Below are 44,417 nucleotides of genomic sequence, written 5' to 3'. Positions count from 1 at the left end.
GAACCGCCGGAACCGAACCCACCCGGTCACCTCGCGTGGGGGCTCGCCGCCTTCCGGCGCTGCGTGCCGAACCACAACCACACGTGCTCGCTCAGGGTGTCGCCGGTGCGGGAGTTGAACAGCGCCGCACCTTCGACGGCCGCGAAGTAGACGAACCACGCGACCCACGTCAGCCACCACGCGTCGAGCGCGAGGGCAACGCCCCCGACGGTGCCGAGCAAGGCACCGCCGAGGGTGTAGGGGAGAGTGCGCCTCATGCCGCGTCCCCGATCAGGAACTCAGCGAGGCGCAACACGTCGTCCACGTGGGCCGCGCGACCGTCCAGCATGGTCGACGCCTTCTCCCACGCGCGACCCGCGCCGGGTCGAGCGAGTCGGCCGGGTCGGGGAGCACCCACAGTGCCTCGGCGGCGTCGCCGGGGAGCGGGGCGAGGAATTCGGGTGCCACACTCCAATTCGGCGTTCCCGCGTTGACGCCGTCCACGGCGGTTACGGTGGCGTTCCCCCGGCGCGTCTTCGGGTTGGTCACGACGACCCGCGTGGTGCCCGAGGTCGCGAGACCCGTACTCACGTCGCCGAAATCGGTGTGGAGCTTCGCACCCGGCAGCAACCGGTACTCGCGGCCGACCTCGATCGCGGCGACCGGGGCCGTCGGACGGGTCACGCGCTCGGCCAGCTCGTGAAGCGCCGTCCCGGTCGTCGGCACCTCGGCCGGGTCGTGCGAGGCCAGGGCCGCCCGCAGCTCGGTCACGCGCGCCGGGGTCAGCCAGACGGTCTGCTCGTCGTCCGTCTCGGCGTTGATCGTGAGCGCGATCGGGTTCTCACGGCTCGACCGCGTGTAAACGGTCAGCGTGTCGCCCTCGACGTCCGTCAGGTCGAGGATCGGGCCGGGACCGGCGTCGGTCGCGGGCTCCGGGGTGCCGTGTGGGGCGAGCGCGGCGCGAAGCCGGTCGACGTCGGCCCCCGGCTTCAGCTCGACGGGAACGATCGTCCCCGCGCGCGACTTCGCCAGAAGAACCAAGTTGCCGGGTGCCGACGGGTAGTGGTCGATGTGGAAGCCGTCGCCGTCGCCGTCGGTGTGCTCGAAAATCTTCCGTGCCATGCGGCCCTCCGCTGTCGTGTCTCGTTCGGACACACGCCCTATGCGCCAGGGCCGCCCGGGGTGTTCACGCGACTTTCGGGAGAAACAGAAGAAAGCCCCCCGAGCAGGGGACGGGCTTCTTCAGGGGGTGTTACGGGCGGCGCAGGGCGGAAGCGGGGATGAACCATCCGCCGCCCCCGTGCGCGCCACCCCGGCCCGAGACGAACTCGGCGCGGTAGCGGTCGTCACGCACGCTCGGCAGGTCCGTGATGCGGACGCGGTCACCCGCGCGGACGCTCGCGTGGGTCGGGTAGTCCTCCGTCACGATCGCCTCGTCACCGACAGCCCACGGCCGGTCGGCGGCGGGACGCTTCAGCCGACGCGGGTAGCAGTCGCCCGACACGCCCTTCCGGTTGTGCGTCACCTCGATGAACTCCTCGCCGAAGCTCATGAAGCGCCGCACCACGGTCACGCGGTCGCCGACCCGGAAGTCCACGCCCACGACTCGACCACCTCGGCCTCCTCGCCGGCCTCCAACGGGCCGGTCTTCGGGCGGCCGGGGCCTCGGCCAGCGGGGCGAGGCCCGACGGGAGGACGTACGCGCCGGTCCGCGTCCCGTCGCCGTCGAGCGCCCGGATGACCAGGTCGCCGTCGTCGTCCGGACCGGACGTGACCTCGACCCGGGTCACACCGCGCCCGTTCAGGGTGCACGTCCCGAACGACGTGAGCGCGCCCGGCTTCAGCGCGTACACCCCGCCGACCTCCGGCGCGAAGGGCTCGGCCGCGATCGGGTCGCCCAGGTAGGCGCGGCCGACGTTCTGCGTGGTGACGCCCCCCGAGCCGTTCACGCGGTGGACCAGGCAGTTGCCACGCTCGTTCATGGCGCGCTCGACCCGGACCCGGGTCACGTCCGCCGCGAAGTAGACACCGCCCCGTTGGTCGTCTTCGCGTTCGGCTTCAGCTCGACCACGTCGCCGACCTTCAGGGCGACCGGCTCGGCCGGCTTCTCGTCCTCGGGCAGGATCGCGGCGGCGTGGCGGACGAAGACGGCCGATACGTAGCTGCCGTCCTCCATCAGGTACTCGCCGTCGAAGTCGATCGCATCGGCGACCTTCTCGGTCCGCTTCAGCGAGCCGTCCCGGTTCAGGACCTTCACGGTCTCGCCGGCCTTCGCGCCGAGGTAGCCACCGACGCCGTAGCGGGTCGCGAACCACTCGCCCATCCGCCGGGCGGCGTCCGGGTTCAGCCACACGGACTCGATCTTGCCCGGCAGGGTCAGACCCAGGTACGCACCCTGCGAGTCGGGCCGGCGACCGTCGGCGTCCACGTACACCTGCGCGTCCTCGGTCAGCTTGTCACCGTTCGCACGCGCGGGGAAGTTCTGCATCATTGCTCGGCCTCCTGGGCTCGTGTCTCTTGCGGACACGGCCCCTATGCGCCAGGGGACCCCAAGGTGTTCAAAGAAAGTTTGAGCCCGCCCCGGGCGACACCGGGACGGGCAGTTTCAGCAGGTCAGTACCTCGGCCGGCGCGGCGGACGCGCCCACGACACGAAGCGTTCGAGCAGGTTCTCTCCACTGTCGGCGGCACCTCGGACACCGCGACGTCGAGCAGCGTCCCGAGGTACATCGACAGGGCGAGCCGGTCTTTCTTGTACTCGCCGAGGAGACGCAGCTTCGCCGGCTGACACGGCCACGGGCCCCACACGTCCGGCAACGCCACGCCGGGCGACTGTAGACGTGCGTGCTACCGGGGTGGGGCCGAGGCATTCGGCCACACCTCCCATGCCAGCATTTGGGCGTCGTTGCGGCCCAGCTTCAGCCACCACAGAAACCGGCTGATGAGGGCCGGCGCGGGAATGTCGATTCCTTCCCTCTTCACCCGCCGCGCCTCCTCCACCATTTGGAGCACGGCGGCGGCGCGCTGCGCCGGGGTCGTCAGGAACATAGCCGTTTTGAAGGCGTCGCACGGCCAGTGCCGACCACACTCCACACACCGCACCGTCGCCCAGCGGCGGCGGTGAACGAGGGCCGGGTCCGTCGTCGCCGAGGAAGCCACGCTTACCACCAGCGGCCCCCGTTCCCGCGCTCGCGCTGGGCGCGCGTGACCAGTCCCGACGCGTTCGGCCAGATGACCTGAGTCGCGTCGTCCTGGGCGACCGGACGAGAAGGAAGGCTGAAGGGCCCGATCGGGTTCAGCGGCGGCCAGGGGATCGAAGGCGGCTCGGACTTCGGCTTCGGGTCGGGCTTCGGCGGTGGCTTCGGCTTGTCCTCCGCAGCGTGGCGCGGGGCGGCGAGCGGGCCCGGTCGCAGCGGGTGCCGGCGGTCCGGGCAGCGTCGCCAGGACGCGAGACCACACGAGCACCGCAGCCGGAACCCGCGCAGGACCGGACGGTGCCGGGGGGCGAACGGGACAGACGATGTCGGCGTGATCGTGGCATGAAGACCAGCCTGCCGACGGTTGCCTGACAATCACACAGCGTTGTCTAATGTCCTTAGGACAGATCGTTTGTTCCGGGAAGGGACAGGCATGAATCACGCGTTTGTCGCGGCGCTCGCCGAGGCAGGGCACACAGCGGAAAGCCTCGCAGGTCAGATAGGGGTACACCCGAAGACCGCGCAACGCTGGGCAAACCCTGGGCACATTCCACAGAGTCGCCACCGCGTCGCCGTCGCAACTGCTCGGGCGAGATGTCGACACACTATGGCCGGACGTCGGGCTACGCCGCGAGCCGTCTGGTTCCGCCCGTGGGTCGACATCGAACGCGAGGCCGCCACGCTGCGCGCGTATCAGCTCGCGTGGGTGCCCGGCTTGCTTCAGACCGAGGCGTACGCGCGGGCGACCCTCGCGGGCGGGGTGCTGTGCACCGACGCGGTAGACGAGCTGGTCGCCGCGAGGCTCGGCCGGCAGTCCATCCTCACGCGGGAGCGCGGGCCCCTGCTCGTCGCCGTACTGGACGAAGGCGTACTGCGGCGGCGCGTCGGCGGCGACCGGGCACTCATGGCCGCGCAGCTCGCCCACCTCGTACAGTGCGCCGACCTGCCCAGCGTGCAACTTCACGTCGTGCCGGCGGACGCGCCCAGCTACCCGGGCCTTGACGGGCCCTTCACGATCGCCGACATGCCCGAAGGCGCACGGGTCGCACACGTCGACAGCCCCGCGCGGGCGGCGATACTCGACCAGCCCTCCGACCTTGTTACCCTTGAGCGGCGGTGGGAGCGCATTCGAGGTGAGGCGCTTCCGCGAGGAAGATCCCTAGACCTCATCATGGAAGCGGCGAAGACATGGACCTGACCGGGGCGCAGTGGCGCAAAAGCACTCGCAGTGGCGGTAACGGCGGCGACTGTGTAGAGGTCGCCGACAACCTTCCCGGGGTCGTCGGTGTCCGGGACTCGAAGGACCCGGCAGGGCCGGCGCTGACCTTCCCGCCCGCAGCCTGGCGGGCGTTCGTGGGCAGCGTGGCGCAGCGCTGACCCGACCAGCACGACGGGCCCTCGGCTACCTAGCCGGGGGCCTTTTGCTGTCCCGGCGCGTGAACGGGATCACGCGGGCCGAGGGGCGGTCGGCTGCGGCCCGCTCGTCGGCGCGGCCCAGCTCGTAAGCCTCCTCGTACGTCGCGGCGGTGACCGCAGGACGCGGCCGGCGACGGCGGGCGAGCACCCACGCGGCCGGCAGGGCAAGGGCGACCAGGCCGAAGACGTAGACCGTCCGCCCCGGGGCGGGGTCGCTGTCCTCGGGTGCGGGCTCACCCCACGGCCCGACAAGGCCCGGAATCGCCTCGGGCGTTGCCGCCCCCGGTGTGGCGGGGCCCGGCTCGGTCGGGCCTTGCAACGTGCCCTTCGGACGGGAAGACGACGCGGGCCCCACCTCTGTTACGTGGGCGGGTGTCGTCCGGGCCGGTGCGGGGGCCTTGGTCGGGGCGGGGCTCGGGACCCGGCCGGAGTCACCAACGGGGCCGGCGGGACGGTCACGGGGACCGTGGTCGGCGACGGGGGCACGTCGGGCGGGCGGCCGGGAATCAGGCGGTCGACCACGCCCCCGACGGCGTCACGCAGGGGGCCCGGCGGGGCGGCAGGGGCAGGGGCGAGGGCGAGCGTCAGTGCCAGGGCGGCGGTACGCATCGGCGGGTACCTCCTACGGTGAGCGTTAAGCGTAAGGAGACCCCTACCCGCCCAGGCCGGCGGCCATGCGTGACGCAGTGACGCACGTTTCGTCACTCCCGTATCTATGTCTAAGACTCCTCCTCCTCCTCTAGAAGAAGTAATAGGGGAGTGACGAAACGTCGGTCACTTCGTCACCCGGCGGTCTCGCCCGGCGCTCCCTCGGCGCGGCGTGTAAACACGCGAACGCCCCCGGCGGGAGGGCCGAGGGCGTCCGGTCGGGGTTGGTCCGTTTACACGAATTCGGGGTCCGGGTCGTGGGCACCCTCGAACGGGATTGCTTCGAGGCGGGCCGGGTCGAAGTAGCCCTTCCACCACGCTTCCCGGGGTGGAGGCGTAGCAGCTCGTAGGCGTCGGACAGCAACTCACGCCGACCTTCGGTGTCGCGGGCCTCCCACTCTTCCGCCATCGTAAGGCCGGTCGGAACGCGGGTCACGATCGGTTCGCGGGGTGCGGCGATCAGCTCGTCCCGCTGAGCCTGTAGCGCCTGAAGCTGAGCGAAGGTCTCGGCGGTGGCGGCGGTGGCGAGGCGGGCGAGCAGGCCGGCGAGAGCTTCCTCTACCGCAGCAAGTGCGCCCCCGTCGGCCACGATCACGCGCTCCTCGAACATCGGCGCGTGGCCGAAGTCTTCCAGGAAGCGACGCTCTAGGTACTGCTCAAACGGCAGGGCCGAGACCAGGACGGGGCGCTCGCAGCGCCGACCCTCGGACTTCTCCTGACAGCGGTACGTGATCAGCTCGTACCGGCGCACCTCGCCGGGTCGGGAGCGCGGCCGGTAGGCGGTCTTCGTCCTCGTCACCGTGAGGAACTTCCCGCAGCCGGAACACTCGATCAGCCGGGACCCGAGGCGGGCGGGCTTACGGGGACCCCGGGGGCTCTTCGTGGGGTCGGCGTTCCGTGCAAGCGCCTGACGCAGCGCGGTCACGGTCGGGAGATCGAGCACTTCGGGGAACGGCGCGAACGGAAAGCCCTTCGCGTCCCGCTGAAGGACGTTCCCGATCGTCACCCTGCCGAGAATGTGGTCCCCGGTGAGCGCCTGGGCGAGGGTCGTCCGCGACCACTGCTCGGCGCGGCGCGGGCTTGGCCCGTGGTAGTTCATCCATCGGACGGCGCGGCCGAGGGTCTGTCCGCGAAGGATCAGCGAGGCGCAGTCCTTCAGCGCGGCGGCCTCTTCGTCGTGCTGGGCGAGGGTCTTCCCCTTCCCGTCCCGGGCCGGCACGATCCGGTACCCGAAGGGCACCTCCCGCCCGGCCAGCGTCCGGCCAGCCGTAGCCGGGTGGCGCGACCGGCGACACGGCGGCGGGCGTTCTCGCGCTCATCGCGGGCGGTCTCGGCCTTGATCAGGAACATGATGCGGAACGCGGTTCCGTTGTCGGAGTCGAGTCCCGTCGTGTCCATGAGCCGGACCGGCGGGCGGACGATCTTGCCCGTGACCGGATCTTTCCCCTCCTGTACGTCGAGGATCATTGCGGCCACGTTCAGGCCCTCGCGGGTCATCCGGTCGACGTGGTGGGCGACCAGGACTTCGCACCGGCCGTGACGGGCGTCGTCAAGCCAGGCGATGAACTCGGGGCGGTCGCGGACACCGCCCGAGATCCCGTCGTCAATATGAAGGGCGATCTCCTCGAAATCCTCGGCGGCGAGAAGGGCTCGGCACTTGTTGATCATGTCGTCTAGGGACGTGTTCGACGCGTCGGCCGCGTGGGACAAGCGAATGTAGATGCTCGCGCGAAGGCGACGCCTGCCCAGGGCGGGCCCGGTGATCGGGAGGGACATGCCGACAGCGTATCGCGCCAAACGTTTAGCGCGAACCCCGGGAAGCGCTTTGCGCAGGATTTCTCTATGTGCCTTGGGTTACATGGCCGTGCCCACGAAGATGCCGCCCAGAGCACATAGAGAATCGGACATAGCGGGACGGGGGCGGACAGCGAAACGCCCCGCGCCCGAGGTCCGGGGGCGGGGCGCTTGCAGGTCGGGTCAGAGCTTGCCGGCGGCCCGCAGTTCGGCGCGGATCTCGCGGGCCTTCGCGCGCACCGCCGCGACGGCGGCAATCTCGTCCGGGCGGTGGATCAGCGTCGCGCGCTCCAAATCAGTCACGATGCGGCACGCGCGGGTGAACCCGGCTGCGCCGTACTGGTCCCGCTTGTCCCGGTCGGCGAGCGCAGCGTGAGCGCTGCGCAGAGCCCAGTAAATGCGGTCCCGGCGAACTTCCTCGATCAGGCGGGCGCGGTTACCAACGCCCTTCGTGCGTCCGGTCGGGTCGAGCATGTAGCCGGCGCAGGTCGAGCCGTACCGGCCCGCCTCGCCGTTCTCGTCGCCGAGAATGACGGTCCCCCGCAGCTCGATCCGACCGCAGCGGTCGCAGGTGGTCTGCTCATCGGTCACGCCGAGGATGGTCAGGGCGGGGGCGGCTTCGGTGGCGATGGCGGTCATCGGGCTCTCCTTCGTGTGGGGCGTGTAAACGAGCCTAGCTGCGCAAAGCGTTTAGCGCAACGGCACGAAAAAGCCCGCCCCGGGGCGCTCCCAGGGCGGGCCGATCGGTCAGACGTGCACAAGCTCCAACTTCGGTGGCGTCGCCGGCTTCGGCGCGGTCGCGGCCAGCGCGTCCCGCAGGGTCCGGCGCGGGATCTCGATCAGGTCCGCGATGACCTGCTGACTGCGGGCGGGGTTCTCCTCGTTCAGCATCTCGGCGCGGCGACGGATCTCGGGGTACCGGCGCGGGTCGCCGGGCTCGGGAAGCGCCTCGGTGAAGACGATCTCCGTCACGTAGCGGGGGTCCTTCGGGGCCTCGGGCTCGGGCTCCGGCTCGGGGTCCGGGGCTGGCGCTCCGGGGGCGTCGTCGGCCCACGGCGGGACCGCAGACGGCTCGGGGGTGGCCTCGATCGGGGCCGGGGCCACCAGGGCGGCAGGGGCCGTCTCAGCGGGCAGGACGGCGTCCTCGTCGCGCAGCGCGGCAAGGTGGGGAAACAGGGTCTCGAAGGTCGGCTTCGCGCGCTCGGCCGAGGGCTCGACCCGTGCCCGCTTCGCAGCGGTCAGGATCAACGCGGCCGAGCAGATCGCCAGGAAGCCATCGACCGCCAATGGGCCGAGGTGAACGGTCGCCCAATCGAGGCCCCAATGCTCGAACAGGCCGGACATGTGCTGGTAGGACACGATGCCGGCGACCAGGGACACCCCGCCGAGACCCACGAACCGCAACGCGACGTACTGGATACCGGGCGGGAACGCGACCCGGGCGACGACCTCGATACCGACGAAGAGCAGCACCGACCAGGACGCCGAGAAGATGACCTTCAGGGCCGGCGGATCCGTCGCGATGTAGGAGTGCGCGACGTTCGCGGCGACCGACAGGGCCCCGCCGATGATCGCGCCCGCGTACGCCCAGCCACGGCCGGTCGGGGTGGTCGACACTTCAGGCTCCAATCAGGTTCAGGATCAGGGAAACGACAACGAAGGGGAGCGCGCAGAACAGCCACGCCGCAGCCGCGATACCGGCGAGCGCCAGCGCGTACACCCAGGGCCGGCGGGGCGGGTCGGGGAAGTACATCGGAACTCCTCGGGGAGCGGGCCGGGGGCGACGCGGCCCCCGGCCGGGGGAGAGGTCAGGCGGCGAGGTCGTGGCGCTGCGCCCGCAGCGTGGCGGCGTGCCGGGCGGCGACCTGGGCGACCTTCGCCGTGTCGGTGTTCAGGCCGGTCTCGCTGAACAGCTCGCCGGGCTCGATCTGGCGACCGCCGCAGGGCGACCACTCGGACGACCAGGTGCGACCGACGTAGATCCGGGAGCCCTTCCGGGCCCGCACGACCGGCACGGCGGCGGGGTAGACGTCGGCGGGGTCCGGGGTGTCCGGGGTGACCCAGACGGTCTCGCTCCCGTTGCACCGGGGCGCGTTCGCCCAGACGACGCCGGCCCGCTTGACCTCGGTCCCGTCGGGTGCGATGTGCGCCCAGGTGACGCGGGTACCGGGGGAGAGGTCCGACTTCGCCGGCTTCGAGGCGGACGGCTTCCGGGTCGCCGGGCGGGCGGACGCGGCGAGCACGTCGCGGGCGAAGCGCTCGGCGCTGCCCGGGTGCCACGAGTGGCAGTGCGTCCGGTAGTGCTCGTCCCGGTTGCGAGTCGGCCCCGGCACGGCGTGGCCGGCGGGGCGGTTGCACGGCGTGCGCTCCGGCTGGTCGTCAAGCTGGCAGTAGCACTCGGGCAGCGTGGCGCGGAAACCGCTCGGGGTGGTGATCACGAACGCGGGGCGCGGGGTCAGGTAGAACCCGACCGGGACGGTCTCGCGGGTGACGGTGACGCTGCGGCCCTTGCTGGTGATCGTGAGCGGGGACATTCGGCACTCCTTCGGCGGTCTCGCGCTTGCAGGTCAAGTAGAGCATGCGCTAAACGTTTAGCGCAAGTGTAAACGCCCCGTGCCCGGGAAATCCCAGGTCACGGGGCGGAGGGGGTCAGGTGGCGGGGAAGAGATCGGGGGTAGTAGAAGTCGGCAGTCGTGTGGTTCGCCTGGGCGCTACACACCAACTTGACGACAACGACGCGGTAACCGATCGGCTTACCCTGAACGACGGTGTCCGGGCCTCGCTCGAACTCGGACCCCTGGACGACCTGCCACACCCCCGGGCAGGACTCCACGCCGTGAACCGTGCCAACCATGCGGAACCGGGTGTCGGCCATTTCTGCTCACAATCGTCTAGGGAGCGGGACGCGGTTACGGGTGAAGCGGACGGACCTGGCACTCCACATAGTTGCCCGCGCCGGGTGCCCAGCGGCCGACGGGCTCGTACCCGAGCGCCGCCAGGGCAGCGACCAACCGCACCGGGGCGATCTTGCCGGCGGGGCCGTCGACCTCCGTCGGGACCGGCGCTTTGGCACCGCCCACCCGGACGACGCTCTCGGCCGTCAGCCGGCCCGCAGCGTCGACCGTGGCCGTCGCGGTCACCAGACCAGCCGGGGCCGGGACGGCGTCCTCGGCGGGCTCAGGGGCCGTCTCCGGGGTCTGCTCGGGCTCGGCCGGGGCGAGGACGACCTTCGTCGTCGGGCCCGCCTCGATGTCGCCCAGGTCGGTCCGGATCAGCCGGCGGCGACCGACCTTCTCGGGTTCCGCCACGACCTCGGCCGCGCGGGCGGTGGCCGGGTCGCTGGCGAAGGCCGTCGGGGCATGTGGGTCCATCGTGACCAGGACCCGCGCCCCTACGGTCAGCTTGCCCACGGTCGTCGTCTCCATCGAAATCTCCTTAGGCGTGTAAACGGTGCGCCCCGCCGGGGTCGACGGGGCGCGGGGTCAGGCGCAGATTTCCATCTCGACCTTGCAGCGCGGGCAGATCGGGGCCCCAACCTCCTCCAACCACTTCCGCGTGGTCCGGGCGGTGTACTCGCAGGCGCAAAGGCACTTGATCATCCGCGTGGTCTGCTTCTTCTCGCCCTGGCCGTTGCGCCCCGGGGCGGACAGCTTCGCGTGCGGGTACTCGCCGAGGTGGCCGGCGATCTCGGCGAGCTTCGCCTTCAGCTCGTCGCCCGCGACCGTGGCCGTCATCTTCCCGGTCAGGCCAATCCGCTTTGCCAGCTTCGCGAAGTCGCCCTTGTGGCCCGACTTGCAGTCGTCCCACGCGTGGATCAGCTCGTGCACGAGGGTTTCGAGCACCTGACCGGCGTCGCCCAGGACGGGCGAGATGAAGACCTGCGGGGTCTTATCCGCCGTGACGTGGGACGCCCAGCACTGGCCGATGACCTTCGTCAGGCCCTTCCGGCTCGACACCCCCGGCCATCCGACCGACACCCGGACCGCCGGGACGGTCGCGCTGTGCTCGGCGAAGATCGGGCGAAGGGCGTCGACCGCGCCAACGAGCCAGGCTTCGCGGGTCGCGATCGTCTCGGCCGGGACCGCCGGGGCCGAGGCGGGGGCGACCTCGGCGACCAGGTTCGCCGAGTTGGGGGCGACGCACTTCGGGCAGGTGGCCTTTCGCGGCAACGCGGTAACGGGCACGTTGGCCGCAACCTCTCCGCACACCGTTCGATGCGGGACGCCCGTCTTCGTCAGGTGCCGGACCCCCGGGGCACACTTAGCCGGGTGCGGGCACAGCGGCCCGTGCGCCGCACAGTTGGCCGAGCCCGAGCCGGGCGCGGGCCGAAGCGGGTTCACATCGGCCGGGGCGGGCTCGACGGCCGGGGCCGGCTCGACGGTCTCGGTCTCCTCGATCGGGGCGGCCCAGAACTTGCCCGCCACGCCCAGGCCCTCTACCTGCTCCCCGGTCTCCAGGGAGATGAACCGGTTCCCGCACCGCCCCTTCACCACCCGGACCGGAACGCCGACGGCGTTCGGCTTCGCGTAGATACCGAAGAGGATCAGGGTTTCCGGCTTGCCGTGGCCCTTGTAGGTGGCGCGGGTCGGGGTGGCGGTCATTTCGTGCTCCTTCGGTTCGGCGAAGCGTGTAAACGGAGTCTAGGTTACGCAAAGCGTTTAGCGCAACTCCGGGTCTGCGCACCCGCGCTGACCAGGGGCGATAATGCCTCGGCGAGCGCAGGACGCAGCCGTCGGGACCAGGCATTCGCGAGCCCGGTAGGCGACATGCCGAGGTCCGCCGCGACCTCGGCGACCGGACGGTCTTCGAGGAAGCGCCCGACCACGTAGGCACGTTCCCAAGGGGCCAGGTCGGCGAGGGCCCGAGCCACCGAGACCCGCAGAGCGACAGCTTCCGCGTGGTCACCCTGCGGGGCGTCGTCGCGCTCCGTGTCCAACTCGACCAGCCGGCCCGCCCGTAACGGGTCGCGCTCGACGCCGCGACGCCCCTCCTCGCCGGTCATGGGTCGTCCCACGGCGACCGCCCGGACCGCCCGCCGGGCGACCGTCGTCAGGAGGGGCCCGAGCGGGCGGGGGTCGTCGGCGTGCGCCGTGGCGACCGTCCAGACCGCGATCCGGGCTTCCTGCTCGGCGTCGTCGCGCAGGGCGGGTGGAACCCGCTCGGCCGACATGATGCGGATCAGCGGATCAAGGCGGGTGACGTGGTCGGCCGGGGCAGTCACGGGGACTCCTCGGGGGCGGGCCGCTTCCGCTCGGCGGTGGTCTCGCGCAGGATGCGGGCAAGCGCGGCCTGACCCTCGGGGGTCTCCCAGCCGTCCGGCACCCGGCCCGCCTCGCGCCACTCGGCGAAGCGGGCCCGCAGGCGGGCGAACATCAGCGCAGCGTCCCGGGCCGGGCCGGCAGGCCGGTCACGGCGGCCCGCAGGTCGTCCGCGAAGGCGTCGTCCAGCTCGTCGCGGAACTCGAACGGAAGCGCCTCGTACTCGTCGCGGCCCTCGGGGGCGGCGGGCAGACGGACGGCGTCGGTCTCGAAGAAGTCCACGGTCGGTGCCTTTCAGGTTGGGGGTTGCTTGCCGGACCTATGCGCCGGGTGGGGGCGAGGTGTTCAGAAATTCCTCGCCCCCTTTCAGCGCTAAGCGTTTAGCGCACCCAGGGCCGAGCGCATCTTGCCCAGGGCCCGCGTCCGCGTGCGCTGAATCTTCAGCCGGGAGAACTTCCCGAGCCGGTGGCCGATCTCGGCGTCCGGCACCGGGTCAAAGTCGCTGAAGCCGTAGGCCAACCGGCAGACGTCCCGCTCGAAGTCGTCGACTGCGCGGAAGGCCAACTCGACGAGGACGCGGTCCTCGGCGTCGGCGATCTCACGCGGGGCGACCACGTTCCCGAAGACGGCGTCCCCACGGGCTTCCAGCGCGGTTTCGAGCGACGCGCCGGCCGTCACCGCGCCGAGGACGGAGTAGAAGGTGTCCGCCGTCATCTCGTACGCGGGGGCGATCTTCGCGGCCTCGGCGACGTCGTTCCCGGCCTTCGCCAGGATGCCGAAAAACCGCTCCACAGTGCGGCTCGGCACGGTGAAGCCGGTCCCGGCGGCCTGGGCGGCGGCCGACAGCTCGGCGTGCGCGTGCTGTCGGATGACGCTGACCAGGCGGTCGGACTGCGCCGGGTCGAAGGCCCGGACAGCGGAGACCAGGCCGAGGAAAGCGGCCTGACGGGCGTCGTCCAGCGGGAGCACCTTCGTGTACGCCCCGACGGCCTGGCACAGGTGCGGGACGTAGCTGGCGAACAGGCGCAGAAGGGCGTCCTCGTCGCCGGCCCCGGCGGCGGCGATCAGCTCGACCTCCTCGGCGGCGGTCGCGATGTGCTCGACCGGGGCGTCCCACATGGTGTCGATACGAGCGAAAGCGGACATAACGATGCCTCCAAAGGGCGTGAGAGGTCTGCCGGTGAGCGCCGGCCAGCAATCGAACGGGTGTGCGAGTTACCGCGCGTTAAGCACGTTAATGCGCAAAGCGTTTAGCGCAAAGAGTTGCGGGATGGCCTGAGCTGATCGAGGAAGCGTCCTGTCTGGACGGACGAGGGGGCCCCACCCGGAAGACGCGAAGAGGCCCCGAGGGGACACCCCGGGGCCTCGTTTCCGCTGGTTAGGTCAGGCTGACCTAAGAAGAGTGCATTCGACTGACGGTACGACCGGCACCCCGAGCAGCCCCGCCATCGTGTACTCCCAAAGGCTCTCGGACCCGGGAAGCGCGACGACCACGTCCGCCGAGGCGAGGGCCGACACGTCGTCGTCCACTACGGAGAGTAGGTCGTCGGCGTTCTGCGTCTCGGGGTGCGTCCACCCGGGCATAACGACGTCGAAGCCCGCGCCCGCCAGCGCGCAGGCGACGGCGCTGAAGCGCCGCGACCGCTCGGCAGGGGTGCCAGCGGCGGACCCGAGAAGGTAGACGCGGCGACCAGCCAGTCCGGCCAGTCCCGCCAACGGGACCCCTTCCCGCGAGGCTCGCTTACCGTCGCTCATCCCCGTTGCCTTCTTCCTGCCACGGCGTCAACGCCTTCTCGACGCCGGCCCGTACTTGCCTCAGCGCGGTATTCCCACCGGCAAGTATTCGGGCCGAGCGTACTACCTGCTCACGCAGCCGCAAGCGATCCGGATCGAGTGCTACGGACGCGGTCGGTTCGGACCGCTCGCCCTTCACCCGTTCGGCCGTGTCTTCCCTCGGACGGGGGACGGGCGGCGTCGTCCACTGTGCGTCAATAGCCGCAGGTAGGACAGCCGCGAGGGCGTCCAGCTCAGCACGCATCGCGTCGACAAGGTCCCCGATGCGAGTTACGTCACGATCGATGTCAAGATCAGCCGGTTTCACGGTCGCGCCCCTTCGTGAGGAGGTGAATCGTACATGTGTTCGAGATCGTCAGGCGTGTGCAACGCCGTGCTTCCTCGGATGGTCCGTGCGGACCGTGCAAGTCCCGTCCTTCACGGCGCAGCCGTAGCCGTGGCCCCAGCTCGCCCCGTAGACGTCCGGGTCGGACTCGATCCGGACGCCGTAGAAGGTCGACTCCATCGCCCGCCCGATCTCCCGGATAACCTCCTCGGCGTCCGCTGTCGGGGCCTGGGCGATCAGCTCGTCATGTACGGGGAGTAGCAGGTGGTCCCCGAGGCCGGCGGCGAAGATGTCCACGACCGCCTGTGCGAGCAGGTCGCGGGCGGTGCTCTGGACGACGTAGTTCGTCGCCGCGTAGAGCCGGTCCCGGTCGAGCGGCAGATGCCGCCCGGACGGGGTCACGACCTCGCGGCGGCCGAACTCGGCCCGCTCCATCAGCCGGCGGGAGTAGCGCTTGATTTCGGGGTAAACCGCGTCGTACTGCGCGATAACCCGCTTCATAGCCTCGACCGTCGAGCCGGTCTGTCGGGCCAGCGTGGTAGCCCCGCCGCCGTAGACCTTCCCGAAGCCCGCGCCCTTGAAGAGCTTCCGGAAGCGCTTCTTCTCCGGCCCCGTCAGCGAGGCCCAGACCTCTTCGCCGAGCGCCAAGCGCGCTGTGAAGGTGTGAAGGTCCTCGCCGGCTAGGATCGCCTCCTTCATCTTCTTGACGTCCGCCAGCGCGGCGAGAACCCGCATTTCAACCGCCTGATAGTCGGCCGCGATGATCGTTTGCCCCGGGTCCGCGACGAACGCCCGCCGGACCCGCCAGTCGGACGACGGAAGTTGCTGAAGCGGGGGCCGGCTGATCGACATGCGCGCCGTCCGGGCCTGAAGCGCCCCGATCATCGGATGAAGCCGGTCGTCCGCGTCGCGCAGATCGAGGAAGGCTTCCGCGTACGCGGTCGCCCACTTCTCGGCCCGCTTGCTGCGGACCACCGCGTCGGCCAGCGGGTTCGGCGTCCGGACGTCCAGCCGTTCCCAGCCGAGCGAGAGGTCCGCCAGCGGCAACAACACCCCCTTGTCGACCTTCGGGGCCCCGGACGCCGTCCGCTCGTTCATCGTCTCGCCCATCGCGGCCAGCGCGGCGGCGACCTGGGCGGTGCTGTTCACGTTCTCGACGCCGTACCGGCGGGCGACCCGTTTAAACTCCTCGGCCTCGGCGAGCAAGTCCGCGCGCAGCCGTTCCACGTAGGGCACGTCCAGCCGGAACCCGCGACGCTGAAGGATCGCGAGGAGTACCTGAAGGTGATGCTCGAACTTCGACAGGTGGTCGAGCCCGACGTCCCGGACCATCGGCCCCAGCTCGCGGAAGAGCCGGTGAGTCAGGATCACGTCGAGCCCCGCGTACCGGACGTAGGTTTCCTGATCGATCGGGATACCCGCCCAGCCGGTCGCCTTCGTCAGGCCGAGCGAGCGGAACACCGCCGTCAAGCCGTCCTGCGTGTCCGGGGCGTCCGGGTCGACGTAGACCGCGCTGAGCGGCTTCAGGCCGAGCCCGATCCCGCCTTCCTGCGGCGAGCGCGGGTCGAGCAGGTGAGCCAGGACGCGCGTGTCGAACGTGCGCCCGCCCAGCTCTTCGAGCCGTACGCCCAGGTGCCGATCGACGGTCAGCAGGTCGAACGGCGCATTGTGCATGACGTACGGCCGGGGCTGCCGCAGCGCGGCGGCGGCCTCGGCGGCGAACATGTCCGTCCGCAAGACCCACGCCTCGCGCCCGTTGCCGAACTGCGCCAAGCGCAGCCGGTGCCCGGGGCTGAAGATGTCCAAGCCGGTGCCCTCGGTGTCAAAGGCGAGAACCTTGTCCCCGCCCGCCAGGAAGGCCCGGAAGCCGTCCATGTCCTCGGCCCGCTCGGGGAAGTGAATGCCGACGGTCGTCCCGCCGACGGAATGCGTCAGGGTCAGCACTCGGACGCCTCCTTTCGGGTACGGCTGAAGGGCCGCCGCTCCGGTGTGGAGTGACGGCCCTTCAGCGGGTCGGGTGGGTCAGTCGTCGCCCAGCAGCGCCGACATGAGCACCGCGCCGAGCGCAACGGCGGACAGTAGTAGCAGGACAGTGAGCAGGAAGTCAGCCACCGCACCCACCCCCGCAGCACCCCGCGCCGTCCGGGCGGGGCTCGGCCGGGTCGACGTCCGGGGCGTCCGGGTCGACCAGCACCCCGGCGGCCTCGGCGACGGCGAAGACCTCCGCCCACGCCTTCCCGAACTCGGCGGCCCGACGGGCGACCTCCTCGGCCCACGGACGGGTGTACTCGCGGAACGCCCATTCGGTCGACGCGCGGTCGGTCACGACACCCGCGCCGTTGACCTCGAAGCGGGCCGGGGGCGGACAGGCGCAACCCATCGGAAGGCCCGCGTCACACGACCCGCAGAGCGGGCCGGTACGCGGTGCGGACGGCGACGGGACCAGGTTGCACAGGTCGCCGGCCTCGGCCAACGGCCGGACGTGGTCGACGGTCCAGCCGCGCGGGTAGTCGCCCGCAGCGAGCGGGTCCGGCGCGGGGTCACCGCACACGTTCGCGGCGAACAGGGGGCAGGCCCCGCACCCGCCTCGGACGCCGCAGTCGTCGGCCGGGCCCCGGTCGTCCGACCCGGCGTAGGTCCCTACCAGGGCGTCATCAGGTGGGGTGAACGCGTGCCGTTGCACTTCAGCGACGTACGCCGCCAGGTCATCCGGCGAGGTCACGCGGCCTCCTCGATCGTCAGGTGTGGCCGGCGCAGCACCGGGTCGTTCAGCCGGTCGGCGACGAAACGGATCACGTCGGCCTCGTCCTCGGTGAGCAGGACGTCGGTACGGGATTCGTAGTCGTCGGGTCCACCGACGAACACGCGGTACGGCTTGCGTTCCATGGGTCGCTCCTAGAAGACGTCGTCCAGCGAAGGGCCGGCGGTCGGGGTGTCGCTCTCCCTATGCGCCAGCGGGCCCGAAGGTGTTCTCTCCTCGGCGGAACTTTCTTCGGCGGTCTGGTCGGACGGCCGGGCCAGGCGTAGCCCCTCGAAGATCACCCCGATGTTTGACCGCTTCTTCGTCGCCTTCCGCTCTTCGAGCGCGGCGAAGAGCGACTTCCGGGTCCAGCGCTCTTTGCCGGGAAGGGCCTCGTCCTCGGTCCACTGGCGGTAGGAGTCCCATACGACCTTGGCGGTCACCTTCCCGTCCGGGTCGGTCACCAGGACGCCCGGCAGGAAGCCGGTAAGTGCGTCCGAAGTCGCCCGGTACTCCTTCGTCGCGTCCACGATCGCGGCCGGGTCGCCCAGGCCGTCCCGGTACCACTCGACCGCCCCGGCGACCGCCCAGGCGAGGATGCCGGCGGCCTCGGCGAGCAGCTTGTCCCCGAGCTTGTGATCCCGCTCTTCCGGCTTGAAGTACCGCTCCCAGGGGACCAGCTTCACGCGACGCCACAGGCCCTCGTCCTGGCCCCGGAACTGCGGTTTGAAGTTGGTAGCGAGCTGAAGGAGGAACGTCGGCCGGAACTCGAAGAACTCCTTCCGCATGAACCGCGCCGAGATGCTGTCCCGCCCGGTGACCCGCTTCAGGACCGCCTCGGCCATCGGCTTGCCCTGCTCACCCTCGGCGGCGAAGACCAGCCGGGCACCCTTCAGCGCGGCGAGGTCGTTCGGGATGCCGCCGCTCGATTTCTCCTCGAAGGTCGAAAAGGGGGTGGTCACGACCAGCTCGCGGAAGACCTCGGTCAGCGTGTCCGTGTAAACGCTCTTCCCGTTCGCGCCCCCGCCGTGGTGGACGACGAAGCACTGTTCGCCGGTCTCCCCGGTGATCCCGTAGCCGACCAGCCGGCGCATGTAGTCCGGCAGGCCCGCGTGCCGGTCGTACGGGAAGACCTCCCGCAGGAAGGCTTCCCAGCGCGGGCAGACCGCGTCGGGGTCGTAGTCCAGGTCCACACGCCGGGTCAGGAGAAGGTCCGGGTCGTGGGGGAGAAGGCGACCCGTCCGCAGGTCGACCACGCCATTCCGCACGGCGAGCAGGTGATGGTGCCGGTCGAAGTCCTCGAAGTCGACGGCGACACCGCGTAGCGCCTTCAGCTCGCGGACCATCGCGTCGATGCCCTTCGAGCTGTTCGCGGCCTTCGCGAACGACTTCAGCTTCCCCACCCGGGCGGCAAGCTCCTTCGCCTCCTCCTTGTCGCCCGCCTTCAGGACCTCCTTCAGTGCCTCGGTCAATTCCGCGGATTCGACCCAGATCGATGCGGCGACGTCCTGGGCGGCCGTCCGGACCTCGTCCAGCTTGTCCGCACGCCACACGCCGCCGCGCAGGATGAAGAAGCCAGCCTCAGGGCTGTACTTCACGCCGGACCCGCCCGCCTCGAAGTGATCCTTCAGCCGGCGGGCAGACGCGACCTCGGTCAGGTCGGCATCCGTCCAGGCGTTGAGCCGGGTCTTCAGCCCGCCGGGGTCCTGCGAGTTGGTAACCGCCCGGATGAAGTCCGTCGCGAACACCTCGGGGCCCCGGGCCCGCCAGTCGGTCAGGTCGTCGCCGTCGACCGGCGGCCGAACCGACCGGGCCGAGAGGCCACGCTTCGCCAGCTCGGCGCAGAGCAGACGCGAGAACCGGTCGCCGGCCGCGTCCGCGTCGCCGCAGACCACGACCGGACGACCGGCGGCCATTTCGGCGACCTCGTCCGCCACGGTGACGGCCAGGCCCGCACCCCGGACGACCGCGACGTCATAGCCGGTCGCGCACGCGGTCAGGCCGTCGCCGGGCCCCTCGGTCACGATGACCTCGGGCCAGCCGGACTCGCCCGGCAGGAAGCCGACCTTCGCCCAGGACTCGCCCGACGGCGACTTCGCGCCCAGCCACCGCACCCGGGCGGACGGGTCGAGCGCGCGAGCCTGGTAGCCACGCGGGACGCCGTCGCGGTCACGGAATGGCACGACGAGACGGGGCCCGCCGGGCAGGCCCCGGATCAGCTTCCCCTCTTCGTCGTACACGGCCCGCTCGGCGACGCCCAGGCCGACGCGCGTCATGTCGTCCACGTCGAGCCCGAACCGGTCGCGGGCGTACGTGAAGGCGGCGTCGGCGGTCGCCGGGTCGGACCCGTTCCACAGCGCGGCGGTCCACGCGTCGAGCTGTGCGGCCAGCGCCGCGACCGCCGCAGGGCTGGCCGGGGTGCTGGTCGACGTCGCCCGAACGGGGGCGTCGGTGGTGTCGATGTTGGTCAGCTCGGCCACGGACATGCCCAGGGCGAGCAGGACCGCCCCGGGGCGTACCCGGCCGTCCGCGTCGACCGTGACCGTCGCGCAGCCGGCCCGGCACTTGAGCAGCACCGCGCCGGACTCGCCGACCGCGACCCGCAGGGACGGCCGAGAGTCGTCGTGCGCTGGGCAGGGGACGAGCCAGCCGTCCGCCTCTTCGGTTACCTCGGCGAAGCGGGAGAGGAATTCGGTCAGCGTCATCGGGCGTAAGCCTCCATGTCGGCCGGGGTGGCGCGGCGAACGTGGTAGTAGGACAGCGGGGGCCGGCGGCCCGGGACGTGCTCGCACTTCGCGGCGGCCAGGGTCGCGGCCCACACGATGCGGTGACTCTCGAACGTGAAATGCCGGTACTTCAGGACGTACGGCTTCAGGCCGTCGGACTCGCGGGGCGGGGCGTACTTCGGGGTTGGCATCGGCCCTCCTCGGTCGGAGATGGACGCGGGCCCTATGCGCCAGCGGGGCGGGCGGTGTTCAGGGCCCAGAAATGCAAAAGCCCCCGGCGCGTGGCCGGGGGCTCTCTGCGGTGCGGGGTGGGTCAGGCGACCTGACGGTCGGTCGCGGCGGTGAAGGCGTCCTTGATCGCCTGCGAGACCCGGCCCCGGTCGCCGATGTTGTGGCCGTTCGCCTTCGCCCAGGCCCGGACCTCCTTCGGGGTCGCGGCGGTCTCGGTGGTGGTGGTCTCGGTCTCGTTCACGGTTCGCTCCCTGGTTTCGATGCGGGCCCGGTGCTGGGCGGTCAAAGCCCCTATGCGCCAGGAAGGGGTTAGGTGTTCACTCCTCGGTCCGGGACTTCGCCAGCGCGTCGAAGTCGGCGGTCAGCTCGCGGGCGGTCTGGGCGCAGTGCTCGGCGAAGACGTCCGACGGCCCGGCCAGCTCGGCGAGGAGGGCTTCCGCCCGGCGCAGCCGCAGCAACACCCGGGCGAACGTCGCGACCGTCATCACGGCGTACCCGCGCCCGGTCGACGCGCGGGCCCGCTTCACGAACGCGACCCCGTAGTTTTGTCCGGCGTTTACACGCTGCCTCTCGGCCCCGTCGAGCCCTTCCCGGATCGCGGCCTGCCAGCTCGTCCAGTCCTTCGCCTGGCCGGTGAACGGGTCGAGCCCGTGAAGGTCGCCGGTGTCCCGGAAACCCTCCTGAGCCGGGCGGAAGGCCCGCACCGTCGCGGCCCGGAAGAACCGAACGAGGGCCGTTTCCCAGCGGGTCCCCTTCGCCTTCGCGGCGCTCACAGCGCCGCCCAGCAGTGCGGGCACCGGGCGAACGCCCCACCCGGGGTGGCCGGGTCGAGCATGGCGTGGTCGAACGGACAGACGATCTGGCCCTGACGGCGGGCGGCCTGTAGCTGGGCCCCGGGGTCGCCGCCCTGGGAGATGCCCGTTAACAGGCCCTCCCACATAGCCGCGCTCAGGGCCGCAAGCGCCGCGCGGTCGCGGGCGGCCGGGCTCACCGCACGACCTCCGTCCCGGGCACAGGTGCCCAGACCGGAAGGCACGTCTCGACCCGGACGACAACGCCGCGCCGGGCGATGCGCGACCGCGACCGGGCCGCCGGCCCCCGGGTCGCGTAGGGGCCGGTCGACGCCACGCATCGGCCGTTCTCGTCGTAGGCGGCGGCCCGGAACATGGGCGAGTTAGGCGGTACCCAATCACGTTTGGTGCTGCTCATTCGGTCACCTCGGTCCAGGTTGGCTCGGTCCGGAAGAGGCGGGCCCCGTAGCCCCGCCCGCGCTGCGCCTCGGCGTAGCCCCGCGCTTCGGTCTCGCGGGTGTAGTTCCGACTCGCGGGCGTGGTCTGGTAACCGGACCGGCCCGACACGACAACCCGCCAGATGGCAGGCGGTAGATACGGCTCGCGGGCGCTCACTGGACGTCCTCCCCACGCAGGTACGCGGCGACCCGGCGCAGCTCGTCGGCCAGGCTCTCGGCGACCGCCGGGTCAGTGATGGACAGTGCGCCGGACGCGGTCCGGGGGTGGAAGTACAGAGACGCCGCGCGGATCTGAACGCCGGGCCGGAATCCGAGGCGGGTCGAGACCTCGCCGTCGTTGACGGTCCCGGTCAGCGCGCGGTCGGTGTGTCGGATGCTCACGTTTCCCTCCCAGAAACGAAGAGGGCCCCGAGGCCGGGGGAGACTTAGTGCACCCCGGCCCCGAGGCCATTCGACTAGCTCAGTTGTCGGTCAGCTCCACTCGAAGTCCTCGAAGTCGACAGTCACGCGGCCTCCCCTCTTGCAGTAAGCGTTTAGCGTACGGGGTCGGTCAGTAGGGCGGTTCGTCGTCCTCGGCGACCGGGGCGGCCCCGATGACGTCGATGACGTCGATGACGGGCTTCGTGAAGGACCGCTTCGCGCCGGTCGCCTTCACCTCGTACTCCACGACCTCGAGACCCAGCCAGGCGAGCGCCGGGCCGTCGATCTCGGTCAGCGCCTTCTCGGTGGTCACGATGTCGCGCACGAGCGACCACGACCCGCTGTTGAACTTGAAGCGGCCGAGGTCCGGCGCGTCCGCCAGGGCGAAGTACGTCGTGATCGAGGGGGCACAGCCCCGACCCGACTTCGCGGCGTCCTTCCGGTCCTGGTAGCCCGCCGGGCACTCGCACGGCGAGCCCTTCGCCTTGTCGTCGGCGTCGACCCCGATCTGTTCCACGCCGTCGCACCGCCGGATGGCGGTGTTCCGGCCCCAGAGGACCATCTCCTGACGGATCGCCTTCGGACCGTCGAGGATGATCTTCACGCGTGGGGCGGACGTGAAGACTTCGAGGTTGTCCTCACCCTTCGTCTCCCACGCCTGCGGCTTCGAGTCGCGCTCGGACCCGAACAGGTCCACGATCGCGGCGGCGACGGCCGGGTCCCCGGTCGTCACCCGCCACTTTTCGAGACTCATCGGGCGGTCGTTGACCTGGTAGCCCGAGCGGAAGCGGCCGACCAGGTCCTTCGCGAAGGACTGGCGGGGCTTCGGCTCCGACTCCGGGTCGGTCTCCCAGATTCGCAGGCCCACGTACGGGCCTCCTTCCATGATGGGCGCGGGGATCAGCCGCACCGGGGGTGTCAAAGCCCCTATGCGCCAGGAGGGGGTAAGGTGTTCAGCCCTTGTCGAGCGGCAGGCCCGGGGGCCGGCTGATCGAGACCGGGACCTTCGACGTCGTCGGCGCGTGGCCGAGGACCGACGCGATCCGCTCGGACCGCCGAGCGCCCATGTGCGGCAGGATCGCCCGCATGACCGCCTCGGCCGCCGGGCCCTGCACTTCGGCGTGCCACATGGGCTTGTGCGGGGCCGGCTTCAGGGACAGCCGGACCGAGCAGCCGAACAGGGTCGCGGCGCGGCCGACGACGTCCCGGTCCGTCATGGCGAGACGCACCCGGGGGTAGCGGGCCCGCTGAAGGTCGAAGGCCCCTTCGCCTTCGAGGAGGCCCGCCAGCCAGATCACGTCTTCGCGGTCGTCCAGCGCGGTCACGCGGCGGCCCGCCGGGGTGCGGCGGTGCGCCGAGCCGGCATCGACCCGGGCCGCTTGTTGATCGGGGCCCCGACGACGGTCTCCTTCATCGCCCGGTCCCAATCGAAGACCTTCCGCAGCGTCGTGAAGACGTCGAAGACAGCCTCGTCGGTCCGCACCGGGTAGAAGCCCCAGCCCTCGGGCCGGACGTGAAGGACCCCGCCAGCGGTAGACGAGGGCTGCGGGACGCGGGACCCGTCCGGGCGGATGATGTAGTCGGCGTGCCGGTACGCGGCGAGCTGAAGCGCGACCTCGGGGTGAACGCCGCTGCGGGTCGTCTTCCAGTCCAGGAAGACCCGCTCGCCGTCGATCACGGCGTACGCGTCGAACGACCCCGCGTAGTCCCAGGTCTCCGACCAGACGGTCTCTTCGAGGAAGACGAACTCAGGCGCGAACTCCTTCAGGAACTCCTCGAAGTGGTCGACGTACACCCGGTAGTCCGGGTGCAGCCGGCCGACCGGCTGGCCCTTCGCGATCTTCTCGAACGCATCGTGCACAGCGGTACCGGTCTCGGCCGCGCGGGCGGTGTCCCGGCGTGGCGCACCCTTCAGGAAGTCGATCACGCCCTGGCGGTCGCCGTTCAGCCGCAGGCCGACCAGCTCGCCGAGGTTGTCGGTCGCGTACTCGGCGACGACCTTCGCGGCCCAATGCTGAAGGAACGGCTTCGGCAACATACCGAGAATGGACGTCACGCCGGGGGCTTTCTCGCCGGTCTCCGGATTGACGTAAAACCGGGACCCTCCCCGGCTAATGGTATTGATTTTGGGCGTAGTCACGCGTGGGCCTCCTATGCCTGCGAAAGCGGACATAGGCCCTATGCGCCAGGGAGGGGCTACCTGTTCATGCGTTTAAACGCAAACGCCCGCCGGGCTCGGGGGCCGGGCGGGCGTGGTGACGAAGTGACCGTAGTTTCGTCACTTCTCTATTGATGTTGTAGAGGAGGAGGAGAGAGCTAGAAGAAGAAATACGGAAGTGACGAAACGTCGGTCACTTCGTCACGCCTCCTCGGCGGCGGCGGCCAGCCACCCCGCGTGATCCTTCAGCCGCGCCAGGACCGCTCGCGCCTGCTCGCGCTCGCGCCCGCTCAGCGCGGCGACCTCGGCCGTCGACACCTTCGACAGCACGACGTGCGCGGCAGCCAGGGCCCGCAGGGCGTCGGGGTTTCCGCTGCTCGCGGACTCGCGAGCAGTCGCGACTACGGCCGAGCGCACCCGCCGGTAGTCCTTCATCCTGTCGGTAGCGTGCTCGGGCTTTAACCCCAGGTCTTCTACCACCTCGGGCGACAGGCGGTCGCGGACAAGGTTGCCCACGTGGAAACGGATCGCAGTCTGTACCGTTTTGGCGTCGTCGCGGTCGTATCCCGTTTTGACGTACAGCGAGCGTATAAACTCCCGGTACTCCCGGCTGCGTCCCGACCAATCGGGCTCGGGCTTCCCGTCTTTTCCAACGTCGAAATGCTCTCGTAGGGCAAACGTAGCCTCGGCCGCTTCGCGGTAGAGCTGAGTTTTCCTCTCGCGGCTCACTTCGCCTCGGCGTAAAGCGCGTAGCGCTCTCACGAGCGCAGCGGCCAGCTCGTCGCGGGTAGCTGTCGCCATCATGCCCTCATCCTGTCGTCGGTGGGGAAACCCTCCGACAGCCTAGTGAACGCTCAACGCTTCGCGCTGTCGCGTCTCTCTTAAGTTCTTGTTAAGGGGGCGGGGCCGATCGTCCTGACCCCCGAACGACGAAAGGCCCCTGCCGGCGATCAGCGTATGCCGACCGTCGACAGGGGCCTAGGGTGTGCAGGTTAGGGTGACCTTCGTTACAGGGCTGCTCTCAGCGTGTCAACCTTGTTTAGCAGAGCGTGAAGGTCGTCGTCGTTCATCAGGGTGTGGTCGACCGGCCAGTCCTTCAGCGCGACCTCGCTCACGTGCTGGTCGGACTCGTCCTGACCAGGGCGAACGACCCTGACCAGCACCCCGCCAGCGGTCCGGATCGCCTCGGCCTCGTTCGGGAAGCGCACGTCCGTGATGGCGACCGGGCCAGTCCGGTGCTCGACCTCGTCCATCACGACCCGGACCCAGAAATCGGGCTGAAGGTGTCGGACCCCGACGCCGAGCTGTTGCAGCGTCCGGCGCACCTCGCGGTGCGCCTTCGCCCCCTCCCAGCCGACCGCCGCGACCACGTCCGCCAGGCGGACCGATCCGCCGACCGTGTCCACAGGGGTCACGATCGGATTCGCGATCAGCGCGCACTCCCGCAGGGCGTCGGCGAAGGCGTAGCGCCGGAAGCCGTAGCGCTCGACCAGGTGCGCGGCGACAGTGTCCTTTCCGGCGCGGGCCCGGCCGAGGAGACCGACCAGCGGAGGCGGGGCGGTGATGAAGTGCGACTCACCGAAGGTGGCGGCGTCGAGCAGGGCCCGCCGGAGGTCGCGGGTTGCAGTGGTGGTCACGCGGTCTCCTTCTGCGGGTGAGGGGCGGCGTCGGCGGGGCGGGTGCAGTAGCGGCACCTCGCGGTGACCTCAGCCACGCGGGCGGCGAACTCCTCGGGGGTCTCGGGCTGCCCGTAGCGAGGGCCGGACGCCCAGCACTTGCCGGGCCGCGTCGGCGCGTCGCTCGCCTCGAAGTCGTGCGTGTACTGCGTCACGAACTCGCTCGGGGTCGCGACCATCGGGTTCACGCCCAGGTAGCCCGCGATGGCGCGAAGGGCGTTGACCTCCTCGGTGTCGAGGAAGCCCGAGCCGAAGTCCAGCGAGTGACACAGGGCGTCGAAAAGGATGCGGAGATGTTCGGTCTTCACGACCGTCTCGTCCGCCATCACGTACACCTCGCAGCCGTCCATGGGGCCCCTCACAGCCGGCCCCCGTCGAACGGCTTCCCGCCAGACTGAAGGACCGGCTTCGCGCGACCGGCGAGGTACTGCGCCGTCATCCATTCGTCCGTCTTCGCCGGGCGGTCGGCGTCGGTCGGCCAGGACTCGCGGCCCCGGACGTACGTGTACGTAGCCGGCTCAGCCCCCCGCCGGGGGAACTCCACGACGACCACGTCCCCGGGCCGCCACGTCGGCGCGAGGCGCGTCAGGGCGTGGGCGCTGACGACGAAGTCGGGCTTCCCGGACTCGGGGCGGACCTGAAACAGGTCGGTGCGGTAGTAGTGATCGATGATCTGCACCACGCCCCCGCCGAGGTCGTCACGCAGCCGAGCGCGCTCGCCCATCCGGAACGGCGGGGGCTGGTCTGCGGGCGTGACGCGTTCCGCCGGGACAATCGGCCGGCGGGTCACCGGGTCACGGTCCCACGGTGAGCTGTAGACGTCTCGATAGCTGGGTGCCACTCGGGGCCTCCTCGTCGCTGGGATTGGACGGAATCCCTATGCGCCAGGGGCCGGCGGGGTGTTCATGATCAAGACCGCGGTGGTTAGCGCTCGCCAGATCGGGCGTCTCGCCCACGGCCCCGGGCGACCGCAGGGCGACTGTCGGGCGAGCCCCGACCGGCCACGCCCGACGGTCCCGCCCACCCGCCCGGCGGGCTCGGGCGACCCCGGGCGACCGCCCGCCACGACCCGGGCGACGCCCCGGCGACCCCGGGCGTCCCGCCCCGGAAACGCCAAAACGCCCCGCCCAACCGGACAGTGCCGGCGGGCGGGGCGTGGGCGGTACGGGGCGGGCGTCAGGCGGCGTGCCGGGGGGTGTGCTCGTCCGCCTCGGGCGAGTAAGACCCCGCCCCGGCCCCGCCGTCGGCCGCGTGACCTGCGGCTTCGGCCGGAACCAGCGGCGACCCGTTGGCGTCCTGCGGGTCGGCGGCGGGCGTGGTGTGGCGAAGCGACCAGTACGCCACGGCGAGCGGGGCGGCGACAAGGGCGAAGTCGGCGACAGCCGCCCGGACGTCGGGCGGGACCTCGATCCCGAACCGGGCGAGGATGACGTACACGAGGGCGAGCCCTGACGTGATCAGGGCGCGGTTCATGAGGGGCTGACGGTTCACGGGCGGTCCTTTCGGGCGGGGCGGGCGAGGACGGGCGGACGCCCGGCGGTCAGTTGATCAGCTTGTCGAGCACGCCCACCGCGCCGATGATCAGCGCGCCCAGCGTGCCCACGCCCGCCCACATGGCGCGGGGCGTGACGACCGGGCGGGACTCGACCGCGCGAAGGCGGGCGTCAGTCTCGGGCGGGGTCGGCGGGCGGGACTCCTGCGCCCGAAGGCGAAGCTCGACGTCGTCCAGGCGGCGGGCGTGCTCGCCGAGCTGCGCGCCGTGCTGGGCGGTGACGACGTCGACCTTCCCTTCCAGCCGGGCGAGGATGATCAGCATCGACGCGGTCCCGTCGGACGGCATCCCGTCGGGCGAGGCGGTCACGTGAACAGACACGGTCACCCCGCCAGACGGGCGGACAGCTCGCCCAGGACGTCCGCCAGCGTGAGGCCGCCGGGCGGGCCCGGATCACCCTTCGGGCCCTGCGGTCCGGCGGGCCCCTCGGGGCCCTGCGGCCCTGCCGGGCCCTGCGCCCCCTGGCCGTACCGGCGGCTCCACAGAACGTCGAGGTAGATCGCCTCGGCCGCGCCGAAGCGCTTCCCGTCGGTCGCCCGTCCGTTGTGGGCCCGCACTGCGGCGGCCAGCGCCGACGCGGTCTTCGCCCCGTAGCTACCGTCCACAGTGCCGACGTCGAAGCCCAGGTTGTGCAGGCGGTATTGCAGGTACTTGACGTGCTCGCCCTTATCGCCGAATGCGCAGAACAATGCAGCCTCCAAACGGCCGACGGTCGCGACGTACCGGCGGAAGAGCGGCGTCAGGTCACGGCCCGCCCTGATCGCGTCGCGGAAGAATGAAATGTGCGTGTGGGTCAGATGCGAGCGGTCGCCCGAGCTGCGGCGCTTCAGGCGGTCCCACCGCTTGACGGTCTTCCCATCCGGCGAGTAAATGACCTCGCGAATGTCGAGAGTGTCCGGCGCACCCTTCGCGCATTCGCCGACCAGCCACAGCGAGAATGTCCGCAGATTGTGAGCGCCGTAGGAGAACATGCCGATATCCACGGCGGCGGCGTCGCGGGTCAGGCCGGCGCGGTCACGGGGCGACTCGACCACGCTGTAATCGTTGCGGACCGTCCGATCGGACCCGCAGTGGTAACCGCCGTCGTGGTCCTCGTCGCCGACGATTCCGACGGACAGCGGGCTAAGCCCGTAGGGCTCGAAGGCGTTGAGAAGAAGGGTCCGGACGGCCTTCAGGTTGTTCGGTGCCGAACTCACGCGGGCTCCTTTCGGGCACGCGAAAGGGACGCCCCAGAAATGGAGCGTCCCTTTCAGGCGGGGTCAGGTGGTGAACGTGAGATCGTCCAATGAAATATCGAACGGGGGTCCGGTGTTCGCCCGGCGGCATACGATCGCGCCCGTGGACATGATTTCGATAGCCGTCGCCGCGCCGTTACTCACGGGGACGACCAGCATCCGATCGTGGGACGGGGCGAAACCCGCCGGAAGGGTCGCCATCACGTCGCCGGAAACCGTCGAAGAACTCGCGCGCAGCCGGCCGCGTAGCCTTACCGTGTCGTTCGCGTCCCACCGCGCGCCGAGGGTTTCGCCGCTCGGCGACTGCGTGTACCGGCCGAGGCCGTTCGGGTCGATCGCGGCGAGCGCGGTCCACGGATGAAGGCTCAGAAGTTGCCGGCCATCCTTATCGAAACCGCCCACCTGCGTCCGTGTGGTGCCGTTCGATTCCCGGCGCTCGACCAAAATCGGGTAACCGGTGCCGTTGTACGCGCCGATAGCCACAACGAGGTTTTCGTACAACGCGCCGGGCTTCTGCTCGTACCGGGGGTACCCACGCTCATTCCACCACCACAGCAGATATTCGACGCCGTTATGCGTGACGTACCACTGCGCGGTATCGGCCGAGCTGGTCGCCGGCTGCGACGTCAAGCGGTGAACCCATAGCGGCTCGGACAGCGGACCATGAGGGGCCGGCTTCCCGACCAGCCACCGCGCGTCGCCCCGGGCGTCGGTGGCGTACTGCGGGTGGGGGTCTGCCTTCTGTTCGTGCCCGCTGACCGACGACGACGCGGCCAGCTCGGCGGCGTACGCGGCGGCTGCGACAGCGGCGGTCTGAGCTGCGGCGGCCCGCTCAAGCGCGTCCGTGATCATGTCCGGCGTGTCGACGGTGATGGACATGACCCGGGATGCGGCAGGGTTCCCAGCCTCGCCCAGCCATACCGCCGGAAGCGGGGCCTTATAGGGCGGAATCTGTCCCGCCTCGAAACCGTCAGTACCGTCCGACGCGACAATTTTCGGGAGCGGGACACCGTCCGCGTCGGTCAGGTCGGTGATCTGCTCGCCCCCGGTGCGGGCATTCCAGACGTCCAGCTCGGCACCCGCGCCCAGCAAGAGCGCGTCCCCCTCGCCCGCCGCGATGACGTAGGCGGCGAGGTCGCCGCCGTGCGTGTAAACAGACACGTGATGGATTCCTTACGCCACGGGCCAGAAAAGAGGACCAATAACAATGTTGCTGCCCGCCTCGATTCGCTCCGACGGGCGAATGGTGATGCCGCCGGATGCTTGAACCGTTCCCGTTGCCAGTGCCGGCGCGGGGGAAAGAGCGATGAAATCGAAAGCGACCTCCGGGCGGTACCCTGCCGGAATGGTGCCGACGGTGTACGTCGTGCGGGCAGCGAGATCGCCGCCGGGGCGGTTGATCGTCAGCCCCAGATGCGCGAAACCGTTACGGCGATAAAGGGTGTTTCGCGCCGATGTGAACATGCCCGACAGTGGGAGGGTCGTGCTGCCTGAGTCGTCCAGGATGACCGCCCAGGTAGCGCCGGTGCTCTCGTAGGTACGCCCCGTGTCAACCTCACGGATTCGCCGACCCGGTGCGTGCGGCGGGCGGGTATCCGCCTTGCAGAGAATCTGACCGTCGTCGCCGAGATACCAGCAACGCCGACGCAACGCCCCGAAGGCCCCATTCGCCACGTCATATTCGGCCAGCGGCAATTCGTACACATCGGCCGGGCCGGTGCCGGTGGCCGGGGCCGGAGCCCCCGCGCCGGGCGAGCCGGTACGAATTGCGGTCCCGAGGGCGTACCCGGTGTTCCGGTCCAACCGCAGGACTACCAGATCGGAACGCGCCGCGCCGGAAAGGCTAACGGTGTGGGTCGTGTCGACAGGCCCGGACGACCACGGGAAACCCCGAAGAATGCCGTTGGACCCTGCCTTGATAACCACCTGCGAGCCGGACAAGGCGACCGGCGACGGGTCGTTCGGGTGCCCGATCAGGCCGTCCGCACACTGCGGCGCGGCGAGCCTTTCATATTGCGCCTCGGTCAGGGCACCGGTCGCACTCAGCGGCGATTCCTGCGCCATTTAGATAGCCTCCAAACGCCCGAGCCGACGGGTGAGGTCGCGCAGCAAGCGGACCCATGCCGGGTCAGTGCTCGCGCTTTGCGTACCGATTAGGGGAGTGACGACCTCGCCGGTCTGCGGCGTGGCTTTCAGCGTCACGGCGCGGACGACGTCGGCCAGCTCGACGCCGTTGGTCAGCTCGACCGAGACCAGGTCGCCGAGGTCGTAGTGGGTGCCGTACCGCTGCGTCGGGGTGTCGATGGCGTCCGCCGTGAGCTGGGCGGCCTCAGCGCCTTCCGCGAGGGCTTCGTAGCCGGCGGCGTCGATCTCTTCGCCGTCCGACGTGTCCCGCCGGTCGACCACGGCGACCATCCGGCCCCAGGTCGCGGCGGCGTCGGCGACCAGCTCGGCGAAGACGCGGTCCTCGGCCTCACCCTGCGCCCCGACGATTGCGACCGTGCACGTCGGTGCGGCCGGCTCGTACCGGTACGCCTGTAGGTTTCCCAGGCCCCGAGAGAACCGGACCTGACCGGTTAGGTCGCGGGGCTGGTAGACGCGGAAGACGATCGACCCGGACGCGGTCTGCTCAGTGCGGAAGCCGAGGCCCCCGCCCGCCAGTGCGACCGACCGAAGTGCGTCGCCTAGGTGGTCAAGCCGGAAACCCATCGTGACCGGAGCGCCGATTCCGATCGGGTTCGCGACGAGGAGGCCGGGGATACGCCGGGGCAGGAGCGCCAGCGTGCCGACGTTCTCCCTTACGAGCGTGCGGAGCACCGTTTCGGCGTTGGTCGCGGTGAACGTGCGCCGGGCGGCGGTCTGCGCCGTGATCGGGTTTGCGGGGTCCGGGTAGACCACCTCGGCCGCGATGCTCGCCAGGTCGGATGCGAAGGCGAGGGTCGTCGTGCCGGCCCCACTGTCCCCGCCCGTGGCCGACCAGGACAGCGCGCCCGGGGTCTCGATCGGGCCGCCCGTGAAGAAGGCCCCGTCGCGGATCACGACCAGGCGGTTACCGGGGGCGAGCTGGTCGATGGACAGGCCGTCAGTCGGGATCGTGGCGGTCCCGGAATCGGGTTCGTTGAACCTGAGCGTCACGTCGATCTCGGTCCATCGCGTGATCGGCTGGCCGACGACGTTCAGGTCCCGGTCGGTGATTAACAGGGTGATCATGCGGTCTCGAATCGCGGCCAGTAGGCCAGCTCGATCGACGCCCCAGCGGCGGCGTCCGGGACTACGAAGTTGATGTCGTTCAGGCCCGGATCGAGGCCCCAGAGAACCGACCCGGGCCAGGCGAGCGCCCCGGCCAGGGGTTGCCCGGCGGGCCCCACCACCGCAGACACCTCGGTCGTGATCCGGATGGACTGCCCAGCGGCGAGCGGGTAGGTCAGCTCGAACGCCTCGCCGGTCGTCTCGTTCTCGGCGACCAGGCCGGCGGCAGGGCCGGTCACGGTCCACTCGGGCCAGGTCTCGACTTCGCCGGGGTTCGTTGCCGTGGTCGCGCCGAAGACGCGGCCTGAAGACAGCGACGGGAACGGGTTCAGGTATGGCCGGGTGGTCCCGAAGACGTACCGGAGGGTGAGCGGGTCGACAGCTCGCCAGTACGGGTCTTCGCAGAAGAGCGAGATCGCGGCGACGTCGTCCGTGTACCCCCGCCCCGGGGCCCCCTCGAACCCACCGGCGAAGTGCACGAGGATTTCTCGCTGCGTGCCGTCCGGGCGGGACACCCGCAGCCGGCCCGGCCCGAGCCTGCGCGTAAGCGCGAAGGCACGAGCCAGGGCCCGCCAGCGGGCGAGGAATTCCAGGTGGGACGCGCCCCAGACGAGCAGGGGCCACGTGATGACCCGGGCCGTCGGGTAGACGTGCCGGATGCGATCGCCCCCACGCGGGTGCGGGTCAGTGACCAGCTCGACCGGGGCCGGACCGAGCCCGGTTACCTCGTCGGTGGTCGCCCAACCCAGCTCGGGCGAGGAGAGCGGCCATACCGAACCGTCCGGAGCGATGTACGTAGCCGCCGGGCGGCGCATGTCCAGCTCAGGCCAGGGGGTCCGCGAGATCGGCGGAACGTCCGGCGTGCTGGGCGGCGTGATTCGCGCCGGGCGAATAACGATAGGCATTTAGCGCGCTCTCCCTGCTCGGGCAAGAATCGCTTGCCGGGCCTGCAACGCCTGCAATTGAGCGAGCGTCGCCCGCGAGTCGTGAAGGTGGTAATGAGTCGCCTCGGCGGCGGTCGGCAGGCCGGCAGAACGCGCGGTGAAGGTGCCGACGTTCACGCTCGCAGCGTCGGGGATCTTCGTCAGTGCGGACACGGCCTTAGTGACCGCGCCGGAACCCTGACGAATACCAAGCGCCATGCCTTCCGAGACGTGCCGGCCGAGCGCCATAAAAACGCGGGACGGGGAGTGAATCCCGAGGGCGGCCTTTACGTAGCTCGGCAGGTTGTCGGTAATGGTCGACTTGATCGCCGAAATGATCCGCCCCGCGCCGGCACGGATACCGGCTACGAAACCGCCGATGACGTCGCTCGCGATTGAGCGGAACCGGCCGACCAGATCGCGCAGCGGCGCGAGCATCCGCGTCCCCATATCGCGGACGGCGCTGACCACGCGGCCGACGCCAGACCGGACGGCGGACAGGGCCCGCGACATCATCGACGTGAAGTAGGAGACGACCCGCGAGACCAGGCCGGACACGTAGCTCGTGACGCTCGACCGCAGCGCGGCGACCCGGCCGACGAGGGAAGTCACCCACGACGCTGCCGCATTCTTGATCTTGGAGAAGGCGGTCGTGAACCAAACGCCCAGCCTGCCGAGGAGTCCCTTCGCCATGCTGCCGAGCCGGCCGATGATTAGCACTTGGAACGCGCCGCAGATCGCCGACCAAATTCCCGACGCGATCGTCTTCACGCCCTCCCACATTTTCGACCAGTCGCCCGTGAAGATGCCTGCGAAGAGCGTGAACAGACCGCGCACGATCCGGATCGCGCCGGTGACGATCTTCACCATTCCGCTGAAGAATGAGCCGATCATGCCGAGCACGACCTTCCCGAGGCCGAGCTTCGTCCAGAGGAAAGCGAAGCCATCCGCGATTCCGCGCACGATGGGCGTCAGGTCGGTAATGACTGACCGGATCGTCTCGCCCCACTCGCTGAATAGCGGGCCGAGCTTCTTTCCTAGGTCAGTGAAAAAGGGCTGAAGCTGCGACTTCCAGACCCCGGAAAGGCGGGTCCCGATCTCGCGGAATGTCTCGCCGAGATTCGCGAGCGGTTCCCGCAGAGTGGCGAAGTAGCCCTTCAGGCGGGCGAGGATGCCGTCCCCGGACTTCGCTGAGTTGAAGAAGCCGACGACGGCGTCCCGGATACGAGAGAACACCGGGGCGACCAGCGCACCCAGATCGCGACCGACGTCGACAATCTGGAAGAACTTCTTCGTCAGGCTTGCCAGGTGCCCCGCCAGGGCAGGCAGACCGCCCGAGAGCGCCCGAGAGAAGCCGGACATGAACCGGGCCGCCTCGGGGCCGGCGGCCGACAAGTTGGTGAAGAAGCCAGAGATTCCCTTGCCGATCGCCCCGAAGTCGAGCGCGCCGAGGACGGGGCCGGCGGCCTTCATCGCGGCGAGCAGGCCCGGCATGGCGTTCTCGGCCATCGTGGCGAGGCTCGGCGCGAGCTTGTCGATCAGCGGCGCGGCGAGCTGGCCGAGCTTCCGCAAGCTCGGGGCCATCCGTTCGAGAGCGTCACCGAAGGTGTCGGCGGCCCGGATGAGGGGCGCGCGGAAGGGCTGCGAGAAGCCCGCGAAGACCTTCTTCGCGCGGGACCCGAACGTCTCCCACGCTTTCGACACGGCGGGGTGCTTCACCGCGAGGGCGATACCGGCGGCCAGGACGCCGCCCCCGACTGCGGCCAGGACACCCGTCGTCACGGCGGCCCCAACGGCGGCCGACAAGGCGGCGGACAGGCCGGCGGCGGCGACGAGGATCGGGCCCGCCGTGAACGCCGACCGGAAGACGGTCGCCATGCCGCCGGTCAGCGTCTCGCCGAAACCCTTTAGGAAGTCCGCAGCGGTCTTCTTGCTGCCCTCGCGGGTGCTCTTCGAGGCGGCGCGGACGGCAGCCTTGCCGAACGCCCGCCCGCCTGCGGCCCCTGCGGCGGCGAGCGGGGCTCGCATGGTCCGCCCGGCGGCCTTTCCGGCGGCGGGCCCCATGGCCGCGCCCAGGGTTTCGCCGCCTTCCTTGCCAGCGGCGGTGAGCGGCTTTTTCAGCTCGCGTCGGGTGTTCTTTCCGAAGTCCTTCGCGGACGGGATTAGCTGGATGGTCGCCCAGCCGACGCGGGTACTCACGGCTTACTCCTTTGGGCGGCCAGGCGTTCGCGCTGCGCGAGTAGGGCCGCGATGACGCCGGACTTCGCCGGCTGCACAGGGGCCGGGCGCAGGGGGTGAGGCTCGCCCGTCAACGCGCCGTAGAGATCGGCGAGGAGGGCTACGACGGGGTCAGCGCCGTACGTGACGCCGTGGTCGATCGCCCACACGGCGGACCCGGGCGGTAGGTAATCGACGTAGACGCTCAGCTCGCGCCAGGACAGCTCGCCGCGCCACAGGTCCGAGAGCCGGACGCCGTAGTACCGACGGAGATCGGCTTCCAGCGCCCGGGGGTGGTCGCGGACAAGGCGGACGAGCTGCGTCAGTTTGGGACGTCGGTGGCCTTCTGGATCTTGTCGAACAGGGCGTTGAGATCGCCGAGCGTGCGCTTCGTGCCCTTGGGCTTGAACTTCTCGAACTGCTCGGGGCCGAGGATCAGGCGAACGCAGGTGACGATGTGGTCACGCTCGTATGCCTCCATCGCGTCCATGTCCCATTCCGAGGTCGGCGGGACGGAGTAGGTAACGCCGTCGTGCTCGAAGGTCTGGGACTGGCCGGTGGCCTCGGCCTTCGCGGCGGTGCTGGGCATGGGGGCTCCTTCGGGAGTCGGCGCGGACGGCGCGGAAAGGGGGCCCCGGAGTCGTCCGCGCGGCGACTCCGGGGCCCGGTGTGCGTGAAGCGTTTAGCGTGAGCAGGTCAGACGATCTCGCCGGACAACTCGGTGTAGAGCGTGGCGTCGCTCTCGGGGTAGAGCGTGACCAGGAAGGTCACGGCGGTCAGCTCGGTCTCGGCTTCCTTTACCTCGCCGTCGACGTCGGCGGTCGCCCGCTTGACCGTCCTGCGCTTGACCTTGTTGCCGTCGCGCAGCTCGAAGCCGATCGCGAAGTCCCGGTCCTGCGGGACCTTGATGGTTGCTGTGGTCAGGCCGGCGGTCGTAGTCCGGGTGCTACCGGGGTTCGCCAGCTCGAACGTCACGTCGTTGTCTTCGAGGGCGACAAACTTGACCGTGCGCTTGTGCTTCGACCGGGTCTTCCGGACGAGGATGCCGCCCCACGCGTAGGACTCGGACTCGTCCATGTCACGCTCCCAGACGAAGCCCTCTTCGCCGTCGAGCAGGCCCGCCACGCCCCAATCCGGCCCCCACGGGGTCGTGAGGTCCGTCGGGCCCGCCGTGCCCGGGGGCGCGATGAACACGTCTGCGCCGGCCCACTGACCGGCCTTACTCGGGTCGCCCGCCATGCGGTGACTCTCCTTACGGTGAGCGCGGCCGGAGTCGCGCTGAAACAGTGAAAGACGTGAGGGGCTGACCCGTGTCGGGGTCCTCCGTCGGAAGCGGCCCAGTCAGCGGGCCGAACCCGCGCACCTCGGAACCGCCCTCGTAGCCGAGGAGGGTCGCGTGAAGGTCGTCGGCCAGGTCGTAGCCGGCGGCGTCGCTCTCGCCCCAGACGGCGACGCGAACGGTCGCGACCAGCGTCGTCGGCTGGCGGACGAAGGCCCCGTCACTGGCGACCATCGCATAGGGCAGGGCCGGGACGTCATCCTCGGCGAAGTCGTCCAGGCGCTTCGTACCGAAGGCGACCGCCGGGAACAGGGCCCGCACGACCGCCAGGGTCGCGGCGCGCGGGTCGGGGTGGCGGACCTTCACTCGTCGCCCCGATCGGTCACTTCGAGACCGGCTGCGGCGGCGGCCTGCGTGAGCGCGCCGTACTTCGCCTGAACGGCCAGCCCGCCCGCGTGAGCGATCGTCACCGCGCCGGCCTCACGGTCGGTCTGGTAGCGGTCGGCGTCGACCGGCATCCTGTGACGGACGACGGATTGATGCGACGCGACCTGAGCGCGGACGGCCTCGGTCGCCCCGTCGATTAGGGCACCTACGCCTTCGGACTTCAGGATCGCGCGGACGCCGTCATAGTCGATTTTGACCTTCACGGTCACCTCCTCCGCAGCCTGACCGCGACGCGGGTCAGCACAGTCCGCGAGGGCGACCGCAGCCGCGCCGGGTCGCCTTCGACGTCGTACGTGTCCGCCCCAATGACCAGCCGGTCGCCGCGCTGGACGTCGGCGTCGGGTGGGGCGAAGACCGTCTCGCCGGTCAGGAAGCCGGGCCAGGTGCCGGCGGGGGCGTGAGGCCCCGACCCGGGGTTGCCGTACTCGTCGGCGGTGGTCTGCCGCAGGACGGTCACGGTGTCGGGGTACCTCACGCGGTCACCGCCGGGAACGGGTCGGGGGTCGGCGGGCACTCGTAGGCCGAGGGCGTCCGAACCGTGTAAACAGAGGCCGCGGTTTTACCTGCGGCCCTGCGTACGGTCGCGACCTCGGCGGCGGTCAACTCGTCGCCGGCCTGCCCACGCGCGTACTGGTAGCCGTACTCGCCGATGTTCTCGCCCTGGTAGCCGTCGGGGTTCCGGTACTGGCGCAGCGCGACGTCCCGGGCGACCTTCAACACCACGGCCGGGGCCGTGATCGTGACCCCGTCATCGGCGACCCAATCCAGCCCTTCGGCCCGGACGAGGGCGGACGCATCTTCGAGCGCCACCCCCGCCCGGACGAGGTCCGAACCGGTGAGCGTGCCGGGGTCGAGTCCCATCCGCCGTTCGAGCGCGGCGACCGGGACGAGCGGGGGCAGGCTCACGGGGCTACTCCTTCGGTCAGGCCGGGTCGGTCGAGGTCAGCACCCGCAGCGCCGGCACGACCAGGGAGGTCGTCCCGTCCGAGGCGAGGCGCTTCACTCGCATCGACTGGCAGCCCGCGTAGGTCTGGAAGACGCTCCGGTCCTTCAGGACGGTCGAGTCGTAGTCCTTGACCCAGGTCATCGCGAAGCCGTTCTCGGACTGCGAAGCCTTGAACGCCGCGCCGTCCGGCGGGAACGGGGCCCGGATCGCCAGGGTGAACGCGTCCCGGCCGTAGAAAATGATCTCGTCGTCGGCCAACCTGTTGTTTTCGACGGTCATGAAACCGCGCACGCGGCCGACGTTCGCGTTGCGAAGCGCCTCGGTGCTGCCCGACTGCGAGGCGTCGGTGATCGCGTTCGCGTCGAGAAGCTCGGCGTAGACCTCGGTGCCTACTGCCGCCCAGAGGCCCTCGGCCGGCAGACCCAGGTCCCGCAGCATCTTCCGGGCCCGCGTGAAGGTCAGGTGCGGCTTCGCCGGGTCGTAGGCGAGCGTCAGCGTCTCCGGAAGCGCCTGCATGGTCTCCGTGACCAGGTTTTCCAGGTCCTCAACAATGCCCCGGACCTGCGGGACCGTCACCTGACGGGTGAAGTCGGTGATGTCCATCCGCATCTGAAGGTCCGACACGTCGACGGCGCTGTAGACGTGCTCGGTCATCTCGACCGGGATGGTCGACTCGGTGATGGTGTCGACGGTGATCGCAGTGCCGTCCTGCGTCATCTTCCGACGCCGGGCCTTCAGGGTGTTCGGCGTCCGGACGTTGACCACAGTGCCCCGGCCACCACCGAAGCTGTCCTCGTAGTCGCGGTTGACGGTCGCGGCCATCTTCAGGTCGTCCCTGACCAACGCGATTGCGGTCGAGAGAACCTGCTCGGGAATGACGAAATCGTGCGGCATTACCTCTCCAGGGGTCAGAAGCCCCGGGCCGCCTTAGCGGTGGCTACGGGGTCGAAAGCGGTGGGGGCGTCGTTCGGCGCGGTGCCGGGCGTGAGCTGCGGCTTCGGCTTGCCGGGAAGCGGGTCCGCCGAGGCAGTCGGCAGGCCGGCGGCGAAGTCGGCGGCGACCTTCGCGGCGCTCGCGGCGATCTCCTCGGCGGTCGCGCCGGTCACGTAGGACGCCAGGTGAGCCGGGACCTTCGCCTCGGCAATCGCGGCCTTCTTCGCGGCCTCGATCGCGTCGGTCCGGGTCTTCGCCAGCTCGGCAGTGATCGCGTCGAGCTGCGCCTTCATCGCGGCGACGTCGGCGGGCTCGCCTGTCTGGCGCTTCGCCTTCTCGGCGGCCAGCTCGGCACGAAGGTTCGCGATAAGGCGGGTACCGCGTGCCTCGTCGTAGGGACCGTCGAGGTTGACGGGCGCGGACGGGGCGGGCGGAGTGCCCGGGTCGGCACCACCCGACGGGGCCGGATCAGCCGGCGGGGTGCCGGTCGGGGCCGGGTCGGCAGGCGGGGTCACGGGCTCGGGCATGGGTCGACCTCCTGGGTCGGGTAGGGGCGCGGGACCTGCCCGCGTGAAGGGGTGTTGCGGCCCCTGAGTAGCCCGCTAAGCGTTTAGCGTGGATAGGTCAGGGGAAGACGAAGGCCCCCGGGCGCTGGGCGCTCAGGGGCCTTCTCAGAGGGCGGGGCGGTCAGTCGCCGCGCAGCCCGTCCAGGGGTGCCGTGACGGGGGCGTCGTGGGTCGTGAAGTCCAGGACTTCCGCCCACGCTTCAACCAAGGGCCTGCCCTCGGCTGCGGCGTCACGCAAGATGTCGTAGACCAGGACGCGAACGATGTCGGCATCCTCGGTCAGGCCGGGGCGCGGGAGCCAGCCGACGCCGTCCCAGCCCTTGCGGGTCAGGTACCCAACGACCTCGCGGCCGAGGCGAACCGTGACGATCTCACCCGGACCGGTGTAGTCGTGCGCCGGGTAGCGGGGTGGGGCGAAGACCAGGTCTGCCGGTTGCTCGCGCCAGGGCATCGGCCCTCCCTTCATCGATCCTTCAGCGTATCAGCGCAGGTCACGCATACGGGTTGAGCGGCGGCTTCACCGCCCGAGGCATCGGGGTTAGTCCGGCGTAGGAAGCCGGGTCGGCGTCCATCGGCAGGACTTCCAGCTCGACCACCCATGTGCCCGATGGGTCCTGATAGATGTCGTGAACGTAGGACCGCGTCGACCGCTGCAACAGGACTTCGTACTCGTGAGGAAATCGGGAGATCGGTCGAACCCACGTAGCCCCGTGCCCGGCAGGTACCCGGATCACGAGCTGCACCGGCTGAAAGCTGAACGCTGAACGGTGACCTACGGACACCGACCCATAGCCGTGCTGCACCTGCACCGTGCCGATAAGCTCGCGGGGGTCCGGGGGCGGGAGGCTCCCCGTCCGCGTCCCATCGGGAAACGCGAACTCCATCCAGGTCGTACCCCGGTGGACGACCACCGCTTCCGGGGTCGGCGCGAAAGCCCCGTCGGCGTCAGTCGTTAACTTCGCCCATGTGCCTGGCGGCGGGGTGTGCGGGTCCGCGTGTGTGCGGAGCGCCCCATTCCAGTCCTCATAAGAGCTTCCGGAGTAAGTCGTGATCGCTTCCGCGTGCTCCCCTCGGGGCACCGTAAGGGACCGGGTCGCCCACGCGTCGCCCTCGTCAAACGAGCTGTGCTTGACCGCGTCGGCGTCCATGCCGGCCAGCCCGCCCGAGCCGTTCACCTCGCGCCACTCGGCGAGGTACCGCTTGTAGCGAGTCAGCCGGTTTTTGTACGACCGGAGGGCCTTCAGGTAGTCGCCGTCCTGGTCGGCCTTCTGCTGTGCCTCGGCGACGTCACCCCAGAGGTCGGCGGCCTCCTGATAAAGGTCCCAATCGACGTAGTGACCGTCCTTCAGCGCTTCCAGCGCGGGAAGGTTCTCGCCGTCGATGACCGCCTGGACGTGATGCCAGTTCAGCGAGTCTTCGAGCTTCTTGCCGGGGGCGAACGCCTCGTAGCGGGCCTTGACCTTCGCCAGCCAGCCATCGAAATAGCGGGCCCGGTCGACCTGCGGCGGCTTCGGCTTGTCGGGGGGCGCGGGGGCAGGCTTGCCCTTCCACTTCTTCACGAGGGCGGCCTTCGCGGCGGCGGCCTTCGCCTCGGCCTCGACCTTCGTCCGCTCGGCCTTCGCGCGGGCGTAGAGCTGGGCGAAATCGCCGGCGAGGCGGTTCTTCCGGGCGACCAGCGCGTCCAGGAAGACGCTCACGTCGTTGGGCTTCAGGCCGGCGGCCAGCGGTTCGAGCGCGTCGGGCTTCCAGTGGTTGCCGGTCAGCAGCCACCCGCGCCGGGCGGCGGCCTCGGCGTAGGGGCGGAACAGGTCGCGCAGGTCGTCGTCTGGCATGTCCATAACGGACCGGATGAAGACGGACAGCTCGCCTTGCGCCGGGTCCTGAAGCGCGACGTCCTTCCCTTCGGCGAACGCGCGATAGATCGTGGTGTAGATCGGCTCGTGTTCGTTCGCGTGGAAGGTCCAGTCGAGCCGGTCGCGGCCGAAGAACTTCAACGCCTGGCCCTTGTCGATGCCGGCGAGCTGGCCGTCCGCGTCCCGGACGAAGTTCGCCTTGTGGGCGTCGTGGTTGGCGAAGAGCCAGTCGATGACGTGCTCTTTCTGAAGTGCCAGGGCGTCGGCGTCTGACAGCGCCGTCGGGTCGATCCGCTGGGAGTCGGGGCCCGGGAACGCGTCGCCCCCGGGAAGCATCCGTTGAAGCGAGCCGAGCCGGCCGTCCAGCTCGAAGGCGTACGTGTCAGCGGCGGGGCGGCCGACCCGCTTCGCCAGCTTCGCGGTAGCGACGTCGATGGCGTTCATGACGTCGGCCTGCGGCTTGAATATCCATCGCTCGCCGGTCGACGTGTCTTCCCAGATCGTCGCGCCGTGCGAGCCCCCGGCCGTACCGACGTGCTTCAGGTTCTCGCGCTTCGGCTTCGGGCGGGACATGCCCTCGGCGGCGGCCTGGGCGATGCGCTCGGCTTCGGCGGCGGCCTCTGCGGCAGCCTTCGCGGCCTTCTCGGCTTCCCGGGCGGCCTTCGCCTCGAAGACGGTCCGGTTCTTCTCCGCTTCCAGCCGGAAGGCGTCGAGGTGGGCGTCCGCGATCATCTGCGAGGGGTTCGAGCCCTCCGGATACCGCTCGCGGTAGAGGGCCCGGAACATCTGCGACGCGGTCTTCGGTTCGTCGGTGCCCTGCGAAGCCTTCGCCCGCTTCGTGGCGTCTTTCCAGAGCTTTTCGAGCTGCGGGCCGAGGCCCGGGATCGGGTCGCTACGCGTGTAAACGGGGACGACGAAGCAACCGCAGTTGTCGTGGTAACGGTCGCCGTCGTCGGTCAAGCCGGCGGTCGTCGCGCTCTCGTAGACCGCGCCACGACTCGCCAGCATCGCGCAGAAATCGCAGGGGCGGCCATCGCTCACGCGGGCCCACCCGATCGCCTTCGCGTCGCGGTAGGCGGTGCCCTTGATCGTGCCCCGGCCACCGTTCGCTGTGTGCCGGTACGCAGCCCCGGCGGCCTTCACCTCGGCGGCGGCCAGGGCTTGCGGGACGCTGGCACCCATCGTGAAAGCCTTCTTCACGGCGACCGGGCCGGTCACGAGAAGAGATGTCGCGAGCTGGCCGGCGGGAAGCTGCGGAGCCCACGCGATTTCGGGCATAGCGCCGGTCACGCCGGACGCCTTCCGATGCGCCAGGTAGAACGCGCCGCCCTGCTCGGCGGCCTTCACGCGGGCGTCGGCGATGATCTTCCCGGCCGCTGCGGCGTACGCGGGGAAGGACTTCGTCAGGTTCGCAGGGTTGAGCAGGGTCTTCACCGCCAGGGCAACCCCGGCCGCAGCCTCGGTCGCCACCTTCGCCTGTGTTACGCGGTAGCTCTCGGCAAGGTTGTGCGTCGTCAGGGCGGCCACGGGGTCACTCCTTCACGGGGGCCTCCTTCGCCGGCTGGTCGGCCGGCTTCGCGGGGGTCGCCGACTGGCGGTCGAAGATGGCGGCGAGCTGCGCCAGGCCGTCGGGGCTCTTCGCCATCTCGCGCCAGCGCTGGACGTCCGTGTCGGTCACGCCCGGGATGCGCTCCCATGCGGCCTCGGCGGGGACGGCCAACATCGTGACCATCTTCCCGAGGGCGTCGACTGCGGCGGCCATGCTGCGGGCCTCGGTGTCGCGCCAGCGGACCTGCGAGGACGTGTCCTTCGCGGCGGCGCTGTCGCCCGCAGCGTGGGCAGCCAGCCGAAGCGTCTGCTCCCAGGACTCCCCGAAGAGCGTTTCGTACTCGCCGATCTTGCGCTGCGTGCTCGCCTCGGCGGCGGCCAGCGCGTCGGCGCTCAGGTTGACCAGGTCGCCGAGGAGGACGTGAGGCGACAACTGCGCGATAGCGGCCAGCGTCCGCACGCCGGACCCGTAGGTTTCCAGGTGCCCACCGACGTCGGTCTGAGCGAAGTCGCCAAACTTCGCGTCCGGCGAGTCCGTGACCCAAAGGCGGTCGACGGCGGCGTGAAACGGCTCGACCGGCTGGCCGTAGAGCGGACTCTCGGGGTCGTCCACAGTGGGGATCGCGAGGCCGGTTGCCCAGCGCTGGCGGAACGACGCGTACTGAAGGGCGATCAGCAGGGCGAAGACGGCCTCGTTGATCCGGTCCTGAAGGACCAGCAACGGGGACACAATGCCTCGGTTGTCGCCGTCCAGGCGGTCCCGGAAGCGCGCCAGCGGCGTCACGCCCAGGCCGTGAGCGTCGACCTGGTAGACCTTCAGGCGCTCGCCCTTCGGCAACGCCAGGTGGTAGACGTGGCGGTCGTCGTACACCTCGTAGAGCTGCGCCCCGTCCGCGCTCTTCCCCTTGACGTACACGGCGAGGGTCGGCCACTCGTCGTCGTCGTCCTCGTACAGCGCCCAGGTCTTCAGCGCCGGTAGGGGGCGGATGCTCGGGGCCTTCGGGCCACCGGGCAGGACGCGGACGTACGCCGCGCCGTATTCCAGCGCGCCCCGATGGGCGATGGTCTGCCGGGCGTCGAGGCGGTTTTCCTGCCAGTAGTCCCAGGGCTTCGCGTTCTCGGTGCTCTTCTTCGCGCGGTAGCCGTCTACGAAGAGACCCTTCACGTAGGTCTCGCTGATCAGCGGGAGCCAGTTAGTGATGGACTTCTTCGCGAGGGAGACATATTCGGCGCGGGCCCCGCGCGGCATGTACGGAAGATCGTGCTCGCCGCGCAGATACCGGGCCACCTTCCCGGGCCCGTCGTGCGGGTTCCCGGTGGCGGCCCGGTGCTCGGCGATCAATTCCTCGGCGAGGCCAACGACCGCGCCGTCAGTGATAGGCACGGACGGGCTCCTAAGAGGGTTTAAACGAGGGGGCGGGTTAGAACCCGTACAGGCGGCCGGTCGGCCGGCGACGCTTCGCGAGCGCGCCTTCCGCGATCACGCGGGACCTGGCCATAACCGCGAGGAGAAGCGCGGCCAGGGCGTCGACCTTCTTCGGGCTCTCGCGCGTTTCCTTGCCGAATCCAATTCCGTACTGATTCGGCCGGCGGCGGGCGTTCAGGACGTGACGCCGAAGTCGGGGCTCGCCATCGTGCGGGACCTCGCCGTCGATGAAGGCCCGGTGAAGGGCTTCCGTCGCGCGGACAGTCTCGGCCTTGTGACCGCGCATGTCCCACGCGACCGTATGGCGGGTGGTTGCCTTCACGAGGAGTCTTTCCCCGTGCAATTCGCGCCAGCGGTCGACGTCGGTTTCCCATTGGGCGACGTCCGAGAAGAAAGCGACCACGTCCAGCGTCGCGAAGGCGTGGTCAACCACACCCCGTACGTCGTCCTGATTGACTTCCCAACCGACGCCGGACGGTCCTTCGGGCTTCTCCCAAAGGCCGAGCAGGAAGGCCGCGCCGTCGCTCATTCTCACGGCGACGAGGGCCGAGCTATCGTCGGTCCGCCCGCCGTCGAAGCCGAGGCAAACCGTGTCGGCCTCGCGCCACTTCCCAGGCTCACTGCGCTTCAGCG

General features: G+C 70.3%; 58 protein-coding genes and 1 pseudogene (1 of these 59 running past the window's edge). 2 read left to right on the top strand and 57 right to left on the bottom strand.

All coding sequences use genetic code 11. The features are described from left to right. Nucleotides 1-26 precede the first annotated feature (26 nt). From GA0070618_RS33210 to GA0070618_RS33190, 6 genes are all read right to left on the bottom strand, one after another. A complete protein-coding gene (locus GA0070618_RS33210) occupies nucleotides 27-257 on the bottom strand; it encodes a hypothetical protein (RefSeq protein ID WP_231931540.1) in 231 nt (76 codons plus the stop codon). A 13-nt stretch (nucleotides 258-270) separates the two neighbouring features. Further along, nucleotides 271-1,101, bottom strand: a complete 831-nt coding sequence (locus GA0070618_RS33205) for a hypothetical protein (protein WP_088985163.1) — start codon at nucleotides 1,099-1,101, stop codon at nucleotides 271-273. Between the two features lie 130 nt (nucleotides 1,102-1,231). Next, nucleotides 1,232-1,582, bottom strand: a complete 351-nt coding sequence (locus GA0070618_RS33200) for a hypothetical protein (RefSeq protein ID WP_088985162.1) — start codon at nucleotides 1,580-1,582, stop codon at nucleotides 1,232-1,234. 402 nt (nucleotides 1,583-1,984) lie between these two features. Further along, entirely contained in the window at nucleotides 1,985-2,470 is a 486-nt protein-coding gene (locus GA0070618_RS33195; protein WP_088985161.1) for a hypothetical protein, read from the bottom strand. Nucleotides 2,471-2,537: 67 nt separating this feature from the next. Then, nucleotides 2,538-2,801: a hypothetical protein gene (locus GA0070618_RS33825; RefSeq protein ID WP_157749062.1), complete on the bottom strand. Its 264-nt coding sequence runs from the start codon at nucleotides 2,799-2,801 to the stop codon at nucleotides 2,538-2,540. Nucleotides 2,802-2,825: 24 nt separating this feature from the next. Next, a complete protein-coding gene (locus GA0070618_RS33190; RefSeq protein ID WP_088985113.1) occupies nucleotides 2,826-3,026 on the bottom strand; it encodes a hypothetical protein in 201 nt (66 codons plus the stop codon). Nucleotides 3,027-3,608: 582 nt separating this feature from the next. On the opposite strand from GA0070618_RS33190, the pseudogene GA0070618_RS33185 reads away from it, so the two are divergent. Together GA0070618_RS33185 and GA0070618_RS33180 are read left to right on the top strand one after the other, a co-directional pair. After that, nucleotides 3,609-4,373, top strand: a pseudogene (locus tag GA0070618_RS33185) (DUF5753 domain-containing protein). Beyond that, entirely contained in the window at nucleotides 4,364-4,552 is a 189-nt protein-coding gene (locus GA0070618_RS33180; protein ID WP_088985111.1) for a DUF397 domain-containing protein, read from the top strand. The pseudogene GA0070618_RS33185 and the gene GA0070618_RS33180 overlap by 10 nt, the downstream one beginning before the upstream one ends. A gap of 778 nt (nucleotides 4,553-5,330) precedes the next feature. On the opposite strand, the gene GA0070618_RS33170 is transcribed toward GA0070618_RS33180, so the two are convergent. The 51 genes from GA0070618_RS33170 to GA0070618_RS32935 form a co-directional block, all read right to left on the bottom strand. Beyond that, nucleotides 5,331-6,458, bottom strand: coding sequence for a recombinase family protein (locus GA0070618_RS33170; protein WP_157749061.1), 1,128 nt, complete (start codon nucleotides 6,456-6,458; stop codon nucleotides 5,331-5,333). Next, nucleotides 6,395-7,015: a recombinase family protein gene (locus tag GA0070618_RS33165; RefSeq protein WP_088985159.1), complete on the bottom strand. Its 621-nt coding sequence runs from the start codon at nucleotides 7,013-7,015 to the stop codon at nucleotides 6,395-6,397. The genes GA0070618_RS33170 and GA0070618_RS33165 overlap by 64 nt, the downstream gene beginning before the upstream one ends. Nucleotides 7,016-7,216: 201 nt before the next feature. After that, entirely contained in the window at nucleotides 7,217-7,672 is a 456-nt protein-coding gene (locus GA0070618_RS33160; RefSeq protein ID WP_088979785.1) for a hypothetical protein, read from the bottom strand. A gap of 108 nt (nucleotides 7,673-7,780) precedes the next feature. Further along, on the bottom strand, nucleotides 7,781-8,650 hold the full coding sequence (locus GA0070618_RS33155) for a hypothetical protein (protein WP_088979784.1): 870 nt from the start codon (nucleotides 8,648-8,650) through the stop codon (nucleotides 7,781-7,783). Nucleotide 8,651: 1 nt separating this feature from the next. Then, a complete protein-coding gene (locus GA0070618_RS35285) occupies nucleotides 8,652-8,786 on the bottom strand; it encodes a hypothetical protein (protein WP_269148462.1) in 135 nt (44 codons plus the stop codon). 55 nt (nucleotides 8,787-8,841) lie between these two features. Then, on the bottom strand, nucleotides 8,842-9,567 hold the full coding sequence (locus tag GA0070618_RS33150; protein ID WP_088979783.1) for a hypothetical protein: 726 nt from the start codon (nucleotides 9,565-9,567) through the stop codon (nucleotides 8,842-8,844). 375 nt (nucleotides 9,568-9,942) lie between these two features. After that, nucleotides 9,943-10,458 (bottom strand): hypothetical protein, encoded by a 516-nt coding sequence (locus GA0070618_RS33140; protein ID WP_088979781.1) that lies wholly within the window; start codon nucleotides 10,456-10,458, stop codon nucleotides 9,943-9,945. 57 nt (nucleotides 10,459-10,515) lie between these two features. Then, nucleotides 10,516-11,634, bottom strand: a complete 1,119-nt coding sequence (locus tag GA0070618_RS33135) for a SprT family zinc-dependent metalloprotease (protein WP_088979780.1) — start codon at nucleotides 11,632-11,634, stop codon at nucleotides 10,516-10,518. A gap of 44 nt (nucleotides 11,635-11,678) precedes the next feature. After that, entirely contained in the window at nucleotides 11,679-12,254 is a 576-nt protein-coding gene (locus tag GA0070618_RS33130; protein WP_088979779.1) for a sigma-70 RNA polymerase sigma factor region 4 domain-containing protein, read from the bottom strand. Next, entirely contained in the window at nucleotides 12,251-12,406 is a 156-nt protein-coding gene (locus GA0070618_RS33820; protein ID WP_157748904.1) for a hypothetical protein, read from the bottom strand. Before GA0070618_RS33820 ends, GA0070618_RS33130 begins: the two co-directional genes overlap by 4 nt. Continuing rightward, nucleotides 12,406-12,573, bottom strand: a complete 168-nt coding sequence (locus GA0070618_RS33815) for a hypothetical protein (protein ID WP_157748903.1) — start codon at nucleotides 12,571-12,573, stop codon at nucleotides 12,406-12,408. Before GA0070618_RS33815 ends, GA0070618_RS33820 begins: the two co-directional genes overlap by 1 nt. A 90-nt stretch (nucleotides 12,574-12,663) precedes the next feature. Then, nucleotides 12,664-13,437 carry a hypothetical protein gene (locus GA0070618_RS33125; RefSeq protein WP_143740490.1) on the bottom strand — a complete coding sequence of 258 codons (774 nt, stop codon included), beginning with the start codon at nucleotides 13,435-13,437 and terminating at the stop codon, nucleotides 12,664-12,666. A 237-nt stretch (nucleotides 13,438-13,674) separates the two neighbouring features. Next, the gene (locus GA0070618_RS33120; protein ID WP_088979777.1) at nucleotides 13,675-14,046 is read right to left on the bottom strand and encodes a DUF4406 domain-containing protein; all 372 of its coding nucleotides are present in this window, start codon (nucleotides 14,044-14,046) and stop codon (nucleotides 13,675-13,677) included. After that, nucleotides 14,033-14,329 (bottom strand): DUF7169 domain-containing protein, encoded by a 297-nt coding sequence (locus GA0070618_RS35665; protein WP_420866293.1) that lies wholly within the window; start codon nucleotides 14,327-14,329, stop codon nucleotides 14,033-14,035. The genes GA0070618_RS33120 and GA0070618_RS35665 overlap by 14 nt, the downstream gene beginning before the upstream one ends. A 111-nt stretch (nucleotides 14,330-14,440) precedes the next feature. Next, nucleotides 14,441-16,354 carry a DNA polymerase gene (locus GA0070618_RS33115; RefSeq protein ID WP_197701707.1) on the bottom strand — a complete coding sequence of 638 codons (1,914 nt, stop codon included), beginning with the start codon at nucleotides 16,352-16,354 and terminating at the stop codon, nucleotides 14,441-14,443. Nucleotides 16,355-16,514: 160 nt separating this feature from the next. Continuing rightward, nucleotides 16,515-17,132 carry a hypothetical protein gene (locus GA0070618_RS33110; RefSeq protein ID WP_088985157.1) on the bottom strand — a complete coding sequence of 206 codons (618 nt, stop codon included), beginning with the start codon at nucleotides 17,130-17,132 and terminating at the stop codon, nucleotides 16,515-16,517. After that, the gene (locus tag GA0070618_RS33810; RefSeq protein WP_157749060.1) at nucleotides 17,129-17,296 is read right to left on the bottom strand and encodes a hypothetical protein; all 168 of its coding nucleotides are present in this window, start codon (nucleotides 17,294-17,296) and stop codon (nucleotides 17,129-17,131) included. Before GA0070618_RS33810 ends, GA0070618_RS33110 begins: the two co-directional genes overlap by 4 nt. Before the next feature lie 9 nt (nucleotides 17,297-17,305). After that, the gene (locus GA0070618_RS33105) at nucleotides 17,306-19,855 is read right to left on the bottom strand and encodes a phage/plasmid primase, P4 family (protein WP_088985156.1); all 2,550 of its coding nucleotides are present in this window, start codon (nucleotides 19,853-19,855) and stop codon (nucleotides 17,306-17,308) included. Continuing rightward, nucleotides 19,852-20,067 carry a hypothetical protein gene (locus GA0070618_RS33100; protein ID WP_088985155.1) on the bottom strand — a complete coding sequence of 72 codons (216 nt, stop codon included), beginning with the start codon at nucleotides 20,065-20,067 and terminating at the stop codon, nucleotides 19,852-19,854. The genes GA0070618_RS33105 and GA0070618_RS33100 overlap by 4 nt, the downstream gene beginning before the upstream one ends. A 122-nt stretch (nucleotides 20,068-20,189) precedes the next feature. Then, a complete protein-coding gene (locus GA0070618_RS33095; protein WP_197701706.1) occupies nucleotides 20,190-20,348 on the bottom strand; it encodes an Lsr2 family DNA-binding protein in 159 nt (52 codons plus the stop codon). A gap of 76 nt (nucleotides 20,349-20,424) precedes the next feature. Continuing rightward, nucleotides 20,425-20,880, bottom strand: a complete 456-nt coding sequence (locus GA0070618_RS33090; RefSeq protein WP_143740492.1) for a hypothetical protein — start codon at nucleotides 20,878-20,880, stop codon at nucleotides 20,425-20,427. Further along, nucleotides 20,877-21,098, bottom strand: coding sequence for a hypothetical protein (locus tag GA0070618_RS33085; protein WP_088985152.1), 222 nt, complete (start codon nucleotides 21,096-21,098; stop codon nucleotides 20,877-20,879). The genes GA0070618_RS33090 and GA0070618_RS33085 overlap by 4 nt, the downstream gene beginning before the upstream one ends. Before the next feature lie 214 nt (nucleotides 21,099-21,312). Further along, nucleotides 21,313-21,513 carry a hypothetical protein gene (locus GA0070618_RS33805; RefSeq protein ID WP_094978022.1) on the bottom strand — a complete coding sequence of 67 codons (201 nt, stop codon included), beginning with the start codon at nucleotides 21,511-21,513 and terminating at the stop codon, nucleotides 21,313-21,315. After that, nucleotides 21,510-21,737 (bottom strand): hypothetical protein, encoded by a 228-nt coding sequence (locus GA0070618_RS33075; RefSeq protein ID WP_088985150.1) that lies wholly within the window; start codon nucleotides 21,735-21,737, stop codon nucleotides 21,510-21,512. Before GA0070618_RS33075 ends, GA0070618_RS33805 begins: the two co-directional genes overlap by 4 nt. Nucleotides 21,738-21,906: 169 nt before the next feature. Then, nucleotides 21,907-22,644: a recombination directionality factor gene (locus GA0070618_RS33070; protein WP_088985149.1), complete on the bottom strand. Its 738-nt coding sequence runs from the start codon at nucleotides 22,642-22,644 to the stop codon at nucleotides 21,907-21,909. Between the two features lie 85 nt (nucleotides 22,645-22,729). Continuing rightward, nucleotides 22,730-23,101 carry a hypothetical protein gene (locus GA0070618_RS33065; RefSeq protein ID WP_088985148.1) on the bottom strand — a complete coding sequence of 124 codons (372 nt, stop codon included), beginning with the start codon at nucleotides 23,099-23,101 and terminating at the stop codon, nucleotides 22,730-22,732. Beyond that, complete coding sequence (locus GA0070618_RS33060) at nucleotides 23,098-23,814, bottom strand: hypothetical protein (RefSeq protein ID WP_197701705.1); 717 nt, start codon at nucleotides 23,812-23,814, stop codon at nucleotides 23,098-23,100. The genes GA0070618_RS33065 and GA0070618_RS33060 overlap by 4 nt, the downstream gene beginning before the upstream one ends. Nucleotides 23,815-24,135: 321 nt before the next feature. Further along, nucleotides 24,136-24,738, bottom strand: a complete 603-nt coding sequence (locus GA0070618_RS33055) for a hypothetical protein (RefSeq protein WP_088985146.1) — start codon at nucleotides 24,736-24,738, stop codon at nucleotides 24,136-24,138. 203 nt (nucleotides 24,739-24,941) lie between these two features. Continuing rightward, on the bottom strand, nucleotides 24,942-25,571 hold the full coding sequence (locus tag GA0070618_RS33050; protein WP_088985145.1) for a deoxynucleotide monophosphate kinase family protein: 630 nt from the start codon (nucleotides 25,569-25,571) through the stop codon (nucleotides 24,942-24,944). After that, nucleotides 25,568-25,936, bottom strand: a complete 369-nt coding sequence (locus GA0070618_RS33045) for a hypothetical protein (RefSeq protein ID WP_143740494.1) — start codon at nucleotides 25,934-25,936, stop codon at nucleotides 25,568-25,570. Before GA0070618_RS33045 ends, GA0070618_RS33050 begins: the two co-directional genes overlap by 4 nt. Before the next feature lie 32 nt (nucleotides 25,937-25,968). After that, nucleotides 25,969-26,451: a hypothetical protein gene (locus GA0070618_RS33040; protein ID WP_143740496.1), complete on the bottom strand. Its 483-nt coding sequence runs from the start codon at nucleotides 26,449-26,451 to the stop codon at nucleotides 25,969-25,971. A gap of 335 nt (nucleotides 26,452-26,786) precedes the next feature. Next, nucleotides 26,787-27,101, bottom strand: a complete 315-nt coding sequence (locus tag GA0070618_RS33035) for a hypothetical protein (protein WP_143740498.1) — start codon at nucleotides 27,099-27,101, stop codon at nucleotides 26,787-26,789. 49 nt (nucleotides 27,102-27,150) lie between these two features. Beyond that, entirely contained in the window at nucleotides 27,151-27,471 is a 321-nt protein-coding gene (locus tag GA0070618_RS33030) for a hypothetical protein (protein ID WP_088985141.1), read from the bottom strand. Nucleotides 27,472-27,485: 14 nt separating this feature from the next. After that, nucleotides 27,486-28,358: a peptidoglycan-binding domain-containing protein gene (locus tag GA0070618_RS33025; protein WP_088985140.1), complete on the bottom strand. Its 873-nt coding sequence runs from the start codon at nucleotides 28,356-28,358 to the stop codon at nucleotides 27,486-27,488. A gap of 63 nt (nucleotides 28,359-28,421) precedes the next feature. Beyond that, nucleotides 28,422-29,558 carry a hypothetical protein gene (locus GA0070618_RS33020; protein WP_088985139.1) on the bottom strand — a complete coding sequence of 379 codons (1,137 nt, stop codon included), beginning with the start codon at nucleotides 29,556-29,558 and terminating at the stop codon, nucleotides 28,422-28,424. 12 nt (nucleotides 29,559-29,570) lie between these two features. Next, entirely contained in the window at nucleotides 29,571-30,461 is an 891-nt protein-coding gene (locus GA0070618_RS33015; protein WP_088985138.1) for a hypothetical protein, read from the bottom strand. Then, on the bottom strand, nucleotides 30,462-31,607 hold the full coding sequence (locus tag GA0070618_RS33010) for a Gp37-like protein (RefSeq protein ID WP_088985137.1): 1,146 nt from the start codon (nucleotides 31,605-31,607) through the stop codon (nucleotides 30,462-30,464). Continuing rightward, entirely contained in the window at nucleotides 31,604-32,551 is a 948-nt protein-coding gene (locus tag GA0070618_RS33005; RefSeq protein WP_088985136.1) for a phage distal tail protein, read from the bottom strand. The genes GA0070618_RS33010 and GA0070618_RS33005 overlap by 4 nt, the downstream gene beginning before the upstream one ends. Next, a complete protein-coding gene (locus tag GA0070618_RS33000; protein ID WP_088985135.1) occupies nucleotides 32,552-34,768 on the bottom strand; it encodes a phage tail protein in 2,217 nt (738 codons plus the stop codon). Between the two features lie 340 nt (nucleotides 34,769-35,108). After that, nucleotides 35,109-35,375: a hypothetical protein gene (locus GA0070618_RS32990; protein ID WP_088985133.1), complete on the bottom strand. Its 267-nt coding sequence runs from the start codon at nucleotides 35,373-35,375 to the stop codon at nucleotides 35,109-35,111. A gap of 107 nt (nucleotides 35,376-35,482) precedes the next feature. After that, entirely contained in the window at nucleotides 35,483-36,025 is a 543-nt protein-coding gene (locus GA0070618_RS32985; protein ID WP_094978023.1) for a phage tail tube protein, read from the bottom strand. Between the two features lie 13 nt (nucleotides 36,026-36,038). Next, the gene (locus tag GA0070618_RS32980; RefSeq protein WP_143740500.1) at nucleotides 36,039-36,386 is read right to left on the bottom strand and encodes a hypothetical protein; all 348 of its coding nucleotides are present in this window, start codon (nucleotides 36,384-36,386) and stop codon (nucleotides 36,039-36,041) included. A gap of 41 nt (nucleotides 36,387-36,427) precedes the next feature. Further along, nucleotides 36,428-36,715: a hypothetical protein gene (locus GA0070618_RS32975; protein ID WP_094978024.1), complete on the bottom strand. Its 288-nt coding sequence runs from the start codon at nucleotides 36,713-36,715 to the stop codon at nucleotides 36,428-36,430. A gap of 2 nt (nucleotides 36,716-36,717) precedes the next feature. Continuing rightward, complete coding sequence (locus GA0070618_RS32970; protein ID WP_088985129.1) at nucleotides 36,718-36,987, bottom strand: hypothetical protein; 270 nt, start codon at nucleotides 36,985-36,987, stop codon at nucleotides 36,718-36,720. After that, entirely contained in the window at nucleotides 36,984-37,418 is a 435-nt protein-coding gene (locus GA0070618_RS32965) for a hypothetical protein (protein ID WP_088985128.1), read from the bottom strand. Before GA0070618_RS32965 ends, GA0070618_RS32970 begins: the two co-directional genes overlap by 4 nt. Before the next feature lie 16 nt (nucleotides 37,419-37,434). Continuing rightward, complete coding sequence (locus GA0070618_RS32960; RefSeq protein ID WP_088985127.1) at nucleotides 37,435-38,352, bottom strand: P22 phage major capsid protein family protein; 918 nt, start codon at nucleotides 38,350-38,352, stop codon at nucleotides 37,435-37,437. Nucleotides 38,353-38,366: 14 nt separating this feature from the next. After that, the gene (locus tag GA0070618_RS32955) at nucleotides 38,367-38,918 is read right to left on the bottom strand and encodes a hypothetical protein (protein WP_088985126.1); all 552 of its coding nucleotides are present in this window, start codon (nucleotides 38,916-38,918) and stop codon (nucleotides 38,367-38,369) included. Between the two features lie 160 nt (nucleotides 38,919-39,078). After that, complete coding sequence (locus GA0070618_RS32950; RefSeq protein WP_088985125.1) at nucleotides 39,079-39,408, bottom strand: hypothetical protein; 330 nt, start codon at nucleotides 39,406-39,408, stop codon at nucleotides 39,079-39,081. Nucleotides 39,409-39,448: 40 nt separating this feature from the next. Further along, nucleotides 39,449-42,337 carry a VG15 protein gene (locus GA0070618_RS32945; RefSeq protein ID WP_088985124.1) on the bottom strand — a complete coding sequence of 963 codons (2,889 nt, stop codon included), beginning with the start codon at nucleotides 42,335-42,337 and terminating at the stop codon, nucleotides 39,449-39,451. A gap of 4 nt (nucleotides 42,338-42,341) precedes the next feature. Further along, on the bottom strand, nucleotides 42,342-43,742 hold the full coding sequence (locus tag GA0070618_RS32940; protein WP_088985123.1) for a phage portal protein: 1,401 nt from the start codon (nucleotides 43,740-43,742) through the stop codon (nucleotides 42,342-42,344). A gap of 37 nt (nucleotides 43,743-43,779) precedes the next feature. Beyond that, nucleotides 43,780-44,417 carry the 3' portion of a terminase gene (locus GA0070618_RS32935; protein WP_197701704.1) on the bottom strand. The gene runs 637 nt beyond the window's last position, so only the last 638 of its 1,275 coding nucleotides appear in the window; its start codon lies off the right edge, out of view; it ends in the stop codon at nucleotides 43,780-43,782.

It is taken from the genome of Micromonospora echinospora (assembly GCF_900091495.1).
Classification (GTDB): Bacteria; Actinomycetota; Actinomycetes; order Mycobacteriales; family Micromonosporaceae; genus Micromonospora; species Micromonospora echinospora.
The sequence above is the reverse complement of the archived record's forward strand: the minus strand, read 5'-3'. Positions and strand labels throughout refer to the sequence as shown.

Coding starts and splice junctions, on each gene's coding strand:
- GA0070618_RS33210 (WP_231931540.1), bottom strand. CDS start 257: ATGAGGCGCACTCTCCCCTACACCCTCGGCGGTGCCTTGCTCGGCACC.
- GA0070618_RS33205 (WP_088985163.1), bottom strand. CDS start 1,101: ATGGCACGGAAGATTTTCGAGCACACCGACGGCGACGGCGACGGCTTC.
- GA0070618_RS33195 (WP_088985161.1), bottom strand. CDS start 2,470: ATGATGCAGAACTTCCCCGCGCGTGCGAACGGTGACAAGCTGACCGAG.
- GA0070618_RS33190 (WP_088985113.1), bottom strand. CDS start 3,026: ATGTTCCTGACGACCCCGGCGCAGCGCGCCGCCGCCGTGCTCCAAATG.
- GA0070618_RS33180 (WP_088985111.1), top strand. CDS start 4,364: ATGGACCTGACCGGGGCGCAGTGGCGCAAAAGCACTCGCAGTGGCGGT.
- GA0070618_RS33165 (WP_088985159.1), bottom strand. CDS start 7,015: ATGTCCCTCCCGATCACCGGGCCCGCCCTGGGCAGGCGTCGCCTTCGC.
- GA0070618_RS33160 (WP_088979785.1), bottom strand. CDS start 7,672: ATGACCGCCATCGCCACCGAAGCCGCCCCCGCCCTGACCATCCTCGGC.
- GA0070618_RS35285 (WP_269148462.1), bottom strand. CDS start 8,786: ATGTACTTCCCCGACCCGCCCCGCCGGCCCTGGGTGTACGCGCTGGCG.
- GA0070618_RS33150 (WP_088979783.1), bottom strand. CDS start 9,567: ATGTCCCCGCTCACGATCACCAGCAAGGGCCGCAGCGTCACCGTCACC.
- GA0070618_RS33140 (WP_088979781.1), bottom strand. CDS start 10,458: ATGGAGACGACGACCGTGGGCAAGCTGACCGTAGGGGCGCGGGTCCTG.
- GA0070618_RS33135 (WP_088979780.1), bottom strand. CDS start 11,634: ATGACCGCCACCCCGACCCGCGCCACCTACAAGGGCCACGGCAAGCCG.
- GA0070618_RS33820 (WP_157748904.1), bottom strand. CDS start 12,406: ATGTTCGCCCGCCTGCGGGCCCGCTTCGCCGAGTGGCGCGAGGCGGGC.
- GA0070618_RS33125 (WP_143740490.1), bottom strand. CDS start 13,437: ATGTCCGCTTTCGCTCGTATCGACACCATGTGGGACGCCCCGGTCGAG.
- GA0070618_RS33120 (WP_088979777.1), bottom strand. CDS start 14,046: ATGAGCGACGGTAAGCGAGCCTCGCGGGAAGGGGTCCCGTTGGCGGGA.
- GA0070618_RS35665 (WP_420866293.1), bottom strand. CDS start 14,329: ATGCGTGCTGAGCTGGACGCCCTCGCGGCTGTCCTACCTGCGGCTATT.
- GA0070618_RS33810 (WP_157749060.1), bottom strand. CDS start 17,296: ATGGAACGCAAGCCGTACCGCGTGTTCGTCGGTGGACCCGACGACTAC.
- GA0070618_RS33105 (WP_088985156.1), bottom strand. CDS start 19,855: ATGACGCTGACCGAATTCCTCTCCCGCTTCGCCGAGGTAACCGAAGAG.
- GA0070618_RS33100 (WP_088985155.1), bottom strand. CDS start 20,067: ATGCCAACCCCGAAGTACGCCCCGCCCCGCGAGTCCGACGGCCTGAAG.
- GA0070618_RS33060 (WP_197701705.1), bottom strand. CDS start 23,814: ATGTTGCCGAAGCCGTTCCTTCAGCATTGGGCCGCGAAGGTCGTCGCC.
- GA0070618_RS33055 (WP_088985146.1), bottom strand. CDS start 24,738: ATGATGGCGACAGCTACCCGCGACGAGCTGGCCGCTGCGCTCGTGAGA.
- GA0070618_RS33045 (WP_143740494.1), bottom strand. CDS start 25,936: ATGGCGGACGAGACGGTCGTGAAGACCGAACATCTCCGCATCCTTTTC.
- GA0070618_RS33015 (WP_088985138.1), bottom strand. CDS start 30,461: ATGGCGCAGGAATCGCCGCTGAGTGCGACCGGTGCCCTGACCGAGGCG.
- GA0070618_RS33010 (WP_088985137.1), bottom strand. CDS start 31,607: ATGATCACCCTGTTAATCACCGACCGGGACCTGAACGTCGTCGGCCAG.
- GA0070618_RS33005 (WP_088985136.1), bottom strand. CDS start 32,551: ATGCCTATCGTTATTCGCCCGGCGCGAATCACGCCGCCCAGCACGCCG.
- GA0070618_RS32990 (WP_088985133.1), bottom strand. CDS start 35,375: ATGCCCAGCACCGCCGCGAAGGCCGAGGCCACCGGCCAGTCCCAGACC.
- GA0070618_RS32985 (WP_094978023.1), bottom strand. CDS start 36,025: ATGGCGGGCGACCCGAGTAAGGCCGGTCAGTGGGCCGGCGCAGACGTG.
- GA0070618_RS32960 (WP_088985127.1), bottom strand. CDS start 38,352: ATGCCGCACGATTTCGTCATTCCCGAGCAGGTTCTCTCGACCGCAATC.
- GA0070618_RS32955 (WP_088985126.1), bottom strand. CDS start 38,918: ATGCCCGAGCCCGTGACCCCGCCTGCCGACCCGGCCCCGACCGGCACC.
- GA0070618_RS32950 (WP_088985125.1), bottom strand. CDS start 39,408: ATGCCCTGGCGCGAGCAACCGGCAGACCTGGTCTTCGCCCCACCCCGC.